The sequence below is a fragment of the Ruegeria sp. CL5 genome (assembly GCF_056536485.1).
In genome coordinates, this window is record NZ_JBQFPS010000011.1 from 1 (window position 1) to 57,180 (window position 57,180).

A 57,180-nucleotide genomic window follows, 5' to 3' on the forward strand; every position below is an offset into this window, starting at 1 on the left:
AACCACCTCATGAGCCTCTCACGCTTTCGCGTGGGTGTGTGAGACCATTGAATCCGATTGCTCAACCCGACGATATCACCTAACTCCAATCAAGCGCATGAACAACTAAACGCTAGTTAACGTGACACTGTTGATCTGATGATGCACAGTTCTCTAACCATCTCAAGATACTTCTCGATCACAAAAGTTTCATCAAACTCCCGTTCCATCTTGGCGCGACCAGCGCGCCCCATATCGCTTCGTTCCTGCGGCGACAGCGCTATCATCTTCTCGATTTTGTCTTGAAGATCCGCTGCGTCCCGCACTGCGCAGAGATATCCGTTAATCCCGTCGTCGACCGTGCTGCGGCATCCCGAAGCATCTGTCGTAATGATCGGTCGTCCTATGGCAGATGCCTCGAGTAGTGCGCGGGGTGTACCCTCTGGGTAGGCTGATGGTAGGACAATGCAATCGGCATTTAGCATCTCACCGTAGACATCATCTGAATAACCGAGGTAATGGACATGACCTTCGGCGACCCAAGCTTCAATCTGTTCTCGTGAGATTGACGATGGGTTGTCGTTTTCTACGCTACCAAGCAAGCAAAATTCTACATCAGATCGGTTTTTGCAGATTTTTCGCGCAGCCTCCGAAAATTTACCTACACCTTTGTCCCATAGCATCCGCCCAATGAGCAAGAAACGTATCTTGTCTCGCTCAGGTGGAACCATTAGGGGTGAGAATGTAAACGTCGATAAATCCACCCCTGAGCCAGGTAAAAGGTCATGTCGATCATGATTGACAATGCCACCTTTGGTAAACAAATGGCGATCATCAGGATTCTGAAAAAAAACCATGTCTGCACGCCAAAGAGCGATTCGATAGAGCGCCCTGGCAATTTGCGACACGATGTTTTTGGAGATAAATACTGTCCCGAGACCCGCGATGTTATTGATCGTGGGAATACCAAACTTTTGGGCAGCCATTGACCCGTAGACATTTGGTTTGATGGTGTATCCCAAATAGATATCCGGCCGCACGGCACGAAAAGCTTTTAGGAACCGAAGATACAGAAAGATATCCGAAACTGGGTTTTTATTCATTTTCATCGGAATATCAAAATGTGCGATCCCCATGTCTACGAGGCGTTCGGTATAGCTATCTTTGGGAGCTAAAATAACCACCTTGTAACCGTCTTGCATTAAGGCCTGAATTAGTTTTCTTCGATGCAGCCATACATAGTGGCAGGTGTTGTAGCCAATTGCGATAGTCTTGGACATGTTAAGTCTTTTTCTTGGAACGTTTTTCTGTAAGAAACACTTCGCGGTTGGGACTAACCGAAATGAACTCCGCCTCTACTGTCCAACCAAAGCCTTCCTCTATGTTAATTTGAGCACTGAAACCTTGTGCATTGAAAGCTCCATAAAGTTGTAGTCGCTGATTTGTTAAGCCAAGAAACACTAGAAAGGGGTTAATGCGTACCAACAGGCACCAAAAAAGCTACGTAATTCACTCCACTTGTCAATCTAATTACCCACCAAATGATTGTGCTGCTTCATAATTCGACACAAGCATTGTCGCGCACTCGTTGTTCGGTTCCGGCATCTGTTAGGTAGTGTCTTGATTGGGTCGATCTAGTTCAGAAGTTCAGATTTGCAAATGAATCGTAAGGTGTCGGGCCACTGAGGGTCAAGGACACGGCGGTGATCGGTGGGCTTTCGCCTAATTGGGCCACGTACGGCGAGAATGAAACGCTCAAAGAACGCCCTTTCCTCGTCGGTCATCAGGTCTCGGGCCAAACTGCTCCCAATCGTAGAAACCAGCTTGAATCACGCCAATCGTATGATGTGAATCCCTTTTGTCAACATGACCAAAACATTTTACAAATTGGTTATTGGCAGTCAGAATTTCAAAGAGTTGACAACACCACAGCCATCGCACTACCGTCGCGCAAGCCAAACACGAAGTGACCTGCGAGCGCTTTGTAAGCGAGCACGACTAATTACGGAAAACGTTTGAATCAAATCGGATAGACTACGATTTTGGATCGTATCAATCTGTCTTGCATGGCTGTGAAGAAGTTCGTCCCATTCGTTTTGTCCTGCCTTAGGCCCATACTCTTTTTCAACAAATTGCTGAGCTGCGCTACCAACTGTTTGACGGAGTTCTGTATCACACACCAACTTTTCCATCACATCAAACCAATTGCCGGAGGTCGCAAGAAATCCCGTTGAACCTTCCAGAATTGCTTCTGAGAAAGCCGGGCTCGGTGAGGCAATGGTTGGCACTCCAAAGGCAGATGCTTCCAAAAACTTTAGCTCACTGCGTGCACATGCAAACGGTGACTGCAAATCAAGCGGTGCTAAATTGATGTCAATTCCTTCAAGCAATCCAATGAATTCAGCATATGGTCTAAATGGCTCCAGTCGAAAGCGGTCACCGAAACGTTCAAATTCTCGACTGACTTTAATTTTTCCACCGACCGTAAGACGTACATTCGGGTAGGCCTGCATTAACGCAATTATGTCTGGTGAAATCTGATCAAAATCAGAGTCATGGTGGGCTGAACCGCTGAAATAACCTAAGTTGACATCGGACTGCTCTCGACAGTTTGCCGCTGTCGCACGGGCGCCGGCGTCTAACACAGAGGTAGCTAGTCTGTTACGAATGATCCTGCAATTGCCGTGTATCTGAGAAACCTTGTCCGCAAGGTAACTGCTAGAAACCGTCACCATATCGCACAATAGCATCGCTTCTGCGATATCAGGCGCAAAAGTCTCCCCGTTTTTGGTTTCGCCGATTAGATCGTCGATATCGAATATGACATAGCTTCCTCTGCTCTTCGCGAGCGCTACAATTTGCTCAGTCAAAGCACTATTTCGCACTCTGTGTAAAACTAACATTCGGCATCTTGCAGCCGGTGCAGACAAAACCATTCCTGTGGCTACAGACCACCCCATAGCCCTGAGAAACTCTGCCGGCTGCTGACATCGGATCTGTGTTGTGCCATATCCGAGCATCGGGCGAAACGATAGAAACTGAACGTCCACGCTCATCCGCGAGGATTCCCAAAAAAGGTTCTAGTCACATATGTCGGCATAGATTCCCTTCATGGCCCTTGCACATTTTGACCATTCAAATCCGCGTGCGTGGTCCCGGCCTGCTTGTGACATTTTTGCTTGAATTGCAGACGATTGGCAAATTTCTACAATAGCCGCTGCAAGAGTTTCGGGATTATCGGCATTGGTCAAACGGCCGGCGCTACCGGCAACTTCGCGTAAAGAACTAATATCGGACGCTATCACCGGTGTGCCGCTTGCCATGGCCTCAAGTACAGGTAAGCCGAAACCTTCGTAAAGAGACGGATGTACGTAGGCCTCGGCCTTTTGATAGAGGGCACGCAATTGTGTATCGGACACAAAACCCAGAAAATGTACGCGCGCTTTGAGTGCGGGATCATTCATACTATGACGAAGTTCATCAGCATCCCAGCCTGCACCTCCAATCAACACCAGGTGATGCGGTATGTCCTGCAAAATACGAGACATCGCTTTCAGTAATCCCTTTACATTCTTTCGAGGGCTTATGGCACCCGCCGAAAGAATAAACGGCACATCTTTCTCAGGCAGCGGAAGGTCGTTCAGAATGCTTGGCTCGACGCTAGTAAAAAACCGTTCATCCACCCCTTCGAGTACAACTTTTAGACGATCGTCAATTTGTGAACCTACATACCCGCGAACTTCATCCGCAGTAGTTTGGGAAACGCAAACGATCGCGCTTGCTTGACGAATAGCTTGCTCCAAGCTTCGCTTCATTATCCAAGGACGGGTGTTGCGAAAAAACTCTGGGTGGGTTAGTGGGCCAAGGTCGTGAATTGTAACAACCAGAGGTTTGCGCGTCGCGACCGGATATCCCAAAGCAACTGCATGTACCACATCAACGGGTTGCCGTACTAGAACCTCCAATGGAGGAGTATTTAGGAAGGTCCATGCCAGAGATGTTCCTCGCCGACCCAATCCAGTCAGCCGCAATCCAGTGTTGCGTTGCGCGCGCGCCAAATCCTCGGTCGTCATTGAAGACCATCCTGCTACCGGTGTGACCTCCAATCCGTCCAACTCACTTAATGCGCTGTGCAACTCGCGGGCATATCGCGCTAAGCCATGACCCTCGGCAACTCCAAACTGGTTCGCAAAACAGGCAACCTTCACTTGCTCAGCACCTCCATGTTTGGAAACTGACGGCTAGTATCTGGAATGTTCTTTCACTCCGATCACGCCGCGTCGCAAATGCCTGTGATCCCACACGGGCATGAGTTGCGAGTGTTGGAAAGAACTTATCAATCGAATCCAAAGTGCCTTGCACCAAACATTCGGTGTGAAGAATCGGAATGACGAGTTGGTATTTATCATGCGGTATAGAAAACATTCTCAGTCCTAAGTGGATTGCTCGTAAAGTTTTAACCGGTTCTACTTCTTATAGACGAAATTCTTTAGACGTTTACTAAGTATCAATCCAACCCCACAAGTAAAGGCTACCGCTAGCCTTCAAACCCGTGAATCCACAACTAACCGACTACACACGGCTCCATCATTTCCTAGTACTTTTAGTGTGTAAGATAGTTCAGGCAACAGTTGAGTAGTGGAAAACAATACCAGCTCATACCCGTTTTGGACAATAGCCTTCTAAGATTATCGACTTGTTCCGGCATAAATCGTCGAGTACCGTTCCAACACAACATCGAAACGCACGACACAATAGTGAAGCTCAAATGGCGCTGCTCGACAGCAGCATGCCAAAGTTAGACTGACTGTTAGGTTATATCGGCTTTGAAGCAGATTTAATTTGAGATGCGTTGAAGGACTGTTAATCCCGATTTGACTGGTCCAGTTTGATTGTTAGTGCATGACTGGTTTCTGGTGCATCGGGACAATGGTTTCTGATGCCGGCGAACGGTAACCCAATGCGCTGTGTGCTCCGTTGGTGATATAGTGCTTCCTCCAGTTTTCAATGATGATTTATGCTTCTTTCAATAAGTAGAAGATTTCCCGGTTCAGAAGCTCGTCTCTGAACCGAGCGTTGAAACTCTCGACCTAGCCTTTCTCCCAAAGGCTGCCCGGCTCGATAGAGGCTGTCTTGGCCCCGACGGCTCTGATCCAATCTCGAACCGCTTGGGCAACGCACTCCGGCCCATTGTCGCTGCGCACGTGTGCCGGTGTCCCTGTAAGGATGAAGAGATCGGTCAGGGCGCCGATCACGTCGGTCGAGTTCAGCTTGCGCTTCACCCGGATCGCCAGGCATTCCCGACTGAACTCATCGAGAATGTTCAACATACGGAATGCCTTGCTGCCATCGGTTCGGCAATGCACGAAGTCATAGCTCCGGTGGTGGTTGCGGTGTTCAGGCCCCGGACGGATGCACAATCCGTCGTTCGGCCAGTGCCGGCTCTTCTTCGGCTGCTTGCGCGGCACCTTCAATCCCTTCCGTCTCCAAAGCCGGATTACACGACCGATACTTACCTGCCAGCCAGCAGCTTTCAGCAGAATAGCAACACGACGGTAACCGTAGCTGCCATGTACGTGCCTACCTTCCCGGCTGAAAGCAGCACAAGACACTGACCTGGTACGACACGCACAGATGCAAACCACAAAACCGCCTTGTGTTCATGCTTGGCAGGAAAAACGGCTGGAGGTGTGTAGCCTCTCGCTATGACCGCCGCCTCAAGTCCCCCCTCGATATCCCCTTGCGGCAAAGGTCAACTATCGGCCGTGAAATCTGAACTTAAGTCATGTTGACAAATGTCGGCACCAAAGGCGGATTGATTTGATGTCGACGAAGCCGAGATAGCTTTCGGCGGTTTTGTAGTATCGCGCGGCGACACGGCAGGCATACTTGAGTTTGTTGCAGCACCGGTCAACCATTTTTCTGAGCCTATGTAGCCCATGATCCACACCGCCTCGCAACTTTCGAGGCTTGCGCATTGGGATTTGGGTGAGAATATCGCGCTCACTCATAATTTTCCGAATGCGGTCAGCGCCATCGCCCCCAATCAGCGAGCATTACCTGAGGTTCGGAGCGTCGTCAGCCATTACAAGATCACAGCCTAGATAGTTCGATGTATAACCCAGTGTGATGTCTGTTCTGATTGATAGTCCATGAGCGTTGACGCAGAGGTGCATCTAGGTCGCAAACCCACCGCTTGAATGGTCAAAACCTTTTATCGGAGCCTACCTTTTGCGCCCGCCGCCTGATGGAGAGCTCGAATTTCAGTGCTATCAGCCATTTGGAACGCGTCTGGGACAGGTCCGCTTTGGTTAAATGCCTCAAGAATTTCCTCCCAAGATGCGCCAGTGTCAAACGTCGGAATTGTCGTTAAACGCTGGACCAGTTTCCGAACTCTTATGGCAAGTCTGGCCAGTTTGATCCGGTGCGCGCGATCCAGAACATACCATCTAAAAAAGGGCGATTGTTGGTCGGTTTGCACCCATTCGGAATGCGGATCGCAAGAATGAATTGTTCAAACAGCGACCATTCCTCGTTGCTCAACACGTCTCGGAGGATACCATTCTCCATAGCAGATACCAGCTTGAAACACCGAAGAGTGCCAGTGTAAACTCCTGTTGCCAACACGCACCTAGCTTGTTTTCAAACGCTTTTTACTTGACGGCGCCTCGACGGGAACTAAACATCTATTGAAAATAACGTTGGGTATTGGGAGTATTCTCGCAATCGACTTAGGGTCTGAAAATTAGTTATGTATTTAGAATCAAGCTTAGAAACTTTATTTTGAGAATATGGAAACTAATTTTCCCAAGGTAATTTATATTACTGGGCTTGCATACTCAGGCACCACACTGTTCTCCTCAGCGTTGGGTCGAACTGAAAATGTTTTCAACGCGGGCGAAGTCAATTATTTGGAAAATGATTACAATAGGGACAAGGTTTGTTCATGTGGTCAGAAAGTAGATAATTGCAATGTTTGGCAACCTGTACTGCACGCTTTAAAAAACCAGTCAAAAAGACATGTAAAGACGCTCAAATTCACCGACGCTCAAACTCTCAGAACCATCGACAGTCGATCCCCGCCATTGCGTACTAGGATTCTGGCATTTTTTGGGGCGCGCCCCGAAGCAATATATGATGAAAACGAAATTAAAGATTATGCTTTACGTCACCAAAATTTCATGCGCGCGCTAGCGGGGTCGATGAATGTAGGCATTATAGTCGATGCATCCAAGAGTCTCGCTCGTCTACACGCGCTATACAACTATACTGATCTAACAATGCATGTAGTTCATGTCCGCAGATCACTAATTCAGTCCTATGCATCGCGCCTAAAACGGGCAAAACGCCGCAATAAGTTTTATGTTCCAGTATTTGCTCCGATATATTTGAGCGTGATTTACTTTCGAGACAAAAACCTCAACCGCCAGCTCAAGGATTTTGACTCAAAAGATGTAAGTACAGTTGACTACGAAACATTTGTAGACGATCCGAAATCTATCGAAGCACAATTGAGTGAAGAGTTAGGCATTTCTGTAGATTTCGGAATTGTTAATAGTGAGTTCAACCTTGACCATCTCCACGTTTTTACAGGTAATATTTGGCTTTCTCAAGCTGCCAAGACGAAAAACAAGGTAACAGTCAAATCCAGTGATGGTCAGGGAACTCTCTCTTGGGTAGAGAAGCAGTCTTTTCGAATACTCGTGCCCGTATTCAAGCTATTCAGCGATTAAGCGTTGTCTCCCGGGAAGCTCATGGCCCTTAGTTGGCTTGAGGTTTTTCGCAACACATTAATCCCGAATGTTTTAAACGAAGCTCTCGTGTCAAAGGCATTGTCACAATTGACCACGATCGATTGCCTGCCTAGATCAGAGACCTAATGGTAGCAGTCAAATGCAGCAAATCCAGGAGCAATGTGTTCTATACCTACCTTTCAAGCGACCTCAACGCGCTGTTGGACCGCGTAATCGGTCCGTCGTGAGGGGATTTGGGACAGATAGAGACCTGAGTTAAGAGAGGATCTGGCTGATCTGGTTGTCGTGACTATGCCTCCGATTTGCGGTGAAGCAAGCGCCATGTTTCGATGGTCTTCCGCTTTGTCCTTTCTCGCTGTTTTATGATGGTTCGACCTCGCTCGAATGACCTGAGTCTCAAGTTACCTCCATCTCACGCGGCGTCCTTTGGTTTGGTTTGATGGCCTATGTAGCCGCTTAGTCCATCATGTTCTCGAGGCAATTTCTTTCAGCATCGCGTCCATCACGACCCCGGCCGCGAATGCCTGAACACGCATTGATGCATGAGCCTTGACCATGAAGTCGAAAAGTCGCGATGGTCGCCCTCGCTTGCTGTATCGCCGTTATCCTCCATCGGATTTAGGTCGATGGCACCATATTCAAGCTCGACGCGGCACCGAGTATGGATTGATCGATTACTATCCCACCCATTGCGTAAGGACTCTGCGGAACCAAACGGCGTCACAGCCTCGATCTCCCAGCAGCCACTCAGCCAATGGTAGCGTGTTCATCAGAGCCCTGGCCCCCTGTGTAGTCAAAAACCTGCCCAGCGGTTATGAAGAAGCGGATGGGGCGTCCGATCAGTCTGTCGCCCCGCCCTTTTCAGCCGTAGGCTGGAGGCCGTGCGGTGCGCCTTCAGGTAGATTGCGTCAATCATGATGGTCTTATGATCGCTTCCCTCCGCAGAAAGCCCAGTCGTAGTCCGAGCGAACACTCCCATATCGCTCCACCGGTTGTACAGCGTCTTTGGTGGACCATACTCGCGAGGGGCATCGGACCACCGCAACCCATTGCGATTGCTGAAAACAGTCCCGCCCAGCACACGTCGATCATCAACCCTCGGCTTACCATGGCTCTTCGGCAAGTAGGGCCGAAGCCGCGACATCTACTCGTCAGTCAACCAGAATAAACTACTCATGATGCACCCACTGAACCTCAGGCGCTTGAATCATGTGGACGGGATTCCGATAACCAAATTGATAGGTCAAGAACCGAGCATTTCCGACAGATGAAAAGAACGGAAATTGTTCCAGTCCAAAAGCCAATTGGCGTGAGCTAGAACTGTTCACTAGTGTAATTGATCTATTTGGTTCATGTTAAAGCAAAGCAGACTGGGGTTCGGTAAGTTTGCTCCGCAGCGCGTAGATTAATCGGTCATTATCTATTGGCAGTATTTGGCATACAGCCGAGTTGGAACACTACTCCCGCTTATGGTCGCCACCAATCTCGGCGCTTACCGGGAGTGTGTTTTGCGACGGTCGCTCAAAAGAATGGTATTCTTTGCCGCGTCAGGATTTTATCGTTGCGCCCCGTTGTCTGCTAGTCAAGTATACGGTTAAAGTTCTCAAATAGGTTCAATTTCTTAGTAAATTGCGTTACGGCTTCATGGATTACAGACGAGAGATTGATGGCCTGCGTGCAATTGCGGTGTTTCCCGTGATTTTTTTTCATGCTGGATTTGAGACATTTGACGGCGGGTTCATAGGGGTGGACGTGTTCTTAGTGATTAGTGGATACCTGATCACATCCCTTCTCATTACCGAAATGGAGCACGGGGGCTTAAATCTTCTACAGTTCTATGAACGTCGTGCACGTCGGATACTGCCAGCTCTGTTCTTTGTTATCGCATGCTGCATTCCGATTGCATGGTCTTGGATGTTACCTCATCAACTTGAAGAATTCGCCGGAAGCATCTTAGCGGCCAGCCTTTTCGTATCGAACATTTTCTTCTGGCAGCAAAGCGGCTATTTCACACAAGCTGCAGAAGAAATGCCTTTGGTTCACACTTGGAGCCTCGCAGTCGGAGTACAGTTCTATGTTCTGTTCCCGTTGTATGTAATAGTTGCATGGCGTTGCGGTCGGATTGCGCTTATTTCAAGCTTAGTTCTGATCGCGCTTGTCAGCTTTGGGTTGAGTGAGTGGGGTTGGCGTAATTCTCCTTCAGCGAATTTTTTCCTGACACCTTCGCGGGTTTGGGAACTGTTAATCGGAGCATTTACTGCTTTTCTTATCGAAAAGCGAGGCGTTGCCTCAAACGGATTTCTATCGTGGATTGGTTTGGTACTGATTGGTGTTTCTATCGCAACCATCGATAAGGCTTCACCATACCCAAGTTTTCTAACATTTTTACCGGTGCTTGGAACAGTGCTTGTTATACTATGGTCCGGACCGAACACACTTACAACGCGTGTGCTAAGTTGGCGCCCTATCGTAGCAGTCGGCCTTATGAGTTACAGTGCATATCTCTGGCACCAACCACTCTTTTCTTTTGCGCGGCTGCGTTTCAAAGAAGATCCTGAGTTTTTGGTCATGATCGGGTTGTGTGGTTTGTCGTTATTTTTAGCCGCGGCGACTTGGCGTTGGATTGAACAACCTTTCCGAAATCGTGAAAAATTCAGTCGACACTTCATCTTTCTGGGCAGTTGTGTCGGTACTGCCGTGCTGTTTATTATTGGATTGTTGGGGGTTCAATTCAATGGCTTCCCACAAAGGCTCACGCAGACCGAACTGACGATCATCGACAGCCTTGATAATACGCCGCGAGACCTTTACCTTGATGCCAAGGCTCGAACAGAGTTCCAAGGTCCACCAAAAACGCGTTTGCTCATTATCGGGGACAATTTCGGAAGGGACCTGTTGGAAGGGTTGGAAGCCCACATTGGAGACCGCATCGAAGAACTCGATATTGTTTTCATCGGCATCGCCCGCCGCTGCAAAAACGTGCTTTCTACGACCCCAGACATAGAAAATTACCTGGCACCTCAGGATCGTTTTTGCTTTGGCAACTACCCCAGGATCGGATCAGAAAAATTTGAACCCCTAATCGATACCGCAGATCTAGTTCTTGTACGCAGTATGTGGGATGTGCTCCCAACAATGGAAATGCCGCAAACATACGCTTATTTAAATGCGCTGGCCCCCGATAGGGTTGTATTCATTGGATCTACGGCATTTGGCATGGGTTACAACACTTTCAAAAACCGTTCTGATTTAGCGAACCTGGTTACCGAGGGCGACCCTAGCGATGCACAAGTATATTCTGTTCTAGATACTGACCAGACTGTTCTCGATCTTATCCGGACCGCGAGGACCAGGATGGAAGGATTGAACTACGTCTCAGCTCACGACTTCTTCTGTCAGCCCGACACGCGCTGTAAATTGCTAAGTGACGAAGGAATTCCATTCAATGTCGATGTAGGTCATTTGGGAAAGACCGGTGAACGTTTCATGGTTGAACAAATGTTCGCACTACCTTGGTTTCTTGAGATTTGGCAAAAGAACTTGCGCGTCGCCCCGCACTGAGTCCAGCGCATAGGTTCTATTCGTCTGAACCGTTTTTCCCAGTCTGAGCGTCGCACCGGAGGAGGAGGCTTAGAAACGGCGCTCGAAAAGCTGCCATTTTATTGCCACGTCAAGATTTTACTATCAGATTCCGCTGTCTGCTTGCCAAGTAGGTGGTTTCGGTTCTTAAATACTATCTCAAAAATCGGCTAAACTGTTTGGTAGATGGCGTAACAAATTCGTGCAATACAGACGAGAAATTGATGGGCTGCGAGCGGTAGCCGTTTTGCCGGTAATACTATACCATGCTGGATTTGGTGTGTTCAGCGGTGGGTATATAGGCGTCGATGTATTCTTCGTAATCAGCGGCTACCTCATCACAAGCATACTGATTAGCGATCTTGAGCAAGAGAAATTCTCAATAGCACATTTCTACGAACGCCGAGCACGTAGGATTTTACCCGCACTATTTTTTGTTATGCTTGCATGCTTGCCTTTTGCTTTTATGTGGATGACGCCCTCGCAGTTGCAGGACTTCGCTCAGAGCTTGATAGCGGTAGTTCTCTTCTGTTCAAATATTCTGTTTTGGCAAGAGAGCGGTTATTTTGCACCGATAGCGGAATTGAAACCACTGCTGCATACGTGGAGTTTGGCGGTAGAAGAACAATATTACCTCCTGTTTCCTATTTTTCTACTAGTGCTATGGCACCTCGGTCGGCGACGTGTGTTTTGGATCATCGTTGCAGTAGCGTTTATCAGCTTTCTGTTGGCAGAATGGGGTTGGAGAAACAGTCCCAATGCAAACTTTTATCTCATCCCAACACGCGCTTGGGAACTGCTGGCGGGGTCCATCTGTGCATTTTTGACATCTAAAAAAGCGCAAGGATCTAGCGATCTTCTGAGTACTGTGGGTTTGGCGCTCATTATTTTTGCCATATTTGTTTACGACGCAAATACACCATTCCCCAGTGCGTACACGCTCGCGCCGGTCGTAGGTACCATGCTAGTTATCCTTTTTGCTGCAAAAGGTACTATTGTTGCGCGTATTCTGTCGTTGCGTGGCTTTGTGAGCATAGGATTGATATCCTACAGCGCTTATTTGTGGCACCAACCACTTTTTGCTTTCGCCCGCATACGAAGCTTAACAGAGCCAAGTCTTGCGTTGATGGCGGTTCTTTCTGCTGTGTCTTTGTTGCTGGCTTGGGCGACTTGGTATCGGATTGAACAGCCGTTCAGAAAAAAAACAAACCCACTTCTTGTCACGCAGCATAACGTGTTTGCAGCCAGTGTTTTTGTCGGCTCTGCCCTTATTGCTGCTGGATTGGCTGGGCATATTGGCAAGGGGTTCGAATGGCGATTAGACGAGAAGTATTTGGCGGCTCTTAACGTAAGGCGAGGCGATAGCGCTAGCTGTTATAGTGACTGGGACGAAGTCAACATAGCGAAAGAGACTTGCAAACTTGGAAGCGATGACCAGGCAGTTTCAATTGCAATTGTCGGCGATAGCCATGCGTCGCGGTTATCTGACGCTTTGTCAGATGAGTTAGAAAGATTAGAATTGTCGGCTGCAACCTACACCGGCGCCAGATGCGTTCCACTTGTGAATTTTGCAACAAATTACACAAGTGGGAGAAAAAATTGTCTAGGTAAAACTAGGGAGGCGTTTTCCCGGATAATGTCAGAACCTGCCATTAAGACCGTCATTCTCCACGCTGAATGGGCAAATTATACTGCTGGAAAAAGGTCGAATGAAGCAGCAACACCTGCGGGTTATATTTATAGTCAAGAAGGGAGTTTAGACTACTCGCTAGCAGACGCTTCGAGAAATGCCGTCTACTTCGAAATGGCGGTAAACCGCACTGTCAGTGATCTTTTAGCCCAAGATAAAAGGGTGATAATAGTATTGCCAGTGCCTGAGCACGAACACCATGTACCAACCTCAGTCGCTAAACTTCTTCTTTTGGGAAGAGACCCGAATTCTATGGCCCTTCCCGAACAAGATTATCATCGCCGATCGGGTGAAGTCAGGAAAATATTGCTACGAGTTGCTCAGCAGTATGGAGTCGATGTAATTGATCCATTTGTAATACTGTGTACTGACGGGAGCTGTCCAATTTCGAGTAGCGAAGGCCTACCCTTGTATACAGACGACAATCATCTAAGCTTCCCGGGCGCTGTACCGATTGCCGCAGCGATAGGGCAATCGTTGCGAGACTGACTATTGCGACGTCTCCTCCTTTACTTCTTGCGACTTTCGGTAGTTTTCGTCGGAAGACACAATTCTGGGCTTAGATCATGTTGACAATTGGCCGAACCAAAGGCGGTTAGATGTGATATCGACGAAGCCGAGGTAACTTTCGTCGGTCTGTCATATCGCGTGGAGACACCACGGGCATTATTGAGGTTTTTTGAAGCACCATTCTGTCGAACACATGACCCATCGTTCAGCCAGAGCCGTCCTTTCTTTGGTTGATTCCGGGTTTCAACCTGGCTGGTGAAAGTCCGCGCAAGCTTTTTGAGCGCTCGTTCCGTTGAGTCTTGCTGCGGGAGAGTTTTACGCGATTGAGCCGGCGTGCCATCATCATCGTCGCCTGGTAGATCGCGCCTATTTGTTTGGCAAGCATGGCTTCGGTCTCGCCCTGCGGCCTGACCCCGGCAATAACAGACATCACGAAGTTTGACGCGGTCTCAGAGTTCGAACTGTCCTGTTGCCCGAGAATTGCCACTTGATCCATCACGCCTTCGAAGATCCAACGCAAGCGCGACAAGCAAGCCCAACTCTGGAAACTGTTCAAACCGGCGTCATTGACCTTTAGGTTGGCGCCTGCGTGGCGCGACACTCGACAGTCAGGCCGAAGCCTGTAGTGGCGTCGCTGAACGCGCAGAACACAGGATAATGCTCTGATGTCTGATGGTAAGATATTTGCTTGAGCACTGGCCTATTGCAGCGGCAAGCGCATCGCTTGTTCCGGCTAAAATCAGAATGTATATCTGGTTGAATGAACTAGTCTATCAGTAGTATCTGGAAGTGTGAAAAAACAGATTTGAGACCGTGAAAGTGGCACAACCGAAAAATGAGTGGACTACGCTGCCACGGTCTTACTACGACGTTCTGTCGAACCGTATGGGGCTACAATTGACACGCACGATATGGTTTGAACTTCAGTTCCGGCTAAGAAAAATATTTCTTAAGCGTAGGTTTGCCAAATCCAAAGCATCTCGTATTTCTGAGCGCGGTGGGTACGTTGTTATCGAGAATTTTCTTACACCAGAGCAGTATGACAAGCTAAAAAAACATTACTATGGCATCTTGGAGAACTCGGAAATACCAACAAACGAAGGTCCAAAGCTAGTCGCACCGAACCTATGCAATCCAAAAAATGGAAAAGTTGACTCTGTAGTGAAGGAGCTATTTGTCGAGAACGATAAGCTCAATGATATCATCGGAAACTGCTCGGCTCACAGCCAAAATATTCTTCCACTTATTCGCCTTCATCACTACTGGATAGATCCAGAAGATGTAGGGAAACGAGAAGCTGCTCGAACCGACGAATTGCACTACGACGTCCCGTTAAAAAATATGCGCGGCTTCTTCTATGTCGAAGACTGTGACCGAACCAATGCTGCGTTCGAGTACGCACTTGGCACTCACTCATTCAGTTTAAAAAGACTGTATATGGAGTATGTCAACAGCCTTGTTCAATCGCGAGTCCGAGAAGGGAAACCTTACGCGCGCGTGCAACCAATACGCGACGACCTAAAGAAGTTGCTTGATGCCAAGCCAATACCTATTGAGGCCAAAGGCAACTCGCTCATCATTTTCAACACAATGGGCTTGCATCGTCGCGGTAGATTCCAATTCTCTGGAAAGTGTGAAGCCATATTACTCGACTATCGCTATTTGGATACAGACGCTAACTATAAGAGTTACCAAGCCCCTATCAAATGGCTAATGCGACAATCAAGGAATCGGAGCTGACGCGCTGGCTTCTTTGCGCTCGAATTTCGAAATAGACGTGCTGCAACGCATTTCTTTTATCGGGGATAGAATTCAGCTTAAACCCTCCTAAGGCTACTGGGAAACTAATTTATGAGACTGTTCAAAAATATAAACAAGAAAAAGGAGACGCTAAGAGGCGGAGGCGCAACACCCCTCGCAAACGATAGTCAAGGCGTGAAATTTGCCTATTTGCACATAGGAAAGACTGGCGGCACGTCTATATCGAATATTGCACAGAAGGCAAAAGAAGCTGGTTACGAAGTTCCCCAAAAATTAGGGCATGATACAAAGCTCTCTACCGCAGCAAGAACTTTTCCTAACGCAGAGTTCTCTTTTACAATACGCGATCCTATTTCCAGAATGATCTCTGCATTCGACAGCAGACTTAGACAAAGTCGTCCCACTTACACGGCGCTATGGAAATCCGATGAGGCCATTTGTTATTTGTGGTTTCCAACCTCTCTAGATTTTTTTGAAGCTCTCTTGTCATCTGACGAGCGTCAGAAATCAGCCGGGCTTTTTGCCAAACATCACTTGGGGCATGTTCGAAGAGGTTATGAGTTCCATTTTGAAAGCCCTGAAGTTCTTCGTGCGCTGGAAGAGCGCATTTATTACGTTGGCCAGCTCGAAGATGGGATAAATGGTCAGGCTGGGTATTTTGGAGCGATGGGTGTCCCTGAGACCTTCGTCAAACAAAATGGCATCCACGCACATTCAGGTGGATCTTCGACGAAAACCGCACTCGCCAAAATTCCCGATAAAATGTTGAACGAGTTAAAAGATTATTTTCACACTGAGTACGAAATATATGCAGAACTTAAACGCTTAGCGACCAAATACTCCTAAATTGAACGTCAACTCAAATGCAATTCTGCGTTCATTGACCTATCGTATGTCCTGTTGCGGGATTCGAATATGCGATTTCGTTTGAATGCTCTGAACATCACGGTTTCACTTCCGAAATTGAAGACCGGATAAAGACCGGATCACACATGCGGTGGCGCCATTGAGCCAGCTTTTCGCGGTTTCCCAGCTATTGCATTTCAGGGTCTGCTGGGAATTAGGCTCGAAGCGGCCGATGCTAGTACGCCCGATGTGTTTGGAGAGTACGTCGACATCTACGACATCAATCGCGCAGTTGAAGACAAAGCGACTGTCCCAATCTACTACGAAAGCCGCCTCGCTCATGTTGAGTTGAAGTATCTTCAGGAGCGCGTTGAGACGCTGAAGCACAGCTTCGTTTGGCTGATGAAACATTTATTGAGGCTTATTATCCCGCTCTTCGACAGCCAGGTTCGATGTATTGCGGTGTTTCAAACCTGACGGCTGGGGGGCTGGCGTCGGGAAAAGCCTCAGAAAAAATTGTCCAAATCTTGCTCATAAACCACTTGGATCGGTGTGTTTTACCGTTATTTCAACGGGTTCAGCAGATTTGTTGGAGTGAGGCACAAAATGGAAATTTCGCCTTGTATTCCCGGCGTTTGCAAGGATATACCCGTCAGCGGAGACGTGGCCGAGTGGTCGAAGGCGCTCCCCTGCTAAGGGAGTAGGCCCGGAAGGGTCTCGAGGGTTCGAATCCCTTCGTCTCCGCCATAATCTACACGACAATCAAGACCCTTTAGGTTTCCGAGAAGTCGTGTGAAATCAGCCGCAAATATGCTCAAAGCACTTCGCCAGATAGATGTACGCCAACCAGCGTTCGTATCTTGTCAAACGGCGACCGAGGCCTGCAGCAATTCTTGCGAGTACGGGTGTTCAGGTGTGCCTACACGCAGCGTTTCGGAGGACATGACCTCAACGATCTCACCATTTCGCATAACTGCCAGTTGATCGCACATATGCGCGATAACCGGAAGATCATGGGATACCATCAAATATGTCAGCCCGCGTTGGCCACGCAAATCCGTCAACAAGTTCAATACTTCTGCCTGAACGCTGACATCCAGAGCTGATGTGGGTTCATCCAGCAGCAGGATGTCCGGCTCGCCTGCCAACGCTCTAGCGATAGCGACCCTCTGACGCTGCCCCCCGGATAACTGATGCGGATACCGAAACCGGAAGCGCTGCCCTAGTCCAACATCGTTCAGCAGACCTTTGACCCTTTGATCGATATTATCTAGCCCGTGCAGATGCAGAGTTTCACTGAGCACCTGATCGACGGTGTGCCGCGGATGAAGCGAGGCGTATGGATCCTGAAAAACCATCTGCACGGCTCTAAAGAACCTGCGATCTCGCTTGGCCCCGGACAACGCTTCACCTTCGACTCGGATAGTACCAGACCATTGAGGTGCCAGACCGGTTATCGCGCGGAGGATGGTAGATTTACCCGAACCGCTTTCACCTACAAGACCAAAACTCTCACCCTGGTTAACATTAAGACAAGCACCCTTAACCGCATCTACGCGGTCATGCGCGTGACCAAACCAGACGTTCAGATCGTTGATTTCCAGTGCGGTCATTTCAACCCCTCACGCTGGGTGCGTCTGACCAGGCGGGATCGCGGGTCAGAACACTCAGATGCGTACATTTCTCATCAAGACGCGGGAGCGAATTCAGCAGCCCCTGAGTGTATGGGTGTTGCGCCTGGTGCAGCTTATCCGCGTCACAGACTTCGACAATCCGTCCCGCGTACATGATGAGGACACGGTCGCAAAACTCGGACACCAGGTTGAGATCATGACTGATGAAGATCAGGCCCATGCCCCGTTCTTTGACCAATCCATCCATGATGTTCAGCACCTGCCGCTGAACGCTGACATCCAACGCTGAGGTCGGTTCATCCGCAATCAGGATCTTAGGGTTCGGGATCAGCATCATCGCAATCATGATGCGTTGCCCCATACCTCCTGACACTTCATGCGGGTATGCCCGCATCACCCGTTCGGGACTACGGATCGAAACACTCTCCAACATTTCGATCGCCATTTTTTTGGCGCGCGATTTAGAGCCGGAATTGTGCTGAAGATACGCCTCCATCAACTGTTCGCCTACCGTGACCACTGGGTTCAGAGAGAACTTGGGGTCCTGCATCACCATGGAAATCTGCTTTCCGCGTACTTCGCGCATCTCGCGCTCTGTAAGCTTCAGCAAGTCACGACCTTCAAGATTGATGTGGTTGGCCTCAACGATACCGGGCTTTCGGATCAGGCGCAGGATGGCCCGCCCGGTCATCGACTTGCCGGATCCACTTTCACCCACAATCCCCAATCGTTCGCGCCCCAACGAGAACGAAACACCGCGTACCGCATCAAACACGCCCTGACGGGTTGGGAAGCGAACCCACAGGTCTTCGATGTCAAGTAAGTTCATTGCCCACCGTCCTTTGGATCAAGCGCGTCCCTTAGCCCGTCACCCAACAGGTTGAAGGCCAGCGAAACCGTGAAAATTGCAAGCCCCGGCACCGTGGCAACCCACCAATGATCAAGGATGAACCTGCGCCCCTCGGAAATCATGGCACCCCATTCCGGACTTGGAGGTTGTGCCCCCAGGCCCAAGAAACCCAGGCCCGCCGCAGCCAAAATGATCCCGGCCATGTCCAGAGTGACCCGCACAATCAGTGACGAGATACAAAGCGGCCAGATATGCCGGGTGATGATCCGCAGTGGCCCGGCCCCTTGAAGCCGGATCGCATTGATATAGTCGGTCGACCGGATCGTAAGCGTTTCTGCCCGCGCCATGCGCGCGTATGGCGGCCATGCAGTCAGCGAGATCGCCAAAACCGCGTTCTCGATCCCTGCCCCGAGCGCTGCTACAAAAGCCAATGCCAGAACAAGGCGCGGAAAGGCGAGGAAGATATCGGTGATGCGCATGAGGATCACATCTGCCCATCCCCCGGCATATCCCGCGACGGTTCCTACCAAAAGGCCCGCGACCGGAGCGATAAGCGCCACCAACGCCACAATGTACAGCGTTATCCGCGCGCCATAAATCAAACGTGACAGAATATCCCGCCCCAGACTATCGGTCCCCAGCAAATGTCCTTCGGACCCGATAGGGAGCAGTCGGCTGGACAAATCCTGAACAAAGGGATCTTGCGGTGCGATGATAGGAGCAAAAACCGCAGTCAGCACGAGGATTACCAGGATCGCCAACCCAACCATTGCCATCGAGTTTGATCGCAGTGTCAGCCAACCTTTATACAAGCTAGCCAATCTGGCGTGGCGTCTGGATGTGGGCTCGTCGGTCAGCAGCCACTGACGCAAAGTCATGTCGCTCATTTCGACCTCGGATCAAAGAAACGGTAGAGAAGGTCGGAGAATATGTTCAGGCAGATAAAGATCAGCCCCACCACAACGGTTCCACCGAGAACTGCATTCATGTCGGCACTCAGCAAAGCGGTCGTGATGTAGCTGCCGATCCCCGGCCAGCTAAAGATGATCTCGGTCAGAACCGAGCCTTCCAACAGATTGGCGTAGCTCAGTGCGATGACTGTAATGAGTTGTACGCGAATATTCTTGAAGGCGTGACGCCAGATCACCTGCCGTTCTGACAGGCCTTTTACGCGCGCGGTAATGACATATTCCGCCGACAACTGTTCCAGCATGAAGGATCGCGTCATCCGGCTGATGTAAGCCAGTGAGTAATACCCCAGCAAAGCAGCGGGCAGGATGATGTGAGACAGCGCGTTGCGAAAGACGTCCCAATCCTGGGCGATGGCACTATCCACCAAGATCAAACCGGTACGCGTGGGCACAATATCTTCGTAGAAGATATCCAGCCGGCCCGGCCCACCGACCCAGCCAAGAATTCCATAGAAGACCAGCAACCCCATGAGCCCCAGCCAGAAGATTGGCATAGAGTAGCCAACAAGCGCGACCACACGGGCGATCTGATCGATCCATGACCCCCGTTTAACGGCGGCAATCACACCCAGCGGAACACCTAAGAAGATGCCGATCAGCACGCCCAAAGTCGCCAATTCCAGCGTGGCAGGGAAAACACGTGCTATGTCTTCGGATACGGGGCGCGCATTCAGCAGCGAGTTTCCAAAGTCTCCGTGCAGGACATCCCAAAGATAGTAACCGAACTGCACCAGCAGCGGTTTATCGAGGCCAAGCTGTTGGTAGACTGCATCATAGGTCGATTGCGAGGCGCGCTCACCTACGATCGCCAGCACCGGATCGATCGGCATGACGCGACCAATGATAAAGGTCACAAACAGCAGACCCAGCATCGTGATTGCAATGGTGCCAAGAGTTTTCAGGATACTCTTGATCCAATGGATAAGAGGCGCCGAGCGGCGCCCCTCAGATGGTCTTTCGGCCAGAGCCATTTACTTGGTCACCTGCCAATACGACGCCGATGTGATCGCCTGACCCGTCGAGAAATCCGTTACGTTTTCACGCAATGCCGATTGCTCAATTTGCTGGAACATCACGACAAATGGTGATGTTTCGCGGAACTCAGCCTGTATCTCTTTGTACATATCGGCACGTTTCACGGTGTCATTCTCAACCACAGCCGCGTCTGTTTTCTCGGTCAAACCACCAGTATCCCATGAATTCCGCCATGCCAGCAGCCCAGTTGCGTTGGCCGCATCCGAGTTGTCCGGATTATAGGCAAATGTCCCCGCGTTGGTTTGCGGGTCAGGATAGTCCGGACCCCATGCGCCAAGATAGACGTCGAGCTCCCGTGCACGATACCGCGCCAGAATTTGTTTGGCAGTACCGACAGTAATGTTCATCGTGATACCAACCTGACCCAGTGCATTTTGAAGTGACTGAGCGATCTCAATACGTTCCTGCGCTTCGCGTACACCAACTTCGATCTCCAGCCCACTTACACCGGCTTCATCCAGCAGCGCTTTGGCTTTTTCAACATCGAAGCTGAACGGATTCTCATCCGATGCGCCAAGATAGGTTTGCGGCAAGAAATTCTGGTGAATTGTGTACTGACCTTTCAGGAAGCTGTCGCGCATCCCTTCATAGTCGATCAAGTATTTGAAGGCCTGTCGCACCTGAGGTTTGCTGAGCTCAGGGTGCTTCTGGTTCAGCGAAACATACATCAGACGGCCCTTGAGCTCATCTGCAATCTTGACGCCAGCGACCGATGACACACCTGCAACGTCTTCAGGGTTCAGGTTGCGGGCAACGTCGATATCCCCACGCTCAAGCAGTAGGCGCTGACTGGCGCTTTCCTGAACGTGACGGACAACGACGCGCTCCATCGCCGGGGCACCCAGATAGAAATCAGGGTTGGACTTCAGGGTTACGCTTTCATTGGGCTTCCAGCTCACCAAGCTATAGGCACCGGAGCCCGCCGTGTTGGTCTTGAGCCACTCGTTGCCCAGATCACCATCTTTGTCGTGTTCCATCACCGTCTTCTTGTCGACGATGCCACCGATGGTCGCGGTCAGACAGTTCAGAACAAAGGATGTCGCGTAGGGCTTGTCGGTCGTGATCGTCAGAGTGTTGCCATCTGCAACAATCGTTTGTTCGACATTTTCCGGCGTGAACCCGAACTGCGTCAGGATGAAAGCCGGAGTTTTATTCAGAATGATTGCACGGCGCAGCGAAAACTGAACGTCTTCGGCGGTCACCGGATTACCGGAATGAAAGGTCAACCCCTCCCTGATTTTGAAGGTAATCGACTTGCCGTCTTCTGAAACATCCCAGCTTTCCGCTACGTCCGGCTGATATCCTGCATCCAGATCCAGCGGGTCAAAATTGACGAGCTTTTGGTAAACATTGCGGCTGACATCAGACCCGGCAAATTCAAAGCTTTCAGCGGGGTCCAGTGTTGTGATGTCGTCAATACGGTTCGCGATCACCAACATGTTTGGCGGCGTTTCCGCGATTGCCGAAGTCGAGGTCACAGCCAGCGCCAATCCCAGCGCCGCACCGGTAAGCAATCTATTAAATGCGTTCATTTTGTCCTCTCTGTCATCAAGTTATTCACTAACGGTTACGATCCCCAAGTCTTCTCAAGTACACGCAACCAGTTTTCATGGCAGAGCTTCTTAATGAGCTCTTCGCCGTATCCATGGGTTTCCATGGCATCTCTCAATCGGGGCAGCATCGATACGTCGGTCACATCGTCTGGAACTACGGCCCCGTCATAGTCCGACCCAAGCCCGACCCGGTCCTCACCCAAGATCCCGATCAGGTGATCTAGGTGCTTCAGAACCTGTGTCAGCGGCACGTCAGAAAGCATTCGCCCATCCTCGCGCAGAAAGGCGGCGGCAAAATTCAGTCCGACCATCCCGTCGCTTTCTGCGATTGTGCGAAGCTGATCGTCGGTCAGATTTCGAGCGTGCGGGCAAATGGCGTGCGCATTCGAATGCGTCGCAACCAAAGGCGCATCTGAATATCGCGCAACGTCCCAAAAACCTTTCTCATTGAGATGAGACAAGTCCAGCATGATCCCAAGCGCGTTGCAGCGTTGGACAAGTCGCAGACCATAATCGGTCAACCCCGGGCCGGTGTCTGGCCCTGATGGATATCTGAACGGCACACCGTGCCCGAAAATGTTTGGCCTGCTCCAGACCGGACCAAGCGAGCGCAGCCCCGCAGCATAAAAAACGTCGAGCGAATGCAGATCGGCATCAATCGCTTCGGCACCTTCGATATGAAATATCGCTGCCATCCGACCCTGCGCCAGACAATCCCGGATATCTGCAACTGAGCGTGCAACACTCAACGCGCCCAGCCTTTCCAGTTCCAATAATATGGCAATCTGGCTCAGTGCTGCCGGGAAGGCGTCTTCAGCTTCTATCTGATCGGGAAGCGGCAGGTCATAGCTGGGCTGGACCATCTCTTCCATCTTGGCGTCGACATCCATTGGCGACGGCACCCACACGGCAAAGAACCCGCCGCCAAACCCACCGTCTTTGGATTTGACCAGATCGATTGCTCCTTCCAGGCCGCTCAGGAATTGGCCCGCTTCTGAAACACCACCGGTCGAAGCCAACTTGGACAACACATCATTGTGCCCATCGAAAATGAGGGGGAAGGTGTTCAAAGCCGTATCACCCGAATTAGGTATCAATCCGATACACGTTAACAGACGTTATCGTCATGATTGTAAAAAAATTCAATGAGTTTTACTCATAGAACTAGTCGGATTCATGAGGGTCCAAGTCGATGAAGAAAACACGCAACTGGCACTCACTACCGGAGTATCAAGCCTTGCGGGCCCTCATGCAGGCTGGAACCACTGCCGCCGCTGCACGACAACTGGGCCTGTCTCAATCAGCCGTCAGCCGATCTGTTGGCAGTCTTGAATCCCGGCTTGGGAAAATACTGTTTGAAAGGGACGCGGGCAGACTACGCCCGACGCAAGAGGCCGTGCGATTGAACATGCGACTCGATCCCTTGTTCGAAGCTCTCGACCGGATCGATGGACCGGGTGAAACCGTGCAGGAAACGTTACGCCTTGTCGCTCCTCCAAGTTATGCCCACCGCTATATCGTCACGCTCATCGCCAGTTTCATACGTGGAAATCCAGGTTTTTTTGTGAACCTGGAGGTGACGACCTCAGACATGGTGACATTGGGCGTACTGGAAAACCGCTTTGATTTGGCGGTAACCGGGATTGAGCAAAGCCGCGCGGGGATCAAACTGATACCGTTCAGGGAATCGCCAGCAGTTTGCGTAATGCGACCCGAACATCCACTTGCCCAACGCAGTGCGCTCGCCCCCGCAGATCTGCATGAACAAGATCTGATTGCATTGACATATCGCCACGGCAGACGCGGGCAGCTTGATCGATTACTGCATCAGGTACGAGCGGAACCCAGAATTGTCGCCGAGGTTTCGACCTCGTTCGCAGCAGCCGATATGGCTCGGGAGGGCCTTGGGTTGGCTGTGATCAATCCCTTTCCGGTGTACATGTATCGATCACCGGACCTGACTTTTGTCCCGTTTGAAGCGCCCATGCGATATCGTGGCCACTTCGTCATTTCGGATCAAAGGCCGGTTCCTAGAATCGCCCGCGCATTCATGCGACATCTTCGGCTAAACACACCATCGGACCCATTCTCCTATAAAAATTTGTGAGGCGGTTGGGCTTACGACCCGGTTTGTTAAACCAAAAAAGCCGCTCCCTGTAGGAGCGGCTTTGATTTCACTGTCTCTGAGACGAGGATCAGGCGGCCAGGGCTGCCTGAGCTTTGGCGACGATCGCGCCGAACGCTTCCGGTTCGTGCACGGCCAGGTCAGCCAGAACTTTGCGGTCCACTTCGATACCGGCCAGGTTCAGGCCATTGATGAAGCGGGAATATGTCAGTGCTTCGTCATGCGAACGCACAGCAGCATTGATACGCTGGATCCACAGCGCGCGGAAGTTGCGCTTGCGATTCTTGCGGTCACGGGTTGCATACTGGTTGGCCTTATCAACGGCCTGAGACGCAACTTTGAATGTGCTCTTGCGACGACCATAATAGCCTTTTGCGGCTTTGATGATCTTCTTGTGACGGGCGTGGGTTACGGTTCCACCTTTAACGCGGGACATCTCTCAAATCTCCTCTTAGCGGTCGTAGGGCATGTAGCCCTTGACGATCTTGGCGTCGGGGGCGGACAGGGTGGTGTTGCCACGGGCATCGCGGATGAATTTCTTGGTCCGCTTGATCATGCCGTGACGTTTGCCGGCCTGGCCAGCAAGGACCTTACCGGTCGCAGTCACCTTAAAGCGCTTCTTGGCGCTCGACTTGGTCTTCATCTTAGGCATTTCCGTCTCCTTTTCCGGGTTCGGTTTCAGACGCGACTCGGCATGCCATCTCGGCCGGTCACGCGATCAGAAGCGCCGTTTACGCAAGTTCGGTCATACTGGCAAGGGGGTTTGGGTCAGAATCTGCGATTTTCACGGGCAGACTGAGTACCGGGGCGACGCGCGCCGCCCCGGTGGTATGGTTTAATGTTCGAATTTGCGGATTTCGCCGCTTTTCAACCGTTCTGCGTAGGACGCCAGCTCCTGACGCACCACTTTCATCAGGAAGTAGAGCGCGAAGACGTTCACAACTGCCATCGCAAAGATCGCCGCATCCGAGAAGTCGATGACGGGACCAAGGTTGGCCGCAGCGCCAATGACAACGAAGATGCAGAAGATGACCTTGAACACCAGTTCCTTCGTGTGGCCCTCACCGAACAGGTAAGTCCAGGCCTTGAGGCCATAGTAGGACCAGCTGATCATGGTGGAGAAAGCAAACAGCACCACGGCAATGGCCAGAATGAACGGGAACCAGCTGAACGCGCTGCCGAAGGCCGCCGAAGTCAGGCTGACACCGGTGTTACCATCAACAGTTGCAATCGCGTTACCCGCTTCGTTCAGCATGTAATTGCCGGTTTCCGGATCAACGATCAATTGCTGGGTGATGATGATCACCAGCGCGGTCATGGTACAGATCACGACCGTATCGATGAACGGCTCAAGCAGAGATACAAAGCCCTCAGTAATCGGCTCTTTGGTCCGAACAGCAGAGTGTGCAATCGCTGCAGACCCGACGCCTGCCTCGTTCGAAAACGCCGCACGACGGAAGCCCTGGATCAGCGCACCGACCATACCGCCTGCCACACCGAGGCCAGTGAAGGCACCCGCGAAGATCTGGCCAAAGGCCCACCCGATCTGATCCGCGTTCATCAGGATGATTACCAGCGCCGCAGCCACATACATCACGCCCATAAAGGGCACGACTTTCTCGGTCACGCGTGCGATAGATTTCAGGCCACCCACGATCACTGCAAACACGATGCCCGCGAACACCAGACCGGTGATCCAACCGGGATAGTCTCCAACGATGCCTGCGATCTGCTGGTGCGCCTGGTTGGCCTGGAACATGTTGCCCCCGCCCAAGGCACCGAGGATACAGAAGATCGAGAAAAGAACCGCAAGGATCTTACCACCCGGCAGGCCCAGTTCGTTGAACCCTTTGGACATGTAATACATCGGACCACCGGAAACGGTGCCGTCCTCGTATTCGTTGCGATACTTCACGCCCAGCGTACATTCGGTGAATTTCGACGCCATGCCCAACAGACCCGCGACGATCATCCAGAAAGTCGCACCCGGCCCGCCGATGCCAACGGCAACCGCAACACCGGCGATGTTGCCAAGCCCAACCGTACCGGACAAGGCTGTAGCGAGCGCTTGAAAGTGGCTGACCTCACCCGCATCGTTCGGGTCAGAGTAGTCGCCTTTCACCAGGCTGATCGCATGGCTGAAAAAGCGCAACTGCACGAAGGCAAAATACAGTGTGAACACAGTCGCCGCTACAACCAGCCATCCCACGATCCAGGGGAAACCTGTCCCGGGGAAAGGTGCAAAAATAAAACTTACAAATGGCCCGGTGAAGTCTGCAAATGCCTGATTGATCTTGTCGTCCAGCCCAACCGCTTCCTGAGCGGCGGCAGGACTCGCAGCCAGAGCGGTAAGCGCAGCCAAACCAAGTTTGTTTTGAATACTCATCATCTACTCTCCCCTCAATTCACGACCGTGACGGGAACGTCGGCATGCATGACAAGGTTCTGCGTGGAGCTGCCAAACAGGCGCTTCTTGAACCCGTCAGCCGAAGCCCGACCAACAACGATCTGTGATCCACCGTTTTCGACCGTGATCGTGTTCAGTGTTTCGGCGACATCTCCGTGACGCACGATACCTTGGGCTTCGAATCCCGCTGCCTTTAGCGCTTCGACCGCTGGCGCGATGATCCGCGATGTAGCCAGCTCTACCTCTTCCTCGCGCCTCTTGTGGCGCATAGCATTTTCTTCCGGTGTCTGGAATGTGAAAGGCGACCATTCGATGACATAAACAACCAGCAGCTCGCATTCTCCGATACGTCCGGCCAAGTCTTTGGCGAAGGCGATCGCGCGTTCTCCGGTTTCTGTCCCGTCCAGTCCAATGACAATTTTCGTTGTCATGTCGTTCCTCCGTTGTGGTTTGTTTGACCGGGGCCCGTGCCCCCGGCAGAGCAGCCGGAACCTGGAACTTGTTTGAGTAGACTGCCCTAGAGGCAAGTATCCCCAAAAACACGGAAAAACAGAGAAGTAATTTTGAAATGCAACCAACAATCGATCATCTAGTTGAAATTGCTAATTTATTTCCGCCTAAATTTTAGGCAGATTGTAAGGTATCAATATAAATTGTTGATATTGGGTCGCAACTTAACCCGGATCGGTGTTGTAAATCAGCCGTTCATCACACGGAGCGATACGCAAGATGTTGGTCGTTCCAGGGACATTAAACGGCACGCCAGCGGTGACCACGATCTGATCAGTCTCGGCCGCAAAGCCGCCCGAACGAGCCGCGCGAGCCGCACTGACCACCGCGCCCTTGAACCGTTCTTGTTCGGGGGTCAGAACACAATGGCAGCCCCAGCTCAGGCAAAGCCTGCGTGCAGTGCCAGTGGCCGGAGTCATCGCAATTATCGGCACACCGGGACGCTCACGTGCAGTAAGCAACGCGGTTGTACCACTTTGAGTGAAACAGCAGATGGCCTTGATGTCCGTCTTTTCCGCAATTTCGCGCGCGGCCGCCACGATTCCGTCCGCGATGGTCGTGCCCTTGGCAGTTCGTGAGGCCGCAATGATCTGGTGGTAGGTCGGATCCGCTTCAACCTCGATGGCGACCTTATTCATGGTCTGGACTGCTTCGATCGGATAGGATCCAGCTGCGGATTCAGCGCTAAGCATGATCGCATCGGTGCCTTCATAGATGGCGGTTGCCACGTCCGAAACCTCGGCCCGCGTTGGCATCGGGCTTTCGATCATGCTTTCCAACATCTGTGTTGCAACAATCACGGGCTTCGCTGCAGTACGACACTTGCGCACCAGACGCTTCTGAATTGGCGGCACAGCAGAAACGGGCAATTCTACGCCTAGATCACCACGTGCAACCATGATCCCGTCCGAGGCATCAAGGATGTCATCAAAAGCTTCCACTGCGGCAGGCTTTTCGATCTTGGACAGGATCGATGCGCGACCATCTGCCAGCGCACGTGCTTCGAAAACGTCCTTGGCACGTTGCACGAAACTGAGCGCCAGCCAGTCCACGCCCAACTGGCAGACAAATTCCAGATCGTCGCGATCCTTGTCAGACAGCGCCGCCAGCGGCAGAACCACGTCCGGAACATTCACACCTTTTCGGTTTGAGATCGTGCCACCTACTTCAACTGTGCAGTGGGCAAAATCCTGACCGCAATCCTGCACGATCAGACGAATCTTGCCATCATTGACCAGCAGGCGCGCACCCGGCTCCAAAGCAGCAAAAATCTCGGGGTGCGGTAGACAGACCCGGTTGATATCCCCCGCTGCCGGATCAAGGTCCAGACGAAACGCTGCGCCCTCTTCCAGCTCTTCTGCGGCATTAGCAAACACACCAACGCGCAGCTTCGGTCCTTGAAGATCGGCCAAAATTGCAATCGGGCTGTCCAGATCCTTTTCGATCTGCCGGATGATCCGATGCCGTTCGCGGATTTCATCATGACTGCCATGGCTCATGTTCAGGCGAAACACATCGGCCCCTGCCTCGTGCAGAGCGCGGATGGTGTCATAGTCGTTAGACGCCGGTCCCAGCGTCGCCACGATTTTCACATTTCTCAGGCGTCGCATTGATCAGGCTCTCCTTAAACGCACGAATGTTACCGCAAACATTGCTTGGGCCGCTTATTGCGCAATTCCCTTTCCAACGCAACTGTCCTACACCTGCGACAAACAAGATGACAGGCTCATGACTTATTCTCCGTTTTTTGTTCACGGCGCGGATCGGCCGTCGCGTTGGCTAATTACTTGCGACCATGCAACCAACATGGTCCCACCCGATATCAATGACGGGGACCTGGGACTGCCGCGCGAAGACATGGAACGGCACATCGCTTACGATGTGGGCGCCTACGAGGTGTCGAAGCATCTGGGCGAGATTCTGAACGCCCCAGTTATCGCGGCCAATTTTTCGCGCTTGGTGATCGACCCCAATCGCGGTGAGGATGATCCGACGCTTCTGATGAAGCTCTATGATGGTTCGATCATCCCAGGCAATCGCCACGCCGATACAGTTGAGAAGGAGCGGCGCCTGAACATGTGCTACCGTCCTTATCATGATGCGCTGGCACAGCTTGCAGGCCTGCCTCATGCGGTTATCGTCTCAATGCACTCCTTTACGCGCCAGCTACGCGGTCGCGATCCCCGACCCTGGCATATCGGCGTCCTGCACACTCCGGATGAGCGGTTCTCACGTCCGTTAATCAACCGACTGAATGCCGAGAGTGATCTGTGCGTCGGTGTAAATGAACCCTATACCGGCGTTCTACCCGGTGATGCGATCGACAAACATTGCACAGCATTTGGTCGACCCAATGCACTGATTGAGCTGCGCAACGATCTGATTGCGGATCACGAGGGGCAGCGCCATTGGGCCAACCGTCTGGCCGTTGCACTACAAGACGCGCTCGTCGAAAGCAGACTGTGACACAGTGACGTCGCAGATTGTTTTTTGTTCTTCCTAATGTTGGGAGCGCATTGGCCAATACCCATATATCAGGCGAAAGGAGACGACTATGACGCAGGAATTCCTGACGACTATCTTCGGTTGGATGACGGTTCTGAACATCGGTGTTTTGATCTTCAGCACCATGATGGTCTTGGCTTTGCAAAACTGGATTGCAGATGTACATGGCAGAATGTTCCAGTTGGAACGTGCCGACATAAAACGCGCTTACTTCCGATATCTTGCGAACTACAAGATCCTGACCTTGGTGTTTTGCCTGGTGCCATGGTTGGCACTGAAACTCTCCTAAATACCGGATCGGCCAATTCAAAGGCCTTTGTATTCATTGTATCGAAGCCTGCGGATTGCTAGTTCAGCCTCAGAATGTAAAAACATCTACTCGGAGCCAGAATATGGACAAGCAAACCGAAATCGAACTTCAGGCCGCTGCGTTCCGTCGTTTACAGCAGCACCTGATGAAAGACCGCACAGACGTCCAGAACATCGACATGATGAATCTGACCGGGTTTTGCCGCAATTGCCTGTCGCGCTGGTATCAGGAAGCCGCCAATGCAAAAGGCATTGAAATGGGCAAGGACGAAGCGCGCGAGATTTTCTATGGCATGCCCATGGATAAATGGAAGGCCAACTATCAGACCGATGCCAGCGCCGAAAAAAAGGCCGCATTCAAGGTTGCGTTTGAAGAGAATGTGACGAAGAAGAGCTGACGCTCGACGCCGGAAAAAACCGCCTTCTCTGTGTAAACCTTCCACCGGGGATGATGCTGATCATTCGAACACGGGTTCACAATCAGTGACACCTCAGTGATCCGTAAAAACCCAACATGACGGTTTGTTCACGGCATCAACATCCTGTGAACTGACAACACCCTCGCAATATTTTGCGAGGGTGCAGGAATAACGGCAAATTGCGCCGCGCGTCGCATTTGAGTTCATACCATTGCGGGCAACGAGACTAGATGTAACTACCTCTTCTAGATCGCTGCCTTGCGGCTTTCGTCCAGATAGATCTCGCGCAGACGTTTGGCGATCGGACCCGGTGTGCCATCGCCCAGCGCAACGCCATCGATCTCAACCACCGGCATAACGAAAGCACTGGCCGAAGTGGTGAAGGCCTCATCGGCTTCTTTTGCTTCGTCGATGGTGAACAGGCGCTCTTCGACCTCCATCTGCGCCTCGGCCGCCATGCGCAATACCGCCTTGCGCGTGATGCCGTGCAGAATGTCGTTAGACAGCGGACGGGTGACGATCTTACCGCTCTTGACGAAATAGGCGTTGTTGCTGGTGCCTTCGGTCACATAGCCATCTTCAACCAGCCACGCATCATCGCAGCCTGCCTTTTTGGCCATCATCTTGCCCATGGAAGGGTAAAGCAGTTGCACGGTCTTGATGTCACGACGGCCCCAGCGGATATCATCAATCGAGATAATCTTGGCACCCTTCTTCGCTGCCGGACTATCGGCAAGGCCCGGTTTGTTCTGGGTAAAGAGAACAAGGCTTGGCTTTGTATCGGCGGATGGGAAAACAAAATCCCGATCCCCGTCCGAGCCACGAGTGACCTGCAGATAAACCAGCCCCTCATCAATTCCGTTCAATTCAACCAGTTTGCGGTGGATTTCCAACAATTCGTCCATGCTGCAAGGCTGAACGATATCGAGTTCATCCAATGAGCGCTTCAGACGTACGGCGTGGCCTTCAAAGTCGATCAGCTTGCCGTCCAGCACGCTGGTCACCTCGTACACGGCATCCGCAAACAGGAAACCCCGGTCAAAGATCGAAATACTTGCTTCGGATTCAGGCAGGTATTCGCCATTCACATAGACGGTACGGGTCATGTCATTTCCTTTTGTTTCCGGGCTTCGCCCGTTCCTTACCCCCAGAGCGCCGCATTGGGCGGGTGTACTCCGGCATCGTCAAAAATCAGCGGTGTATCGCGGTCTTCGGCCAACAGAAGCGGCCCGTCAAGGTCTGTGACCATCGCCCCCTGCGCCACCAGTGTTGCCGGGGCCATCGCAAGCGAGCTTCCGACCATGCAGCCAACCATAACATCATAGCCCTCAGCCAATGCGGCCTTGCGCAATTCTAGCGCCTCGGTAAGACCGCCGGTCTTGTCCAGTTTGATGTTCACCACATCATATTTGCCCTTGAGTGCGGGTAGGCTTGCCCGATCGTGACAGGATTCGTCAGCACAAACTGGCACAGGGCGATCCATCCCGATCAGGGCATCATCCTCACCAGCTGGTAAAGGCTGTTCGACCAGAGCCACGCCCAGGCGCACGAGATGTGGGGCAAGATCTGCATAGACTTCGGCAGACCAGCCTTCATTAGCGTCGATGATGATTTTCGACTTTGGCGCCCCAGCCCGGACAGCCTCGAGCCTCGGCATATCATCGGGTGTTCCCAGCTTAATCTTCAGCAAGGGGCGGAAAGCGTTCTCGGCCGCTTGAGCCCTCATCGCTTCGGGCGTGTCCAATGACAGCGTATAGGCTGTTATTTCAGGCCCTGGCGCAGCGATTTCAGCAAGCTCCCATGCCCGTTTACCTGCGCGTTTCGCTTCCAGATCCCACAGTGCACAATCCACCGCATTCCGCGCCGCGCCAGCAGGCAACAGGTCCATCAGGGAATAGCGCGAAAAATCATCGGGTAGCCCGGCTATCTCGGCCTCGACCGACTCCAGTGTTTCGTCATAGCGGGCATAAGGTACACATTCGCCCCAACCATGGTGCACACCGTCCGAGATACGGACAGTTAAAACTTTTGCCTCGGTACGTGAGCCGCGCGAGATGGTGAATACCTGCGCCAATCGAAACACATCGCGAGAAACTTCAATTTGCACGCGCCTGCTCCTCTATTTTTTGACAAATACGCCCGCCGGCGGCGGATTGCTCCGCCTCCAGCGAGAGTGCTTAGATCACAGTGTGGCCAGCGCATCCACTAGTTTACCGGCTCCAAAGCGGTAGGGATCGGTCGCCGGGATGCCCATCTCGGTCTCAACCTTAGTGATATAGGCAAGCGCATCTTCTTCGCTCAGGTGCTGGGTGTTGATCGACACGCCTGCAACCTGACACTCTGGGTTTGCCACGCGCGCCAGCGGCAGTGCTGTGTCACGCAACTGCTCCAGCGTCGGCAGTGAATACTCAGGCAGTCCGCGCATATGGGTCCGGGTTGGTTCGTGGCACAGGATCAGCGCATCGGGCTGCCCACCATGGATCAGCGCCATGGTCACACCCGAATAAGACACGTGGAACAGGGAACCCTGCCCTTCGATGTGATCCCAGTGATCCGGATCATTGTCCGGTGTCAGGTACTCGACCGAACCTGCCATGAAATCCGCGATAACGGCATCCAGCGGTACACCCTGCCCCGTGACCAGAATGCCCGTCTGACCTGTAGCACGGAACGTGGATTTCATACCGCGCTTGCGCATTTCGGCATCCATCGACATCGCCGTATACATCTTACCGGCAGAGCAATCGGTTCCAACGGCCAGGCACCGTTTGCCGGTACGCTTGCGGCCGTTTGCAATCGGGTAACCAACAGTCGGCACACGGACGTCGTGCAATGTGCATCCATGGGTCTGCGCAGCCGCAACCAAATCACCTTCGTCACGCAGCAGGTTGTGCAGGCCAGATGCCAGATCATAGCCCATTTCCAACGCTTCAATCAGAACTTCTTTCCAAGCTTCGCTGATGATCCCGCCCCGGTTTGCAACACCAATGACGAGTGTCTTGGCACCAGCCGCTTTACCATCGGCCAGAGTCATTTCCGTCAGGCCCAGGTCAGCCTTGCAACCTTCCAGCTTGATTTGACCAACAGCATTCTCAGGACGCCAGTCCCGGATGCCAATAGCCACTTTGGCCGCCAACAAGTCGGGCGCATCGCCCAAAAACAATAGGTACGGTGTCTCGATCATCGCGCTGCACTCCTTTGATTCTGGCCTAAGCTAGAGAACCGATTTGACGAGGATTTCTCAAACTCTCCTTACAATCCGCCTACTGACAGGATAAACTTGCACAATAATTTTAAAACTCGCAAAACTATTCGAAGTTTACAAACTGATCAATCTTTAAGCATTCTTTTGTCGGTTTAAAATTCGAACATTCTGCACACGCATTGCCGCAGCTGCACAATCAAGCTTGCACAGCGCCACGCAATTTAATATCTCAGGCTCAGGAAAGAACGCAATTTCATTACTCAGACGAGGTTCAGATGAGTTTCCGCATCCAACCCGCCGCTCCGGCGCGCCCCAATCGCTGTCAACTGTTTGGCCCGGGCTCGAATACCAAGCTATTTCCCAAGATGGCCGCGTCGGCAGCGGATGTCATCAACCTGGATCTGGAAGACTCGGTGGCCCCGTCCGACAAGGATACCGCCCGCGCCAATGTCATCGAGGCGCTCAATACGGTCGATTGGGGCAACAAATACATGTCGGTTCGGATCAATGGGCTGGATACACCCTATTGGTACCGCGACGTGGTCGATGTGCTGGAACAGGCAGGCGATCGGCTGGATCAGATCATGATCCCCAAGGTCGGGTGTGCGGCGGATGTTTATGCGGTGGACGCGCTGGTCACCGCCATCGAGCGGGCCAAGGGCCGAACCAAGCCCATCTCTTTCGAAGTGATCATCGAATCCGCCGCTGGCTTGGCGCATGTCGAAGAGATCGCAGCATCATCTCCGCGTATGCAGGCCATGAGCCTTGGCGCTGCGGATTTTGCAGCCTCGATGGGCATGCAAACAACCGGCATCGGCGGCACACAGGAAAACTATTACATGCTGCGCGAAGGCGAAAAGCACTGGTCCGACCCCTGGCACTGGGCGCAAGCCGCCATCGTCGCCGCCTGCCGCACCCATGGCGTGCTGCCGGTCGATGGCCCGTTCGGCGATTTTTCGGATGATGAAGGATATATCGCGCAAGCCAAACGCTCGGCCACTCTGGGCATGGTCGGCAAATGGGCCATCCACCCCAAGCAGATTGCATTGGCTAATCAGGTTTTCACCCCGTCAGATGAGGCGGTGTCTGAAGCGCGCGAAATTCTAGCCGCAATGGAACAGGCAAAGGCCAACGGTGAAGGCGCAACCGTCTACAAGGGACGTTTGGTGGATATCGCCTCGATCAAGCAGGCCGAAGTCATTGTAGCGCAGTCCGAACTGATCGCGGCAGGTGGCTAACCTACGATGAAGAAAGGCGCTCAAACGAGCGCCTTTTATTTTATATGATCAGCGGCCGAAGACGTCGTTGGGTGTCCAGGTAATCCTCTCACCCTGTTTACCCCATTTCATCATCAAGCAGGACGTACCGTATTTCTGAAAGTACTTGATGTTGAGAGGATACCAACCAGCTTTCGGCACTTCGACTTCGGTCCGTTGGTTGGCCTCACAGCCTTGGCGACCATTAACATATCCAATTTGCTGGCCACCGACCCACGCATCGATCCCGTCATTTGACCAGGTTTCAAGCTCGTATATCCCGGGTGAATCAAAACGAATATAACCCGTGATTTCCGCGGCAACATTAAAGGCTTCGTTGAAAGTCAGGACAGGATCGCCCTCATTCGTATCACGGTAGTCCAGTCCCCTAAGTGGCGCGCCTGGCTTGGCCTTCCTCAATAGTTGTTTAACCTTGGCGAGGTTTTGGATTTTGCGAGGCGGATTACCTTCCCAGCTATACTTTGCATTCAACCCCGCTTTTGGATTGGGTTGAGGATTTGCAGGCGTTAACTTCAAAGGTGCAGCCGCTGCCGCACCCGCAAGAATTGCTAAGACGGCAACAAGCGCTCCGGTCCGGAAAAATTTCATGGTCTTCTCCCTGAATTCGCGCCCGCTTGGGGATCAGTCCCTGCCGGCGACACTGTTGCAAAGACCTTAGGCTGTGAATATTTGACCTGCAAGGTGGTTAGAATTCACTTTTTTGGCCTTTACGCGCGCATATCCTTAGGCGACCCCATTACCACGTATGAGGTAATCGAGGTTACATGCGGAAGCGTTCCCAATACCTCAGTATGGAAGGTTTTGTAGGATGCGAGGTCTGCACATTCGACCCGCAAAAGGTACTCGATCGTGCCGGTGATATTGTGACATTCGACCACCTCGGGCGCTTGCTGCAGCGCTTCTTCAAATCCTTCTTGGGCGGCCTTGGTATGCTCACCCAGCCCGACGCCGATATAGGCAACAAAGCCTATGCCCAAGGCTGTCGGGTTTAGAACTGCGCGATAGCCCGATATAACACCCGCGCGCTCCAACTCTTGCACCCGACGCAGACAGGCAGACGGCGACAGGCCAACGCGGTCGGCAAGATCGAGGTTGCTGATACGACCATCTTGCGACACTTCTCGCAATATATGTTGATTAATTCGATCAATCTTCGTCATTTGTTGTGAACAATATTCTATTGCCGCACAAAAAAGCAATTTCATTCGTCGCGATTGGCGAGAAAATGCGTTCATGACATACGATATTCTGATGGCCCTGATCGTGTTCGCCCTTGTGTCATCGATAACTCCCGGGCCAAACAACCTCATGCTCATGGCGTCAGGCGCGAATTTTGGCTTCCGGCGAACGATACCACATATGTTGGGTATCGGGTTGGGTTTTACCTTCATGGTATTGCTGGTGGGCGCAGGGCTGGTTCAGGTTTTCGACCGATTCCCGGTTAGTTATACGGTGCTTAAGATCGCATCCGTCATTTACCTGCTGTATCTGGCATGGAAGATCGCACATGCAGCGCCTGTAAAGGGACAAGCAGCAAGCGGTACGCCGATGACGTTTTTTCAGGCTGCCAGCTTTCAGTGGGTCAATCCAAAGGCCTGGGCCATGGCGCTTACGGCAACTGCAGCATATGCGCCGGGACAAACGCTTGAAGCCATCATACTGGTTGCGCTGGTGTTCGGAGCGATCAATCTGCCATCGGTCAGCGTGTGGACGGTTCTGGGCCAACAAATGGCGCGGGTCTTGACCAACCCGCACCGCTTGCTGATATTTAACTGGACAATGGCCGTACTTCTTGTTGCCTCGCTCTACCCTGTTCTTTGGCCGCACTAGGTCATTTGAGCGGTAGGCAGATTTCGGTCAGCAGGTCCTCGGGCGCAGTTTCGCGCGGATTATTCAGATAGATTTCATAGCAAGGCTGATCCGCAGGCTCCTCGCCAGAATCGGGCAACCAATTTCCGAACAGTGTCTGATAGGCGGCGTGTATGCCGGAATACGGGCCTTTGTAGGTCAGAACCGCCGTCTTGCCGCCAGGGATGCTGAGGTCTTCCATCCCCTCCGGAATATCTTTGCCGCAGAATTGAGCCCCGGCAAAGCTGCGCAATTCATCTTCCTGCACGTCTTCGGGGCTGTCGAGATAGAGCCCGATCATCGGGCCGACCTGTGGCCACAGCTTTCGGGATTCGCATAGGGCACCAAAGGCCTCAAAACTACGACCAATCTCGGCATAAGCCCCTTTATGCGGAAGTGCTACGACACGGCGGGACGGTTCGGTGCGGGTTGTCACGGGATGCATGGGGTATTCTCCGGTTTTGAATTTTGGATGAGCCGGCAGAATCTGCCCCGCCTTGCGAAACACGGTGGGGCTGCTGCCGTAGGCCTCAGAAAAGGCTCGCGCAAAAGATTTCAGGTTCGGATAACCAATATCGGTCGCTATTTGCGCAACAGGCCTTTCCGACTGCACCAACCAACAGGCGGCGCGGTGCAGACGTATCCGGCGGGCAGCCTGCGCGCAGGTCTCGCCGGTGATTGCGCGAAACACGCGATGCCAATGAAATCGTGACATCGCCGCGACGTCGGCCAAGGCATCCAGCGACAAATCCCCGGCGGGATGATCGTGGATATAAGCCAACACGCGCAACACGCGATCTTCATAGCTGACAGCCATCGGTATCCTTCCTAAATCTTCGCCCGCCTGTCGTCGCATATTGTGAAACCACAAATCTTGCTGAGTTGCATCCGGGACAAGCATTAGTCATATAGCAGGGAACTTCCGCGTTGAGAGGCGTCATGACCCAGTATCTGGATTTCGAAAAACCGCTGGCCGAGATCGAAGGCAAAGCTGAAGAGCTGCGCGCGCTGGCCCGCGCAAATGAAGAAATGGATGTGACCGAAGAGGCCGCCGCGCTGGATGCCAAGGCCGCCAAGCTGCTGGACGAGCTTTATGGAGACCTCACGCCGTGGCGGAAATGCCAGGTCGCGCGGCACCCTGAGCGGCCTCATTGCAACGATTACGTAGATGCGTTGTTCACCGAATTCACACCTCTGGCCGGCGACCGGAACTTTGCCGACGATCTGGCGGTCATTGGCGGTCTGGCGCGGTTCAACGATCAACCGGTGATGGTGATTGGCCATGAAAAAGGCAGCGACACCAAATCGCGGATCGAGCGCAATTTCGGCATGGCCCGCCCCGAAGGCTATCGCAAAGCCGTTCGATTGATGGAGATGGCGGGACGCTTTGGCCTGCCAGTGATCACCCTGATCGATACAGCAGGCGCCTATCCCGGCAAAGGAGCGGAAGAGCGCGGCCAGTCCGAGGCCATCGCGCGTTCAACCGAGATGTGCCTGAAGATTGGAGTACCACTGGTTTCTGTCATCATCGGCGAAGGCGGATCGGGCGGCGCGGTTGCGTTTGCGACAGCGAACCGCGTGGCGATGCTGGAGCATTCGGTCTACTCGGTGATTTCGCCCGAGGGCTGCGCCTCGATCTTGTGGAAGGATGCAGAGAAGATGCGTGAAGCCGCCGAAGCGCTCCGTCTGACGGCTCAGGACCTGCACAAACTGAGTATCTGTGACCACATCATTCCAGAACCCAAAGGCGGGGCGCATCGCGACCGCCCTGCAGCGGTTGAATCCGTGCGGACTGCAATTGCTTCGATGCTGAAAGAGCTTGACGGAAAAGATGCGGCAGCCCTGATCAAGGACCGCCGTCAGAAATTCCTGGATATCGGCTCAAAAGGGCTGGCGGCTTAAGCCGTCAGCCTCCCAAACTCTGCAACAACGCCACTGAAGGCTGACCGGTTACGGACAGCCCGTTGGCGCGTTGATATGCGCTGATTGCGGCCTCGGTGTTTTTCCCGATCACTCCATCTGCACCCTGCGTGTCATAGCCCGCAGATGTCAGGCGGCGCTGTAGCTCTTTGCGATCGTCAAGCGTCAACCCGGTTGCGTCCGGCCCGAATGAGGCTTGGAACGGTGCCCCGCCCACGATCCGATCCGCAAGATGGCCAACACCAATCGCGTAGCTGTCCGAGTTGTTATAGCGCTTGATCACTTGAAAATTGCGGAACACCGCAATGCGTGGTCCGGGCGTCTGCGGTTGTAACACTGCCACCGGAGAGCCCGAGACTGTACCGACTTCCCCACCCCAAGGCTGACCCCGCACCCAGCCTGCGCGCGACAGATACGCGGCGGTTGAGGCCAACGAATCTGCCGGATCTTCGGACCAAATATCGCGACGTCCATCACCGGTGAAATCAACGGCATAGGCTAGATAAGAGGTAGGGATAAACTGGGTGTGTCCCATCGCTCCGGCCCAGCTGCCGGTCATGTTGGCTGGGGTTGTATCGCCCTCTTGAATGATCTTCAACGCCGCCACCAGTTGCTTTTCAAAGAACGCCCCGCGCCGCCCATCATAGGCAAGCGTCGAGGTCGCCGAGATCACCGGCACATCACCGCGCCGCGCGCCATAGCGGCTTTCTAGCCCCCACACTGCGACAACGATTTCCTTGTCGACGCCATATTGCGCCTCGATCTGCGACAGAGTCCCTGCGTGCCGCACAAGCATCTGTTTGCCGGTGCTGATCCGCTCGTCCGACGCGGCAATGGCCAGATAATCCTCAAGCGAGCGTTTGAACTCGACCTGATTGCGGTCGCGCTCGATCACATCGGGCAAATATCCCGCCCCCTGAAAGGCGCGATTTAGGGTAGATTGAGAGATACCCTGCGACGCTGCCCGGCCTTTGAAACCAGCAACCCACGCATCCCATCCAGCGTTCGGGACAGCACGCATTCGTGACGCTGGAGCACTGGTTGGTGCGCTGCCAGTTGAACAGGCTGCCAACAGCGTCGCCCCAAGCCCGATAGAAAAAGTTCTTCGATTGATCATGATTGAAATCTGCTCTTGTTGTGATTTGCTTGCAGGATAACGCAGCCCGCCCGTTCAGACCAGCAGAGCAGCATCTGAAACCAACCTGTCAATGAGATGGGCAACAAGCCGCTCAGGTTACGAGCAGGCGCAATCCCTGCGTCACGTCCGAGCGCACCGCCAATCTAAGACCTGGCTCATCCCCAGCCTTGAGCGCTGCGATGATCAAACGGTGGTAATGCGGCGGCTCAGTTCGTCGCAGCCGGCCATAAAGTGCCCGCATCGTGGGACCAAGCTGCAGCCAAACGGTCTCGGCCATTGCAAGCATCGCAGGGGCCTGTGCGCGCAGGTAAAGCGTCCGGTGGAATTCCAGATTGGAACGGATATAGCCAACCGCGTCGCGTTTAGTGACCATCTCGGCGACTGCCATGTTGATGCTTTGCAGCCGGTCAATCAGTGCCATGTGCGCGCGCGGCAGGGCGCGACTGGCCAATTCAACCTCAAGCAGCGCACGCAATGCCGCCAACTCCTCGATCCGATCCCTTGTCAGTTCAGGGGTCGACACGCGACCCGAGGTGGACAGTGACAGCGCGCCTTCCGCCGCCAGCCTCCGCACTGCTTCGCGCGCAGGCGTCATCGACACACCGAATTCCTTGCCTATACCGCGCAATGTCAGCGCCTGCCCCGGAGCCATCTCACCATGCATGATCCGAGACCTGAGTGTTCGATATACTCGATCATGGGTGGCGGTGTGGGACTCGGCGGGGCGTGTGGTCAGCATGAGCTTATGTGATCACAAACATTCCCGGCGTCAAGCGGCGGGTTCAAAGCGATAGCGGTGAAGTTCAGCCCCATTGTCGCGCAACCAGCGGCGGGCCTCTTTGTACGGGCCGAATATCCGCTCGACCTGCGCCCAGAAGGCGGGAGAATGGTTCATTTCGATCAGATGCGCCACCTCATGAGCGGCCACGTAGTGCAGCACCTCAGGCGGCGCGAGGATCAGTCGCCATGAAAACATCAACGCACTAGCTGAACTGCAGGATCCCCAACGCGAACGCGTATCACGCAGCGTAATGCTACTATACGGACGACCCAACATTGCGGCATAATCATCACACGCTCCGGTCAAACGATCGCGGGCAAGTTCTTTGAGAAACCGGGCGAGTCTCCGCGCCTCCGCCCCGGCAGGAACACCGATCTCGTCCCCCTTCAGCAGCACCCGCCGACCTGAGATTTGAACGATTCGCCGTGCTTTTCCCTCTATTGATATGGATTGACCGAACTCAACGGTTTCCTGGTCTGGCCTGTCCTGAAGATGACCGCGAATCCAATCCTCTTTCTGATGCGCGAAATCCAAAGCCTCGGCTTCGGGGACACCTTTTGGGTAGGTCAGCGTAACCCGCCCATCCAATTGGGAAATCCGCAAACTGATCCGTCTTGCCTGCGCAGATTTGCGCAATGTCAGCGACACCGGAGGGGTTCCAGGCAATGCGTGTCGCCCCATGGGCCGATCTCCTTCGCGCAAAGGCTTTGACAGTGCCTGCCGCTTATGGCAGGTGACCTGAATCATTGATGAGATTCACCTGATATCAAGGGGATTTGATATGCCCAAGGAAGAATGGGGCGTAAAGCGTGTTTGCCCGACCACTGGTAAACGCTTTTACGACCTGAACAAGGACCCGATCGTCAGCCCCTATACCGGCGAGATCGTTGAACTGGAAACCGGCAAAAGCCGGATGATCGCGGCAGATGCCGAAGATGCGGCTTCGGTTAAAGCACGTGAAGCTTCGTCGGACGAAGATATCGTGTTGGATGATGACGACAACGTCGATGTCGAACTGGATGACGATCTGCTGGACGATGATGACGACAGCGACAACGTTTCGCTGGACGATATCAAGGACATGTCGTCAGAAGACGAAAACTGATGGGTTTCGAGGCAGCCCCGGCTGCCTCATCCCAGTCCACCGGATTGGTTCGCACTTTTTCACCGAATCCGATTTTTGGACTTGCACTCTACGGCGACGTCTCATAAACGTCCGTCCACCGCTTTGACGGTACCTGCATGGGGCCTTAGCTCAGTTGGGAGAGCGCTTGCATGGCATGCAAGAGGTCAGGGGTTCGACTCCCCTAGGCTCCACCAAATCTCCATGATATGCTTTGAACTCAATAACTTCATGGTTTTCAATAGTTTTCCTAAGGGTCTGTTACATTGAGGTGTTACAGTGAGGACTCTTGAGAAGATGCCTGGACACCCCCGTCTGTATCGCCGTGGATCAACCTATTATCACCGTGCAGCCGTCCCGAAGGACATTGCTGACTCGTACGGTAAGGTCGAAGAAACCTTCTCTCTACGCACCAAAAACAGGGCTGAGGCTCTCGTTGTTCAATCACGGGCATCACGACGGGCATCAACTTGGATTTGACGACCGAAGCTATTCTCCCTCCCCCTAGAGAAGAGAGAAGAACTTGAAGCTATACACTCAGTGTAACACTCCAAGTGCCACTTAGCGCCCGACCCCCTGTACCTGAGGACAACGATGTTCGCTACGTTGCCCCGCGAGAAGACCACCGGCTAAGTTGTCAGGTACAACCATCATCCACCTGATCCACGCATCGACGCGGCAATCATCGATATCGAACACGCCACGGCCGGTCGCCTCGGGATTGGCTGGCACTACTTGGTACAGGTCGATGGCACGGTCGAACTCGGTAGACACCCCCTGACGCGTGGCGCAGTCGGTCGCGACAATTTCACCCGAAGCCATATCCAGATCGGCGTAGTGGGAGGCCGAGACCGGGAGACCGGCAAGTTCTCTGAGACCCTAACGACTGCCCAGCGTGACGCACTCGAGGCTCTCCATCAGAAACTCGTGGATACACTCGGTGTCCCCCTCGAGATCGACGAGAGCCTCGAGAAGTATATGTCAGGTCTGACGAGATAGGGTTTCGAAAGCGGTTGCAAATTGTCTGACGTCAGCGCCAATGGGACAGTTTAGGTTGATTTGATAAGAGAGGGTTTATGGCTCATCGTACCCGCCAAGGAGTCGAGATGAGAAAGAAACCCGAAGGAGTGAAGTAATCAGCTGCTGTCCGAAAGCCGCCAGACTTCCAGTTCACCAAATCCTCGGATCGTTCTGACCCCAACATTTTCAAGATCGAATTGGTCCTTCAGGACATGTGCGACTTCGCCCTGAACACTGATTTCCATCGGCTCGGAGAATTCCTGCAACCGTGAAGCGAGGTTTACGGCAGGTCCAAATATGTCGTAAACATACTTCTGAATTCCGACGACCGAGCCGACAACCGAACCCGAAGACAGACCAACCCGGCAATGCCATTGATGCGGATGGCTCAGATTGCGCCGGTTCAGATAGCGCACAAATCGGATGGCTGTGTTGGCGATTGCCTTAGCGTGATCCGGTGTCGGATCAGGCAATCCCGCCACAGTGATATACGCGTCTCCGATCGTTTTGATGCGCTCGCAACCGAATTGCTCACCTATACGATCAAACGCGCTGTATATGTCGTTCAGTTCAGTGACGGTCACGCTGGGATCCTGCGAGGCGACCATTTCCGTAAAGCCCACAAAATCCAGCATCAGAACAGAGACAGGGTTGTACAGCTGTGGCGTCACCACACCAAAGGTTTTGTATTCTTCATAGACCGAACGAGGCATGATGTTGAGAAGCAGTTTCTCCACCTGCTCTTTTTCGCGTTTGATCTCTCTTGTGTTGCGCTCGACCATCATCGAATAGGAATCGATCATAGATTCCAACTCCTTGATCCGCGTGATGTTCTGACAGACAAGAACCAGGACGTCGTCTTTGGTGGAAGTGAAATCGAGTGCGATGATCAGCGTCCTGCGTTTCTTTTTGAACTTGATCTCCGATGCGTATCGCCCGTTATCCGCAAGGGCAGTCTGCATGGCCTCGGCATCCAGATCAGGAAAAAGCTCCTGCAACTGATTTGGCTCTGCTTCGTTGCTGAACCAGTCGTCAAACGTGTCATTGCGAAAATTGAAACGCAATGATTTACGATCCAGTAGCGCGACCCCTACGCCGATTGCGCGCAGGAGCTGTTCATTAATGGCTTCTATCTTCATGGGTCACCCGACAATCAATGGGCGGCGTTTGGCGAACTCTGCAACAACTGCCTCGACATCCTCGTCGGCCACACCGTGATCAATCAAGGTCGCACGCAGCACCACCTCAAGCTCATCAAAATGAGCGTCGTTGATATCGAGATGTGAGTGCAGCTGTTTCAGCTGTTTGTCCGTATAAGACGCTGGTCCGCCAAGCAGGGAAGCAATGAATTTAGTCTGGTGATCAACCATCCGGGACATATCGACCTCGTCGAAGAATGGCCCGATGTCATCGTTATCAAGAAGGGTATCGTAGAAAGAGAGGACGATCTTGCTAACCTGCGAAAATCCCCCGTACTTCTCATAGAGCGTGCGTTCAGCCATACCAAAACCCTTTCAAAATAGTACGAATAGGGAAGCGCTCCCATTGTCAAAGACTACAAATTCTACACAGTTCAATTCAAGTCTGCCGCCGTCGCTGCATTCTGACGCCACTCGGAGCTTTGCCGAAGGGCGTCATGGTTCTAAAAACTATGTCAGCGGCGTTCGACGATAATCTCGGCATACTCGGAAGAAATGCACAGTGAATCGTTGGTCGAGATGTCGAACCTTTTGATCAGCGCCATCATGTCATTGCGCAATGATGTCTGACCTTCGGCATCCAACGCTTCGAATGCTTTTTGCATCGGGCCGTAGAACGTGCGGAAATATTCCATGAAATGCTCGGCTGACCGGTAGCGGAACATGAAGTTCTTGCGCCGAAACGATTTCACCGCGCACCGAGTGCCGAAATTCTGATCGATCCAGTCCCGGTTTCCCCACATCGCCGGAGAGTTCACGCCCGCAGGCGGCGTTACATGCTTGCCAATCGTTTTAAACAGTTGCCCGATAAAGCTTTCTGGGGTCCAGTTGGCCATGCCGATTTTTCCACCTGCCTTAACGATCCGCTGAAGTTCGGCAGCGGATTGTTTTTGATTAGGTGTAAACATTACCCCGAATGTGGACACTACCGCGTCGAATGACTGATCATTAAAGGGTAGGTTCTCGGCGTCTGCGACCTTGTAGTTTACGAACAGACCCTCGGCATGAGCACGCTTGCCGCTGGCTTCCAGCAGGCTTTCGACATAATCAGTTGAGGTTACGTCGCAAAAGCGTCTGGCAAAGGCCAGTGTTGCGTTGCCGTTGCCCGCTGCCACATCAAGGATCGTTGAGTCGGCGCGCATGTCCATAGCTTCGGCAAGCTCTTCACCGGTTATCTGCAGCGTGACCCCGACCTTGCTGTAATCTCCGGCACCCCACGCTGCGTTCTGTTTGGCTTTGATTGCCGTGTAATCTGCTGTGGGTGCGATGGTTGATTGAATACCCATGATTGATGTCCTCCGGGTGTTGTGCTGACCCTAGATCAGCGGTTTCAAAATAGCCGCATCTTCTGAATGCGTTTGAGTTATGCAGCTTCGAGATCAGGCCAGCTGAAATCGGCGATCGGCCGCTCGGCATTGGCAACATGCTCGAAGATTCTTGAATTGACCCATTCCGGCTGGAAGATTGGCGCCATGTGTCCAAGTTCGGGCAACAATGCGATACGTGCATTGGGCAACGTCTTGGCGATGGCCACGGCGACATTCTGAGCGATCTCAGGGGATTCCAGACCGGTCATCACCAGGGCTGGCATCTCGAGATTGGCCAGATCCTTTAACGTCCAGCTCTCGGCAAACCCGTTGGCAAAATCCGTCATGACTGAGGAAATCAGGCCCGCAAATTTCTTTTTGGCCTTGTCGGGCAGGTTGTCCCAAAAACCGTCTCCGTTCCAGAAATCAAGGAAATGCTGCATTCCTGCGGCCGGATCACCTTCGGCAGCAGCGCCAGATACCAACCCAGACAAAAGCTTGATCTGTTGAAACAAGCGACGTCCTTTGTTGTTCCCATGAGCCAGAAAATGAAATGCGGCCGGTTCATAGACAGTCAGGCTTTTGACCAGATCAGGGCGCATCAGGGCGATTTTGATTGCGATGCCGCCACCGTTCGAGTGACCGACCAAATGAACCGCGCTGCCCAGCTTTTCAATTTCTCTGATTACGGAGGCCGCCGAAATTGCCGCCCCCTTTTGGCTGTGATCGCTCGCCAAAGGTGCACGACCATAGCCGGGCAGATCAAAGGCATGAACATCAAAGCGACCGTCAAGATCGGCTTCCAGTTGGCTCCACTGAGCGCTGCTGGATGCGGAGGAATGCAATGCGACAATCGGTGCATTGCTTGCTTCGGTAGACCTAAATGAAATCGTCATCGTACTTACTCACTTGCGTTTGAGATGAGCAATAACTGACGGTTCATTGTTTCATTGAAATTTCCGAAATAAGCGCAAAGTGTTTCAGTTGTTGCTCTGTGAAGCAGGTCACACAACGCGCTATCTGTCTCTGAAACATGGGAAATTACGGCCGGAATTTGCGCCACCCCGACCGGTTTGAAACAATTGAAACATTAGATGCTGATTTTGAAATGGCGCTGAAACAATGATACCGTAGAAAAATAGGATGACGATGGACATGGCGAACGATTTTCAGGAAATCGAGAAGGCAAGGGACCTTCTGCGCGATGCAATCGAGTCTCTTAAGGAAGGGTTCGCCCTTTATGATGACGACCGTCGCCTGCTCATGTTCAACCAGCGCTATGCAGAGATGAACAAGGGTGTCGCGGACCTGTTAAAGCCCGGACTAGACTGGGAAATCCTGATGCGCGAAACAGCGCGGCGCGGGATTTATGCTGACGCCATCGGCAATGAAGAACAGTGGGTCTCGGATCGATTGGCCAACGGGATCGAGTTCATTCAGGATTATGAACTGGCCGAAACGGACGGTCGAACTTATCTGGTGTCGGTCCATCCCACCAATCTTGGCGGCTTTGTTGTTACGCGCGAGGATATTACTGATCGGAAGCAGGCCGAGGCTGAAGAACGCGACGGAGACCTTCTGATCAGGAAGGTGCTGGATGCCAGTTCTGCGGTCGTGACGATGGCGCGCATTGGCGATGGCCAGATCCTGTATCGCACACCCGCCGCCCTTCTGATGTTTGGCGCCTCCAAGTTTGCGCGGGAGCATTACGCCAAGCCTGAGGAGCGCGCAGATTTTGTGACCTTGCTGTTGGCGGATGGTCATGTCGAAAACTTCAAGCTCGATTTGTGCAATGCCAATGGAAAGATTTTTCCGGCCTCAATTTCTTCGCAGCTGATCGATTACAAAGGCGAAGAAGTAATCGTTACCAGCATTATTGATCTTACGGTTCAGCAGGAAGCCGATGCTTTGATCAGGCAGGTGATGGAAGCGTATCCCGCCGCGATCAACATGACGCATGCAGAGACAGGTGAGGTCCTGTTTGCAACGCCGGAAATAAAGGCTCTGTTTGGTCCTGCCCGCAGTTCCAAATCTTACTATGCTGATCCGACAGAACGTCAGCGATACCTGAAAGACCTTCGCGAAGCGGGATCTCTTAAAGATCGGCGGATGGAGTTTGTTGATGCAAATGGAAGAAAGTTTTGGGCTGCAGATTCTTCCCGCCTGATCGAATTCAACGGCGAAGAAGTCATCGTCTCGAACACACGAGATCTGACAGATGAACTGGCGATTGAAGAAGAGCTCGCAAAGCAACGCGAGATGTTGTTCCAGAATGAGAAGATGTCGGCCCTTGGCGAATTGCTTGCTGGCGTGGCTCATGAGCTAAACAACCCGCTTTCCGTGGTTGTTGGGCATTCTCTCATGCTGAAGGAAGAGATTACCGACCCAGATATGGCTGCCCGGATCGAGAAGATCAGCAATGCGGCCGAGCGCTGCGCGAAAATCGTCAAAACATTCCTGGCAATGGCGCGCCAGCAACCCAGCAATATCGAGGATGTCGATGTTGCCGGGCTGATCGCGACTGCGGCGGATGTCGTTGGGTATGGTACGCCATCAGATGGAATCCGCGTTGTGCAGAAAATTCCTGCTGATTTGCCACCGGTTGCCGCGGATGCCGATCAGATCACCCAAGTTATCATCAATCTGATCATTAATGCGGAACAGGCCATGAGGTCATCTGAGCGCGGTGACCTGATCGAGCTTTCAGCGCGGCCGAGGTTTGATTCAGGTATGGTCGAGTTGACGGTAAAGGACAATGGCCCGGGAATCCCCAAGGCCATTCGCGCCCGAATCTTTGAACCGTTCTTCACCACCAAGGAAGTTGGAGAAGGCACCGGTATTGGGCTCGCGTTTTGCCACAGGATTATACTGTCTCATGGCGGTCAGATCCGGCTTGATCAGAGCGACAGTACTGGCACCTGTATGCGGATCTTGCTGCCTATCGGGGCACAGAGCGAGTTTATGGAAGATGAGCCGAAAGATTCAATTTCTTCTTCACTGTCTTTGAAGGCATTGGTGGTGGATGATGAAGTTGAAGTTGGTGAGCTGCACGCAGAGATTCTGAGAAGAGAAGGTTTTGACGTCGATTTCGTCTCATCCGGTGAGGAAGCATTGCGCAATCTTCGCTCACAAAACTATGACGTATTCCTGAGTGACTTGAATATGCCGGGTGTTGATGGACGAAAGATCTATCAGGCTCTGGTTGCCGAATTTCCGCACATGCTGAACAGAACGGCCTATGTGACCGGGGATACGATGGGGCAGGCTTCGCAAGCATTGCTTGGTGAATCCGGCTTGCCTCATCTCGAAAAACCCGTTTCGCCTTTGGAACTCAGAACCCTCGTGGGCAATTTGCTTGCCGAAGGGAAGGAAGCAACCGATGGATGAAAAGAGAACGCATATCCTGGTGTGCGATGACGAAGTCGATGTGCGTGAAATGCTTCAGGAATATCTGGGCAAGCGTGGATATGAGGTTTCGGCAGCATCCGGCGGAGATGAGCTGAGGCAGATACTGTCTGCGAACGGGGTCGACGTCATTGTCATGGATATCAACATGCCAAAGGAAGATGGCCTTTCAATACTTCGATCCTTGCGCCCTGAGAATACAACACCTGTTATCATGTTGACTGCAGCAGGCGACGTTATCGATCGCATCGTCGGATTGGAGATGGGGGCAGATGATTATCTGGGCAAGCCTGTTGACCTTCGGGAACTTGAAGCCCGGATCAAGGCGATACTCCGGCGCGAAGCAATACATGAAACGGCGACCAAGGAAGCCCCCGACATCAACGGAGCACCATTTGGCGATTTTACATTGGACAAGGACGCGGCCAAACTTCTGGCCGCTGATGGTTCCGAAGTTCAGCTGACCGCTATGGAATACAACCTGATCAAGGTATTCGCCGAAAACAAGGGACGCGTTCTGAACCGCGACCAGCTGCTTGAACAGGCCCATGATCGATCCTGGGATCCATTTGATCGCAGTATCGATATCAGGATTTCCCGTCTTCGCCGAAAACTTGAATCCAACCCGGAAAAGCCCGAGATCATCAGAACTGTGCGAGGCATCGGATATCTGTATGACCCAAAGTGAAGGCATGTTTTTAACGAGCTGATTGCTAGCTTTAACGGGGATAATCGCCAAAGAAACGAATTGGCTGCGTGCAGAACCCTTCCGTAATCGTTACGAAGTTTGCCCAAGAGCCGTTCTGTGGTCCATTGTAGCGATACGCCAGTCTGAAAAAGGACACGCACTGGTAAGTCGACTACTCTGGGGCAATCGATATGCTATCAATCTCCGAACTACCCGAGATAGACTTTTCATCGGAAGCGTATCAGAAGCGACCGTTTCAAACCCTTGCTGAGCATGCACGGAAATGGCGCATCGCCCGTAGTAAACGCGGCGTGGAAATTTTGGACTATGACATTTGCAGGAACATGATCCTGGATCGTCGATTTGGCACAGGACATCCAAAGTTGATGCATCTGTTGGGCCTGCCGGAAGGACGTGCTTTAAGTTACAAACGTGAGTCTATATCCTTTTACAACCGCGGTGATAAACGGCGCAAATTACGACAGCCGATAGCGCGCCTGATGAGCCCGCACGCCTCTGAGGCGTTCCGGCAAGACATTAAGGATGTTGTCGCTGACATCATTTCTGACATCCCGACGCATACCAGAGTCGACCTGATCGAAGCACTTTGTGATCCCACGCCGTCGCGGGTCTATTGTTATTGGGTCGGTGCGGACAAAGGCGACGCGTCCTATATCGCCAGGACGTCGCACACGGTTCAGCAAGTTCATACGCGAGATTCGGAAAAGACGCCGGAAATTGTCGAGGCGTTTGAAAGCCTGCTTGATTATGCGGATGCACGGATTGCTGCCGCGCGCGAAGCCCCTTCTGACAATCTGATTTCGGATTTGGTCCGGGCAGCGAACAATGGTGAGTTTACGGATGACGATCTTCGGAATTGGGTTATCAAACTGGCAGAGGCGAATACCGACAACTCCTCTCATCAAATCGCAAGCACCATTATCGAACTGGCCTCACGCCCCGCTATCTGGCAAAGGCTGCGCGAAGATCCTGACGCAATTCCGATTGCCGTGAACGAAGTTATGCGTATCCACCCACGGTCAATCTCAACCTCTCGCGAAGCACTGGAGGACGTAGAAATCGATGGCGTGCATATCGCCAAGGGCACACCGGTCTTTGCAAATATCGGGGCTACCCATTGGGATGAGCGCTATTACCCGGAGCCTGAAAAATTTTCTCTCGAACGTGCTGGGCAGCCAGTTCATCTGAATTTCGGGGGTGGTGTATTCTCTTGCCTGGGGCGCTACGCGATCACAATCGAGGTTGAAGAAGTTGTCCGATATATGACCCAAACCTTTCCGCGCATTCGGTTGGATAAGGCAGAATTCAGTCATTCACCGATGTTCACAAATGTGACCGATCTACATGCGACACTTGCTCCTCTGAGCTGATCAATGCGCATTTCAAAGAATTGAAAAACATACTCCCAAGGTTGTTGTCAGCCGATACCACATCCGCCAAGGTGCACATTCTACTCATCAAATGCAGGGGCACCCATGTTGCAACTTTCTGAGCGAAAAGAATTTGCGGTTATGACTTGCCAGGAAGCGGGAAAAGTCGCGGCCGAGTATTTTGCAAATCGGGATGCGCTGCTGGTCGACCAAAAGGGCGCTCAGGATTGGGTGAGCGAGGCAGATCGGAACGTTGAAACCTTTATTCGCGACAAGATCAGGGATGCTTGGCCCGAAGATGGAGTTTTTGGTGAGGAGCATGGTGCAAGCAAAGGGACAAGCGGGTTTGATTGGGTGATCGACCCAATCGACGGGACGACAAATTTTGTTAACGGGATTCCAGCCTGGACCATCGTTCTGGCCGGTGTGTCAAATGCGCAGACCCAGATTGGGGTCATCCGTGATCCAAATGTCGACGAAAGCTATGTCGCCGTCCGGGGTGGAGGCGCAACGCTGAATAACGCCCCGATGCGGGTCGCTTCAGGCGTCGCGCTGGAGGAAGGAACCGTAGCTGTCGGATATTCGAACCGCATCGAAGCCCGCCAAGTTGTTCCGATTATCGCAGATCTGATCGAACATGGAGCGATGTTTCACCGAAACGCCAGCGGCGCTCTGTCATTGGCCTATGTGGCTGCGGGTCGGCTGCTGGGCTATGTCGAAGAGCATATGAACGCATGGGACTGCCTGGCCGGTCAGTTGATGATCGCGGAAGCTGGCGGCAGGATCGAAGATCAGGATGCCGATGCCATGATCCGCAATGGCGGCCGGGTGATTGCAGGTACACCGGATGTGTTCGACACTTTGCGCGAGATAGCCGAGCGTGCATGGAAGACCTGAGCGACTAGTCGAGCGAGCACCACCCACTCAACGGTTCAAGCGTCTTTAGATCGGCCTGCCAATAGTGGCCTTGCGCGGGTTGATCGTATCTCCGGTCAATGGGACGGCCCGATAAGATGCACCATAGCAGTGTGCCGACAGCCCCGTGCGTAACAATGGCAAGGTCGTTGCCATCTTGTTTTTCAACAATCGAAATCGTTGCACGATGAATGCGTTGTTGAGCCTCTATTGCCGTTTCCCAACCGTGAAAACTGGCAGCCGGGTGGTCAAAGAAAGCATCAGCAGCGGCTTCAAAAGCATCGCGCGGCAGAAAACCGGTGGTGCTGCGGTCATTTTCGCCAAGGTCAGCATTTAGATTTACCGGCAGGTCTCGGGGCGTCGCTAGAATCTCAGCCGTATCGCGGGCCTTTTGCTCGGTGCTGGTCCAGATTTGAGAGACCTCCGAGAAGATCTCGGCATTCGCAAACGCGGTAGCGCGGTAGCGCCCTGTTTTACTAAGCCCCCAATCCGTTACAGGAATGTTGGGGTCGATTACGACCTCGGGATGCGTGATGATCAGAAGCTTGGGCATTTATTCGGGCAAAAGCACGGGTCCTTTCTCGGCAAAACCCATCCGAATTTCTGCACCGGGTTCAAGCGGTGCATCCACATCGTCATGCACCGCGAAGACCTGACCGAACGCTCCAGTCAGAGTGTACTCCATGCGAACACCAACATAGGTTGCCTTGGCGACGGTGGCGGCGATGCCCTGCTCGGCGCCGATCACCAGACGCGAGGGTCGGATGGCGACAGTTGCGGGCCCCTGAGGCATATCGCGAGATGACAGCGTGTGGCGGTAGCCCTCGATCTCGATCGTGGCCATATCTCCTTCGACAGAGATGATCTGACAAGCCAGCAAGTTGGCTTCGCCAATAAAATCCGCAACGAAGCGATCATTGGGTGCATCGTAGAGCTGGCGTGGCGTACCGATCTGCGCGATGGCGGAATTCCGCATCACGACAATTTCGTCTGATACCGCCAAGGCCTCTTCCTGATCATGTGTCACATAGACGACCGTCAGGCCAAGGTCCTGTTGGATGGCCCTGATATCCTCGCGCACCTGGCGGCGCAGTTTCGCGTCGAGATTAGACAGAGGTTCGTCAAATAGCAGCACCTGTGGCTCTAACACCAAAGCCCGCGCAACGGCGACGCGCTGCTGCTGTCCGCCAGACAACTCGGATGGCAAACGGCTATCAAAACCTTTCAGGCCAACCAACTCCAAACCGTCCAGAGCGCGGTTGCGGGCCTCGTCTTTGGCAAAGCCCGAGAACGTGAGGCCATACATAACATTCTCAAGCACACTCATATGGGGAAACAGAGCGTATGACTGGAACACCATCGACACGTCCCGGTCCGTTGCGGGCAGTTTGGTCACGTCGCGATCCCCGATGGTGATCTTGCCCGAGGTTGCCATTTCGAGCCCTGCGATCATCCTCAGGGTCGTTGTTTTGCCACAGCCTGAAGGGCCCAGCAGCGTGACCAGCTTTCCAGCTTCGACATGCAGGTTAATGTTGTCGACAGCAACGACATCCTTGCCGAACATCTTCGTCACGGACTCGAACCGAACCGGCGCGGCTTTGGACTGCAGGCTCATGTCAAACTCTCCTAAACATTGGTCCGCGACTGCGTCATTCGCCGCCCGATCTTGGTCCGACCCACGATCAGCTGCATCAAGGCAACTACAGACAGCATCACAAAGATCAGCGTGGTGGAATAGGCAATGGCGAGACCATAGTCGTTATTCTCGACCCGCCCGATGATATAGCTGGTTGCCATGTCATATTCCGCGCTGACCAGAAAAATCACTGCCGAAATCGCCGTCATGGCCCGCACGAAACTGTAAACAAGCGCCGCCAGAATTGCCGGGCGCAACAGCGGCAGGATGATCCGGCGGAAAGTCTGCCAGGAATTTGCACCAAGGGTCAGCGAGGACTCGTCCAGACTGCGATCCAATTGCGACATGCTGGCAATGCCTGCCCGGACACCCACTGGCATGTTGCGGAAAATGAAGCTGACAACAAGGATGACTCCAGTGCCCGTGATCTCGATCGGTGGTACGTTGAAGGCTAGAATGTAGCTGACGCCAATCACGGTGCCGGGGATGGCAAAGGATAGCATGGTGCCGAACTCAAAAGCGTCTTTTCCCGCGAAACTCTGCCGGGTCAGAAGATAGGCCGTCACGAGCCCCACGGCAGCCGTCAGTGGAGCAGCAATTGCGGCGATGGTGATAGTCGTCCAGAAACTGTCCCATGCGGCTCCTGTCCAGCGAATACCCTCTGCTTCAAACCGAACCGAAAAGGCAGTGACGTAGTGTTTGAACGTAAGGGAGTTATTGACCCCCCACAATTCAACCACGCTGCCGTATACTATCATGGCATAAACGACGATGGTAAATACGGCCCAGCCAAGGGCGACCGTCAGCACCGGGATGGAAAGGCCGGTTGGCATCAATGGATGTACGCCTGCGTCGCCCTTGCCGGTGACAGTGGTGTAACTCTTTTTACCAAGCCAAGCCCGCTGCGCGTAAAATGCAGAAAGCGTGAAGAACAACAACACCATAGCCAGAACCGCGGCGCGGCCCTGATCGTATTGCGCACCAACAATTGCAAAGAAAATCTCGGTCGACAGCACATCAAAATTGCCACCCAGCACAAGTGGGTTGCCGAAATCGGCCATGCTTTCGATGAAGCCCAAAAGGAAAGCATTGGCGAGGCCCGGGCGCATCAACGGCAGGGACACAGTTTTGAAGGTCTGCCATCTGTTCGCGCGCAATGTCTGGGCCGCTTCTTCCATCGAAGGAGACACCCCTTCAACGACGCCAATCAGCACAAGGAAGGCGATGGGTGTAAATGCCAAAGTCTGAGCAATCAGAACTCCCGGCATGCCATACAGCCAGCGCGTGGGTTGTGTGCCGAATAGCTCAGCAAAGAACTGCGTGACCGAGCCCGAAAGGCCAAACAGCAGGATCAGCGCTAAACCGATCACAAAAGGTGGCGTGATGATCGGCAGAACCGTCAGTGCGCGCAATGCGCGCTTGTAGCGAAAGCCCGAGCGGGTCACGACAAGCGCAAAGCAGAGGCCAAGTGCCGTGGTGATGAAACCAACCAAAATGGCTAGGAATAGTGAGTTCCAGGCCGCCCCGCATCGTGCACCCCAGAAACATCCCAGCCCCCAAAGCCGGTCGTCAAAGAACTTCGAGAAGAAAACCGCGATGGAGTACGCGCCCTCTTCCGTCACAAAGGCAGCGAACAGCATCTTGGCGATGGGAAAGAACACAAACGCGGTGACGATGGTGATCACACCACCGATGGCGCTGACTACGAAAACGTCTCCGTTAATCGCCCCACGTGCGGCGACACCCTGGGTCAGAAGGAACAGAAAACTCGACGCACAGATCATCGCGCCATAGCCCATGCCGAACTGCCGGTCCCCGAGTTCTCCGAATACGGACTCCAGCCAATCGAAATTGTAGCCTCGGATTCCGATGCTAAAGCCTTGTGCGATCAGCCAGCCGAAGCCCAGCGCCCCTGACAGGATCAGAATGCGCGCATAGAGCGGATCTGATTTGGCGCGCCTTAGTACCGAAAGCGGCAACAGTAGAGCGATAAGAAGCGGCGCAAGCCACAGCTTTTCACCCTGCCCGATCAGAAAGGCCACTGGAGCATAATCTTCGTCGAAAGGGTAGCCGTCCAGAAGCCACTCGAACGACCACAGGCCACCGTCAACCATGTACCACGGCAGCAGGCAGAATCCGACCCACCCGGCGATGATCCAGAAGATCAGAACCGGATGGGTCGTTTTTGTCGTGTCGTCAGTCATTTACTGCGGCAGTACCGAAACCTCTTCGTCCCATTTCTGCAGTAAGCGCTTGCGCTCATCCGACGAGCCGTATTTCTTGAAGTCATAGTCGATCAGCTTGATCTGGCTCATGTCCGGAGCGCTTTCGGACGTCTCGGCGCCTTTGTTTGACGGCACCTGAAATGCGTTGACCTGAAGGGCAAGGTTCTGTGCTTCGGGCGACAACGCCCAGTCATAAAACTTCTTGGCCTCTTCTTCGTTGCGAGCTCCGTCGATGATCGACATCGAACCAATCTCGTACCCAGTTCCTTCGCACGGCGCGACGACCTTGATCGGGAAACCCGACACGGCCTGCTTTACCGCGTCATGCATAAAGACAATACCGATGGTATTTTCGCCGCGCCCCGCAGCCTTGATCGGGGCCGAGCCCGATTTGGTGTATTGGTTGATGTTCGAATGCAGGCCTTTCATGAAGTCAAAGCCCTCATCCTCGCCAAAAATCTGCACCATTGAGGCAAGTGTCGTGTAGGCCGTACCTGACGAATTTGGGTTCGCCATCTGAACATGACCCTTGTATTCGGGCTTCAGTAGGTCCTTCCAGCACGCCGGTTCGGGCAGGTTGTTTGCGGCGACAAGATCGGCATTGTAGCCGTAACCAAGCGCACCGGAATAGATGCCGATGGTTCTGTTACCGGCACTTTCAGCCTGAGAAATCGCCCAGTCATGAAGCTGATCGCGCATGGGCGAGACGTATTCCATTGTCAGACCCTCTTCTGCGGCCTGAAGATGCGGATCACCGGTGCCACCCCACCAGACATCGCCCTTGGGGTTGGAGCTTTCAGCACGAATCTGAGCAAATGTCTCACCCGAGGATTTACGTGTCATGTTGACGTCGATGCCGGTCGCATCTTCAAAGCTGCGCGCCATCAGCTGGCACCAATCCTCTTGAGCAGAGCAATAAAGAGTCAGCTTGTCTGCTTGGGCTGCTGACATTGAAGCTGCAAGGGCGATTAGCGAGCCCAATGCGGTAGACGTAAATCTCTTCATTATTTTCTCTCCCTGTTTGGTTCATTGCGTCCGGTTTTCCCGGTGTATTATGTGCTTTTTCCTTCAGACTTTCGTTGTTCCTCGAACGTGGCCATCGCGCATTCTGTATGTCCGTTCAATTACCGTTCTCTGCGATGCCAACCAGCCAATCCATACATTGATCCGGGACTTCGAAAGAGGCAATGTTTTCCGAAGTCTCACAACAATATGAGGGTTTTGCAACAGAAATAGTTGCAAAACGCCCGAAACACCACAAAAGTGAATGTGAAGCCGAGTCGGGTTGCCGGATGTCCAAAACAGAAACACGCGGGATGAGGTCTGAAAAAAGTCAGGCTCGGGTTAAAAAATCCGATCGCCGTCGAGAGATCCTGCTTGAACTGAAGTTGCGCCCGCATGTCCGGATCAGTGAGCTGGCGCAGCGGTTCAATGTGTCGGCAGAAACCGTGCGCCGGGATTTCGATGCCTTGTCAGAAGACGGGCTGATCGCACGCGCACATGGCGGGGCATCTGCGCCCACACAGGGGCGATATCCAAGTCTTGATGAACGGACCAATGCGCGTACGGAGGAGCGTGAACGAATTGGAAGATGCGCAGCCGCGCTGATTCAGGATGGCGATACGGTGATGATTGATTCCGGTTCGACCACGGTTGAGATGGCGC

General features: G+C 52.9%; 53 protein-coding genes, 2 tRNA genes and 5 pseudogenes (1 of these 60 only partly in view). 22 read left to right on the forward strand and 38 right to left on the reverse strand.

Annotation, left to right across the window (positions count from 1 at the left end):
* Positions 1–116: 116 nt before the first annotated feature.
* From ACR0IU_RS17035 to ACR0IU_RS17060, 6 genes and pseudogenes are all read right to left on the reverse strand, one after another.
* On the reverse strand, positions 117–1,259 hold the full coding sequence (locus ACR0IU_RS17035) for a glycosyltransferase family 4 protein (protein WP_480717084.1): 1,143 nt from the start codon (positions 1,257–1,259) through the stop codon (positions 117–119).
* Between the two features lie 408 nt (positions 1,260–1,667).
* A pseudogene (locus ACR0IU_RS17040) lies at positions 1,668–1,790 on the reverse strand (IS5/IS1182 family transposase); the annotation flags it as partial.
* 129 nt (positions 1,791–1,919) lie between these two features.
* Positions 1,920–2,849, reverse strand: a complete 930-nt coding sequence (locus ACR0IU_RS17045) for a glycosyltransferase (protein ID WP_480717085.1) — start codon at positions 2,847–2,849, stop codon at positions 1,920–1,922.
* 210 nt (positions 2,850–3,059) lie between these two features.
* Positions 3,060–4,187, reverse strand: a complete 1,128-nt coding sequence (locus tag ACR0IU_RS17050) for a glycosyltransferase family 4 protein (protein WP_480717086.1) — start codon at positions 4,185–4,187, stop codon at positions 3,060–3,062.
* A gap of 687 nt (positions 4,188–4,874) precedes the next feature.
* Positions 4,875–5,552, reverse strand: a pseudogene (locus tag ACR0IU_RS17055) (integrase core domain-containing protein); the annotation flags it as partial.
* A 210-nt stretch (positions 5,553–5,762) separates the two neighbouring features.
* Positions 5,763–6,549, reverse strand: a pseudogene (locus ACR0IU_RS17060) (IS5 family transposase).
* A gap of 221 nt (positions 6,550–6,770) precedes the next feature.
* On the opposite strand from ACR0IU_RS17060, the gene ACR0IU_RS17065 reads away from it, so the two are divergent.
* A complete protein-coding gene (locus tag ACR0IU_RS17065; protein ID WP_480717087.1) occupies positions 6,771–7,712 on the forward strand; it encodes a hypothetical protein in 942 nt (313 codons plus the stop codon).
* A 716-nt stretch (positions 7,713–8,428) separates the two neighbouring features.
* Here ACR0IU_RS17065 and ACR0IU_RS17070 read toward each other — a convergent pair.
* Positions 8,429–8,877: pseudogene (locus ACR0IU_RS17070) on the reverse strand (transposase); the annotation flags it as partial.
* Between the two features lie 500 nt (positions 8,878–9,377).
* On the opposite strand from ACR0IU_RS17070, the gene ACR0IU_RS17075 reads away from it, so the two are divergent.
* Both ACR0IU_RS17075 and ACR0IU_RS17080 read left to right on the forward strand, forming a co-directional pair.
* Complete coding sequence (locus tag ACR0IU_RS17075; RefSeq protein ID WP_480717088.1) at positions 9,378–11,294, forward strand: acyltransferase family protein; 1,917 nt, start codon at positions 9,378–9,380, stop codon at positions 11,292–11,294.
* A 220-nt stretch (positions 11,295–11,514) separates the two neighbouring features.
* Complete coding sequence (locus ACR0IU_RS17080) at positions 11,515–13,491, forward strand: acyltransferase family protein (RefSeq protein ID WP_480717089.1); 1,977 nt, start codon at positions 11,515–11,517, stop codon at positions 13,489–13,491.
* Between the two features lie 75 nt (positions 13,492–13,566).
* Here ACR0IU_RS17080 and ACR0IU_RS17085 read toward each other — a convergent pair.
* Positions 13,567–13,676 (reverse strand): annotated as a pseudogene (locus tag ACR0IU_RS17085) (IS5/IS1182 family transposase); the annotation flags it as partial.
* A 41-nt stretch (positions 13,677–13,717) separates the two neighbouring features.
* Positions 13,718–14,113, reverse strand: a complete 396-nt coding sequence (locus tag ACR0IU_RS17090) for a hypothetical protein (RefSeq protein ID WP_480717090.1) — start codon at positions 14,111–14,113, stop codon at positions 13,718–13,720.
* Positions 14,114–14,409: 296 nt separating this feature from the next.
* Between ACR0IU_RS17090 and ACR0IU_RS17095 the strand changes: the two genes are divergently transcribed.
* The 4 genes from ACR0IU_RS17095 (at position 14,410) to ACR0IU_RS17110 (ending at position 16,866) form a co-directional block, all read left to right on the forward strand.
* Positions 14,410–15,252: a phytanoyl-CoA dioxygenase family protein gene (locus tag ACR0IU_RS17095; RefSeq protein ID WP_480717091.1), complete on the forward strand. Its 843-nt coding sequence runs from the start codon at positions 14,410–14,412 to the stop codon at positions 15,250–15,252.
* 111 nt (positions 15,253–15,363) lie between these two features.
* The gene (locus tag ACR0IU_RS17100; RefSeq protein WP_480717092.1) at positions 15,364–16,119 is read left to right on the forward strand and encodes a sulfotransferase family 2 domain-containing protein; all 756 of its coding nucleotides are present in this window, start codon (positions 15,364–15,366) and stop codon (positions 16,117–16,119) included.
* A gap of 189 nt (positions 16,120–16,308) precedes the next feature.
* Positions 16,309–16,596: a hypothetical protein gene (locus ACR0IU_RS17105; RefSeq protein WP_480717195.1), complete on the forward strand. Its 288-nt coding sequence runs from the start codon at positions 16,309–16,311 to the stop codon at positions 16,594–16,596.
* Positions 16,597–16,776: 180 nt separating this feature from the next.
* Positions 16,777–16,866: transfer RNA gene (locus ACR0IU_RS17110), tRNA-Ser, on the forward strand.
* Positions 16,867–16,982: 116 nt separating this feature from the next.
* Here ACR0IU_RS17110 and ACR0IU_RS17115 read toward each other — a convergent pair.
* The 6 genes from ACR0IU_RS17115 to ACR0IU_RS17140 are packed head-to-tail and all read right to left on the reverse strand — an operon-like array spanning position 16,983 to position 23,232.
* Entirely contained in the window at positions 16,983–17,732 is a 750-nt protein-coding gene (locus tag ACR0IU_RS17115; protein ID WP_480717093.1) for an ABC transporter ATP-binding protein, read from the reverse strand.
* Position 17,733: 1 nt separating this feature from the next.
* Entirely contained in the window at positions 17,734–18,582 is an 849-nt protein-coding gene (locus ACR0IU_RS17120) for an ABC transporter ATP-binding protein (protein ID WP_260023919.1), read from the reverse strand.
* Positions 18,579–19,490, reverse strand: coding sequence for an ABC transporter permease (locus tag ACR0IU_RS17125; protein WP_480717094.1), 912 nt, complete (start codon positions 19,488–19,490; stop codon positions 18,579–18,581). The genes ACR0IU_RS17120 and ACR0IU_RS17125 overlap by 4 nt, the downstream gene beginning before the upstream one ends.
* On the reverse strand, positions 19,487–20,545 hold the full coding sequence (locus tag ACR0IU_RS17130; RefSeq protein WP_170547255.1) for an ABC transporter permease: 1,059 nt from the start codon (positions 20,543–20,545) through the stop codon (positions 19,487–19,489). Before ACR0IU_RS17130 ends, ACR0IU_RS17125 begins: the two co-directional genes overlap by 4 nt.
* Positions 20,546–22,141 carry an ABC transporter substrate-binding protein gene (locus ACR0IU_RS17135; protein ID WP_170547252.1) on the reverse strand — a complete coding sequence of 532 codons (1,596 nt, stop codon included), beginning with the start codon at positions 22,139–22,141 and terminating at the stop codon, positions 20,546–20,548.
* 35 nt (positions 22,142–22,176) lie between these two features.
* On the reverse strand, positions 22,177–23,232 hold the full coding sequence (locus ACR0IU_RS17140) for a dipeptidase (protein ID WP_480717095.1): 1,056 nt from the start codon (positions 23,230–23,232) through the stop codon (positions 22,177–22,179).
* 122 nt (positions 23,233–23,354) lie between these two features.
* Here ACR0IU_RS17140 and ACR0IU_RS17145 point away from each other — a divergent pair, with 122 nt between their 5' ends.
* Positions 23,355–24,269, forward strand: a complete 915-nt coding sequence (locus ACR0IU_RS17145; RefSeq protein WP_480717096.1) for a LysR family transcriptional regulator — start codon at positions 23,355–23,357, stop codon at positions 24,267–24,269.
* Positions 24,270–24,357: 88 nt separating this feature from the next.
* Here the strand turns inward: ACR0IU_RS17145 and rplT are convergent, their stop codons facing one another.
* The 5 genes from rplT to pyk all read right to left on the reverse strand — a co-directional run bounded on the left by rplT (position 24,358) and on the right by pyk (position 28,814).
* Positions 24,358–24,723 carry a 50S ribosomal protein L20 gene (rplT, locus tag ACR0IU_RS17150; RefSeq protein ID WP_010443553.1) on the reverse strand — a complete coding sequence of 122 codons (366 nt, stop codon included), beginning with the start codon at positions 24,721–24,723 and terminating at the stop codon, positions 24,358–24,360.
* A 15-nt stretch (positions 24,724–24,738) separates the two neighbouring features.
* The gene (gene rpmI / locus ACR0IU_RS17155) at positions 24,739–24,939 is read right to left on the reverse strand and encodes a 50S ribosomal protein L35 (protein WP_010443552.1); all 201 of its coding nucleotides are present in this window, start codon (positions 24,937–24,939) and stop codon (positions 24,739–24,741) included.
* Positions 24,940–25,122: 183 nt separating this feature from the next.
* Positions 25,123–26,673, reverse strand: a complete 1,551-nt coding sequence (locus ACR0IU_RS17160; RefSeq protein ID WP_411353638.1) for an alanine/glycine:cation symporter family protein — start codon at positions 26,671–26,673, stop codon at positions 25,123–25,125.
* 14 nt (positions 26,674–26,687) lie between these two features.
* Complete coding sequence (locus ACR0IU_RS17165; RefSeq protein WP_010443550.1) at positions 26,688–27,125, reverse strand: universal stress protein; 438 nt, start codon at positions 27,123–27,125, stop codon at positions 26,688–26,690.
* A 243-nt stretch (positions 27,126–27,368) separates the two neighbouring features.
* Complete coding sequence (gene pyk, locus ACR0IU_RS17170) at positions 27,369–28,814, reverse strand: pyruvate kinase (RefSeq protein ID WP_480717097.1); 1,446 nt, start codon at positions 28,812–28,814, stop codon at positions 27,369–27,371.
* Between the two features lie 118 nt (positions 28,815–28,932).
* Here pyk and ACR0IU_RS17175 point away from each other — a divergent pair, with 118 nt between their 5' ends.
* The 3 genes from ACR0IU_RS17175 (at position 28,933) to ACR0IU_RS17185 (ending at position 30,416) form a co-directional block, all read left to right on the forward strand.
* Positions 28,933–29,670 carry an N-formylglutamate amidohydrolase gene (locus ACR0IU_RS17175; protein WP_170772156.1) on the forward strand — a complete coding sequence of 246 codons (738 nt, stop codon included), beginning with the start codon at positions 28,933–28,935 and terminating at the stop codon, positions 29,668–29,670.
* 88 nt (positions 29,671–29,758) lie between these two features.
* Positions 29,759–29,998: a DUF6868 family protein gene (locus tag ACR0IU_RS17180; RefSeq protein WP_480717098.1), complete on the forward strand. Its 240-nt coding sequence runs from the start codon at positions 29,759–29,761 to the stop codon at positions 29,996–29,998.
* Between the two features lie 103 nt (positions 29,999–30,101).
* Entirely contained in the window at positions 30,102–30,416 is a 315-nt protein-coding gene (locus ACR0IU_RS17185) for a DUF1244 domain-containing protein (protein ID WP_480717099.1), read from the forward strand.
* A gap of 266 nt (positions 30,417–30,682) precedes the next feature.
* Here the strand turns inward: ACR0IU_RS17185 and ACR0IU_RS17190 are convergent, their stop codons facing one another.
* The 3 genes from ACR0IU_RS17190 to dgcN form a co-directional block, all read right to left on the reverse strand.
* On the reverse strand, positions 30,683–31,543 hold the full coding sequence (locus ACR0IU_RS17190; protein WP_480717100.1) for a D-amino-acid transaminase: 861 nt from the start codon (positions 31,541–31,543) through the stop codon (positions 30,683–30,685).
* Positions 31,544–31,578: 35 nt separating this feature from the next.
* The gene (dgcA, locus tag ACR0IU_RS17195) at positions 31,579–32,544 is read right to left on the reverse strand and encodes an N-acetyl-D-Glu racemase DgcA (protein ID WP_480717101.1); all 966 of its coding nucleotides are present in this window, start codon (positions 32,542–32,544) and stop codon (positions 31,579–31,581) included.
* A gap of 75 nt (positions 32,545–32,619) precedes the next feature.
* Entirely contained in the window at positions 32,620–33,621 is a 1,002-nt protein-coding gene (gene dgcN / locus ACR0IU_RS17200; protein ID WP_480717102.1) for an N-acetyltransferase DgcN, read from the reverse strand.
* 296 nt (positions 33,622–33,917) lie between these two features.
* On the opposite strand from dgcN, the gene ACR0IU_RS17205 reads away from it, so the two are divergent.
* The gene (locus ACR0IU_RS17205; protein WP_010443542.1) at positions 33,918–34,880 is read left to right on the forward strand and encodes an L-malyl-CoA/beta-methylmalyl-CoA lyase; all 963 of its coding nucleotides are present in this window, start codon (positions 33,918–33,920) and stop codon (positions 34,878–34,880) included.
* A gap of 48 nt (positions 34,881–34,928) precedes the next feature.
* Here ACR0IU_RS17205 and ACR0IU_RS17210 read toward each other — a convergent pair whose 3' ends face one another.
* Entirely contained in the window at positions 34,929–35,507 is a 579-nt protein-coding gene (locus ACR0IU_RS17210) for a PA14 domain-containing protein (protein ID WP_480717103.1), read from the reverse strand.
* A 119-nt stretch (positions 35,508–35,626) separates the two neighbouring features.
* Positions 35,627–36,079 (reverse strand): Lrp/AsnC family transcriptional regulator, encoded by a 453-nt coding sequence (locus ACR0IU_RS17215; protein ID WP_480717104.1) that lies wholly within the window; start codon positions 36,077–36,079, stop codon positions 35,627–35,629.
* 73 nt (positions 36,080–36,152) lie between these two features.
* Between ACR0IU_RS17215 and ACR0IU_RS17220 the strand changes: the two genes are divergently transcribed.
* Complete coding sequence (locus tag ACR0IU_RS17220) at positions 36,153–36,749, forward strand: LysE family translocator (RefSeq protein ID WP_170772170.1); 597 nt, start codon at positions 36,153–36,155, stop codon at positions 36,747–36,749.
* A 1-nt stretch (position 36,750) separates the two neighbouring features.
* Here the strand turns inward: ACR0IU_RS17220 and ACR0IU_RS17225 are convergent, their stop codons facing one another.
* On the reverse strand, positions 36,751–37,584 hold the full coding sequence (locus ACR0IU_RS17225; protein WP_480717105.1) for an AraC family transcriptional regulator: 834 nt from the start codon (positions 37,582–37,584) through the stop codon (positions 36,751–36,753).
* Positions 37,585–37,706: 122 nt separating this feature from the next.
* On the opposite strand from ACR0IU_RS17225, the gene ACR0IU_RS17230 reads away from it, so the two are divergent.
* Positions 37,707–38,669 (forward strand): acetyl-CoA carboxylase carboxyltransferase subunit alpha, encoded by a 963-nt coding sequence (locus tag ACR0IU_RS17230; RefSeq protein ID WP_480717106.1) that lies wholly within the window; start codon positions 37,707–37,709, stop codon positions 38,667–38,669.
* A gap of 4 nt (positions 38,670–38,673) precedes the next feature.
* On the opposite strand, the gene ACR0IU_RS17235 is transcribed toward ACR0IU_RS17230, so the two are convergent.
* From ACR0IU_RS17235 to ACR0IU_RS17245, 3 genes are all read right to left on the reverse strand, one after another.
* Complete coding sequence (locus tag ACR0IU_RS17235; RefSeq protein WP_170782049.1) at positions 38,674–39,804, reverse strand: lytic murein transglycosylase; 1,131 nt, start codon at positions 39,802–39,804, stop codon at positions 38,674–38,676.
* A 112-nt stretch (positions 39,805–39,916) separates the two neighbouring features.
* Positions 39,917–40,564, reverse strand: a complete 648-nt coding sequence (locus tag ACR0IU_RS17240; RefSeq protein WP_170547205.1) for a GntR family transcriptional regulator — start codon at positions 40,562–40,564, stop codon at positions 39,917–39,919.
* A 30-nt stretch (positions 40,565–40,594) separates the two neighbouring features.
* Positions 40,595–41,287 carry a M48 family metallopeptidase gene (locus tag ACR0IU_RS17245; protein WP_480717107.1) on the reverse strand — a complete coding sequence of 231 codons (693 nt, stop codon included), beginning with the start codon at positions 41,285–41,287 and terminating at the stop codon, positions 40,595–40,597.
* Positions 41,288–41,387: 100 nt separating this feature from the next.
* Here ACR0IU_RS17245 and ACR0IU_RS17250 point away from each other — a divergent pair, with 100 nt between their 5' ends.
* The 3 genes from ACR0IU_RS17250 to ACR0IU_RS17260 all read left to right on the forward strand — a co-directional run bounded on the left by ACR0IU_RS17250 (position 41,388) and on the right by ACR0IU_RS17260 (position 42,209).
* Positions 41,388–41,711, forward strand: coding sequence for a TIGR02300 family protein (locus ACR0IU_RS17250; RefSeq protein ID WP_010443532.1), 324 nt, complete (start codon positions 41,388–41,390; stop codon positions 41,709–41,711).
* Between the two features lie 139 nt (positions 41,712–41,850).
* Positions 41,851–41,926, forward strand: a tRNA-Ala gene (locus tag ACR0IU_RS17255).
* 100 nt (positions 41,927–42,026) lie between these two features.
* Entirely contained in the window at positions 42,027–42,209 is a 183-nt protein-coding gene (locus tag ACR0IU_RS17260) for a DUF6538 domain-containing protein (RefSeq protein ID WP_480717108.1), read from the forward strand.
* 81 nt (positions 42,210–42,290) lie between these two features.
* Here ACR0IU_RS17260 and ACR0IU_RS17265 read toward each other — a convergent pair whose 3' ends face one another.
* The 5 genes from ACR0IU_RS17265 to ACR0IU_RS17285 form a co-directional block, all read right to left on the reverse strand.
* Positions 42,291–42,551 (reverse strand): hypothetical protein, encoded by a 261-nt coding sequence (locus ACR0IU_RS17265; protein ID WP_480717109.1) that lies wholly within the window; start codon positions 42,549–42,551, stop codon positions 42,291–42,293.
* 314 nt (positions 42,552–42,865) lie between these two features.
* The gene (locus ACR0IU_RS17270; RefSeq protein WP_480717110.1) at positions 42,866–43,888 is read right to left on the reverse strand and encodes an adenylate/guanylate cyclase domain-containing protein; all 1,023 of its coding nucleotides are present in this window, start codon (positions 43,886–43,888) and stop codon (positions 42,866–42,868) included.
* 3 nt (positions 43,889–43,891) lie between these two features.
* Positions 43,892–44,251 carry a group I truncated hemoglobin gene (locus ACR0IU_RS17275; RefSeq protein ID WP_010438274.1) on the reverse strand — a complete coding sequence of 120 codons (360 nt, stop codon included), beginning with the start codon at positions 44,249–44,251 and terminating at the stop codon, positions 43,892–43,894.
* Positions 44,252–44,403: 152 nt separating this feature from the next.
* Positions 44,404–45,234, reverse strand: a complete 831-nt coding sequence (locus ACR0IU_RS17280) for a class I SAM-dependent methyltransferase (protein ID WP_480717111.1) — start codon at positions 45,232–45,234, stop codon at positions 44,404–44,406.
* A 77-nt stretch (positions 45,235–45,311) separates the two neighbouring features.
* A complete protein-coding gene (locus tag ACR0IU_RS17285) occupies positions 45,312–46,151 on the reverse strand; it encodes an alpha/beta fold hydrolase (RefSeq protein WP_319545629.1) in 840 nt (279 codons plus the stop codon).
* 259 nt (positions 46,152–46,410) lie between these two features.
* Here ACR0IU_RS17285 and ACR0IU_RS17290 point away from each other — a divergent pair, with 259 nt between their 5' ends.
* The 4 genes from ACR0IU_RS17290 to ACR0IU_RS17305 all read left to right on the forward strand — a co-directional run bounded on the left by ACR0IU_RS17290 (position 46,411) and on the right by ACR0IU_RS17305 (position 51,636).
* A complete protein-coding gene (locus tag ACR0IU_RS17290; RefSeq protein ID WP_480717112.1) occupies positions 46,411–48,642 on the forward strand; it encodes an ATP-binding protein in 2,232 nt (743 codons plus the stop codon).
* Complete coding sequence (locus ACR0IU_RS17295) at positions 48,635–49,348, forward strand: response regulator (protein WP_010438283.1); 714 nt, start codon at positions 48,635–48,637, stop codon at positions 49,346–49,348. Before ACR0IU_RS17290 ends, ACR0IU_RS17295 begins: the two co-directional genes overlap by 8 nt.
* Positions 49,349–49,848: 500 nt before the next feature.
* Positions 49,849–50,739: a cytochrome P450 gene (locus tag ACR0IU_RS17300; RefSeq protein ID WP_480717113.1), complete on the forward strand. Its 891-nt coding sequence runs from the start codon at positions 49,849–49,851 to the stop codon at positions 50,737–50,739.
* 105 nt (positions 50,740–50,844) lie between these two features.
* Entirely contained in the window at positions 50,845–51,636 is a 792-nt protein-coding gene (locus ACR0IU_RS17305) for an inositol monophosphatase family protein (RefSeq protein WP_480717114.1), read from the forward strand.
* 4 nt (positions 51,637–51,640) lie between these two features.
* Here the strand turns inward: ACR0IU_RS17305 and ACR0IU_RS17310 are convergent, their stop codons facing one another.
* From ACR0IU_RS17310 to ACR0IU_RS17325, 4 genes are read right to left on the reverse strand one after another with little or no spacing between them, the layout of a single operon-like run.
* Positions 51,641–52,207, reverse strand: a complete 567-nt coding sequence (locus tag ACR0IU_RS17310) for a histidine phosphatase family protein (RefSeq protein WP_480717115.1) — start codon at positions 52,205–52,207, stop codon at positions 51,641–51,643.
* On the reverse strand, positions 52,208–53,269 hold the full coding sequence (locus ACR0IU_RS17315; protein WP_480717116.1) for an ABC transporter ATP-binding protein: 1,062 nt from the start codon (positions 53,267–53,269) through the stop codon (positions 52,208–52,210).
* Positions 53,270–53,280: 11 nt separating this feature from the next.
* The gene (locus ACR0IU_RS17320) at positions 53,281–55,494 is read right to left on the reverse strand and encodes an ABC transporter permease (RefSeq protein WP_480717117.1); all 2,214 of its coding nucleotides are present in this window, start codon (positions 55,492–55,494) and stop codon (positions 53,281–53,283) included.
* Positions 55,495–56,520, reverse strand: a complete 1,026-nt coding sequence (locus tag ACR0IU_RS17325; RefSeq protein ID WP_010438296.1) for an ABC transporter substrate-binding protein — start codon at positions 56,518–56,520, stop codon at positions 55,495–55,497.
* A 287-nt stretch (positions 56,521–56,807) separates the two neighbouring features.
* Between ACR0IU_RS17325 and ACR0IU_RS17330 the strand changes: the two genes are divergently transcribed.
* Positions 56,808–57,180, forward strand: the beginning of a protein-coding gene (locus ACR0IU_RS17330; protein ID WP_319545622.1) for a DeoR/GlpR family DNA-binding transcription regulator. Its footprint extends 455 nt past the window's final position; only the first 373 of its 828 coding nucleotides appear in the window; its start codon is at positions 56,808–56,810; its stop codon lies off the right edge, out of view.

Excerpts from the sequence above, each read along its gene's own strand:
- ACR0IU_RS17035 (WP_480717084.1), bottom strand. The coding sequence starts at position 1,259 with ATGTCCAAGACTATCGCAATTGGCTACAACACCTGCCACTATGTATGG.
- ACR0IU_RS17065 (WP_480717087.1), top strand. The coding sequence starts at position 6,771 with ATGGAAACTAATTTTCCCAAGGTAATTTATATTACTGGGCTTGCATAC.
- ACR0IU_RS17075 (WP_480717088.1), top strand. The coding sequence starts at position 9,378 with ATGGATTACAGACGAGAGATTGATGGCCTGCGTGCAATTGCGGTGTTT.
- ACR0IU_RS17100 (WP_480717092.1), top strand. The coding sequence starts at position 15,364 with ATGAGACTGTTCAAAAATATAAACAAGAAAAAGGAGACGCTAAGAGGC.
- ACR0IU_RS17115 (WP_480717093.1), bottom strand. The coding sequence starts at position 17,732 with ATGACCGCACTGGAAATCAACGATCTGAACGTCTGGTTTGGTCACGCG.
- ACR0IU_RS17120 (WP_260023919.1), bottom strand. The coding sequence starts at position 18,582 with ATGAACTTACTTGACATCGAAGACCTGTGGGTTCGCTTCCCAACCCGT.
- ACR0IU_RS17125 (WP_480717094.1), bottom strand. The coding sequence starts at position 19,490 with ATGAGCGACATGACTTTGCGTCAGTGGCTGCTGACCGACGAGCCCACA.
- ACR0IU_RS17130 (WP_170547255.1), bottom strand. The coding sequence starts at position 20,545 with ATGGCTCTGGCCGAAAGACCATCTGAGGGGCGCCGCTCGGCGCCTCTT.
- ACR0IU_RS17135 (WP_170547252.1), bottom strand. The coding sequence starts at position 22,141 with ATGAACGCATTTAATAGATTGCTTACCGGTGCGGCGCTGGGATTGGCG.
- ACR0IU_RS17145 (WP_480717096.1), top strand. The coding sequence starts at position 23,355 with ATGAAGAAAACACGCAACTGGCACTCACTACCGGAGTATCAAGCCTTG.
- rplT (WP_010443553.1), bottom strand. The coding sequence starts at position 24,723 with ATGTCCCGCGTTAAAGGTGGAACCGTAACCCACGCCCGTCACAAGAAG.
- rpmI (WP_010443552.1), bottom strand. The coding sequence starts at position 24,939 with ATGCCTAAGATGAAGACCAAGTCGAGCGCCAAGAAGCGCTTTAAGGTG.
- ACR0IU_RS17160 (WP_411353638.1), bottom strand. The coding sequence starts at position 26,673 with ATGAGTATTCAAAACAAACTTGGTTTGGCTGCGCTTACCGCTCTGGCT.
- ACR0IU_RS17165 (WP_010443550.1), bottom strand. The coding sequence starts at position 27,125 with ATGACAACGAAAATTGTCATTGGACTGGACGGGACAGAAACCGGAGAA.
- pyk (WP_480717097.1), bottom strand. The coding sequence starts at position 28,814 with ATGCGACGCCTGAGAAATGTGAAAATCGTGGCGACGCTGGGACCGGCG.
- ACR0IU_RS17175 (WP_170772156.1), top strand. The coding sequence starts at position 28,933 with ATGACTTATTCTCCGTTTTTTGTTCACGGCGCGGATCGGCCGTCGCGT.
- ACR0IU_RS17180 (WP_480717098.1), top strand. The coding sequence starts at position 29,759 with ATGACGCAGGAATTCCTGACGACTATCTTCGGTTGGATGACGGTTCTG.
- ACR0IU_RS17185 (WP_480717099.1), top strand. The coding sequence starts at position 30,102 with ATGGACAAGCAAACCGAAATCGAACTTCAGGCCGCTGCGTTCCGTCGT.
- ACR0IU_RS17190 (WP_480717100.1), bottom strand. The coding sequence starts at position 31,543 with ATGACCCGTACCGTCTATGTGAATGGCGAATACCTGCCTGAATCCGAA.
- dgcN (WP_480717102.1), bottom strand. The coding sequence starts at position 33,621 with ATGATCGAGACACCGTACCTATTGTTTTTGGGCGATGCGCCCGACTTG.
- ACR0IU_RS17205 (WP_010443542.1), top strand. The coding sequence starts at position 33,918 with ATGAGTTTCCGCATCCAACCCGCCGCTCCGGCGCGCCCCAATCGCTGT.
- ACR0IU_RS17210 (WP_480717103.1), bottom strand. The coding sequence starts at position 35,507 with ATGAAATTTTTCCGGACCGGAGCGCTTGTTGCCGTCTTAGCAATTCTT.
- ACR0IU_RS17215 (WP_480717104.1), bottom strand. The coding sequence starts at position 36,079 with ATGACGAAGATTGATCGAATTAATCAACATATATTGCGAGAAGTGTCG.
- ACR0IU_RS17220 (WP_170772170.1), top strand. The coding sequence starts at position 36,153 with ATGACATACGATATTCTGATGGCCCTGATCGTGTTCGCCCTTGTGTCA.
- ACR0IU_RS17225 (WP_480717105.1), bottom strand. The coding sequence starts at position 37,584 with ATGGCTGTCAGCTATGAAGATCGCGTGTTGCGCGTGTTGGCTTATATC.
- ACR0IU_RS17230 (WP_480717106.1), top strand. The coding sequence starts at position 37,707 with ATGACCCAGTATCTGGATTTCGAAAAACCGCTGGCCGAGATCGAAGGC.
- ACR0IU_RS17235 (WP_170782049.1), bottom strand. The coding sequence starts at position 39,804 with ATGATCAATCGAAGAACTTTTTCTATCGGGCTTGGGGCGACGCTGTTG.
- ACR0IU_RS17240 (WP_170547205.1), bottom strand. The coding sequence starts at position 40,564 with ATGCTGACCACACGCCCCGCCGAGTCCCACACCGCCACCCATGATCGA.
- ACR0IU_RS17245 (WP_480717107.1), bottom strand. The coding sequence starts at position 41,287 with ATGGGGCGACACGCATTGCCTGGAACCCCTCCGGTGTCGCTGACATTG.
- ACR0IU_RS17250 (WP_010443532.1), top strand. The coding sequence starts at position 41,388 with ATGCCCAAGGAAGAATGGGGCGTAAAGCGTGTTTGCCCGACCACTGGT.
- ACR0IU_RS17260 (WP_480717108.1), top strand. The coding sequence starts at position 42,027 with ATGCCTGGACACCCCCGTCTGTATCGCCGTGGATCAACCTATTATCAC.
- ACR0IU_RS17265 (WP_480717109.1), bottom strand. The coding sequence starts at position 42,551 with ATGGCTTCGGGTGAAATTGTCGCGACCGACTGCGCCACGCGTCAGGGG.
- ACR0IU_RS17270 (WP_480717110.1), bottom strand. The coding sequence starts at position 43,888 with ATGAAGATAGAAGCCATTAATGAACAGCTCCTGCGCGCAATCGGCGTA.
- ACR0IU_RS17275 (WP_010438274.1), bottom strand. The coding sequence starts at position 44,251 with ATGGCTGAACGCACGCTCTATGAGAAGTACGGGGGATTTTCGCAGGTT.
- ACR0IU_RS17280 (WP_480717111.1), bottom strand. The coding sequence starts at position 45,234 with ATGGGTATTCAATCAACCATCGCACCCACAGCAGATTACACGGCAATC.
- ACR0IU_RS17285 (WP_319545629.1), bottom strand. The coding sequence starts at position 46,151 with ATGACGATTTCATTTAGGTCTACCGAAGCAAGCAATGCACCGATTGTC.
- ACR0IU_RS17290 (WP_480717112.1), top strand. The coding sequence starts at position 46,411 with ATGGCGAACGATTTTCAGGAAATCGAGAAGGCAAGGGACCTTCTGCGC.
- ACR0IU_RS17295 (WP_010438283.1), top strand. The coding sequence starts at position 48,635 with ATGGATGAAAAGAGAACGCATATCCTGGTGTGCGATGACGAAGTCGAT.
- ACR0IU_RS17300 (WP_480717113.1), top strand. The coding sequence starts at position 49,849 with ATGAGCCCGCACGCCTCTGAGGCGTTCCGGCAAGACATTAAGGATGTT.
- ACR0IU_RS17305 (WP_480717114.1), top strand. The coding sequence starts at position 50,845 with ATGTTGCAACTTTCTGAGCGAAAAGAATTTGCGGTTATGACTTGCCAG.
- ACR0IU_RS17310 (WP_480717115.1), bottom strand. The coding sequence starts at position 52,207 with ATGCCCAAGCTTCTGATCATCACGCATCCCGAGGTCGTAATCGACCCC.
- ACR0IU_RS17315 (WP_480717116.1), bottom strand. The coding sequence starts at position 53,269 with ATGAGCCTGCAGTCCAAAGCCGCGCCGGTTCGGTTCGAGTCCGTGACG.
- ACR0IU_RS17320 (WP_480717117.1), bottom strand. The coding sequence starts at position 55,494 with ATGACTGACGACACGACAAAAACGACCCATCCGGTTCTGATCTTCTGG.
- ACR0IU_RS17325 (WP_010438296.1), bottom strand. The coding sequence starts at position 56,520 with ATGAAGAGATTTACGTCTACCGCATTGGGCTCGCTAATCGCCCTTGCA.